Annotated in this window: 46 protein-coding genes and 1 pseudogene (1 of these 47 cut by a window edge); 16 read left to right on the top strand and 31 right to left on the bottom strand. The window is 36.8% G+C overall.

Annotation, left to right across the window (positions count from 1 at the left end):
- Positions 1-570 precede the first annotated feature (570 nt).
- The 4 genes from ACTYBU_RS05670 to ACTYBU_RS05655 form a co-directional block, all read right to left on the bottom strand.
- Entirely contained in the window at positions 571-735 is a 165-nt protein-coding gene (locus tag ACTYBU_RS05670; protein ID WP_445487869.1) for a hypothetical protein, read from the bottom strand.
- Between the two features lie 15 nt (positions 736-750).
- Entirely contained in the window at positions 751-1092 is a 342-nt protein-coding gene (ssb, locus tag ACTYBU_RS05665) for a single-stranded DNA-binding protein (RefSeq protein ID WP_445487867.1), read from the bottom strand.
- 280 nt (positions 1093-1372) lie between these two features.
- Positions 1373-3112: a phospho-sugar mutase gene (locus ACTYBU_RS05660; protein ID WP_445487865.1), complete on the bottom strand. Its 1740-nt coding sequence runs from the start codon at positions 3110-3112 to the stop codon at positions 1373-1375.
- Between the two features lie 384 nt (positions 3113-3496).
- Complete coding sequence (locus ACTYBU_RS05655; protein WP_445487863.1) at positions 3497-4009, bottom strand: cupin domain-containing protein; 513 nt, start codon at positions 4007-4009, stop codon at positions 3497-3499.
- Positions 4010-4370: 361 nt separating this feature from the next.
- Here ACTYBU_RS05655 and ACTYBU_RS05650 point away from each other — a divergent pair, with 361 nt between their 5' ends.
- Complete coding sequence (locus ACTYBU_RS05650; RefSeq protein WP_445487861.1) at positions 4371-6062, top strand: methyl-accepting chemotaxis protein; 1692 nt, start codon at positions 4371-4373, stop codon at positions 6060-6062.
- A 71-nt stretch (positions 6063-6133) separates the two neighbouring features.
- Here ACTYBU_RS05650 and ACTYBU_RS05645 read toward each other — a convergent pair whose 3' ends face one another.
- The 6 genes from ACTYBU_RS05645 to ACTYBU_RS05620 all read right to left on the bottom strand — a co-directional run bounded on the left by ACTYBU_RS05645 (position 6134) and on the right by ACTYBU_RS05620 (position 11903).
- A complete protein-coding gene (locus ACTYBU_RS05645; RefSeq protein WP_445487859.1) occupies positions 6134-7603 on the bottom strand; it encodes an MFS transporter in 1470 nt (489 codons plus the stop codon).
- Between the two features lie 103 nt (positions 7604-7706).
- Complete coding sequence (locus ACTYBU_RS05640) at positions 7707-8333, bottom strand: cysteine hydrolase family protein (RefSeq protein ID WP_445487857.1); 627 nt, start codon at positions 8331-8333, stop codon at positions 7707-7709.
- Between the two features lie 105 nt (positions 8334-8438).
- Positions 8439-9464: an ABC transporter substrate-binding protein gene (locus ACTYBU_RS05635; RefSeq protein ID WP_445487855.1), complete on the bottom strand. Its 1026-nt coding sequence runs from the start codon at positions 9462-9464 to the stop codon at positions 8439-8441.
- 92 nt (positions 9465-9556) lie between these two features.
- On the bottom strand, positions 9557-10411 hold the full coding sequence (locus ACTYBU_RS05630) for an ABC transporter permease (RefSeq protein ID WP_445487853.1): 855 nt from the start codon (positions 10409-10411) through the stop codon (positions 9557-9559).
- A gap of 22 nt (positions 10412-10433) precedes the next feature.
- Entirely contained in the window at positions 10434-11213 is a 780-nt protein-coding gene (locus tag ACTYBU_RS05625; RefSeq protein WP_445487851.1) for an ABC transporter ATP-binding protein, read from the bottom strand.
- A gap of 291 nt (positions 11214-11504) precedes the next feature.
- A complete protein-coding gene (locus ACTYBU_RS05620; protein ID WP_445487849.1) occupies positions 11505-11903 on the bottom strand; it encodes a DUF2294 domain-containing protein in 399 nt (132 codons plus the stop codon).
- Positions 11904-12545: 642 nt separating this feature from the next.
- On the opposite strand from ACTYBU_RS05620, the gene ACTYBU_RS05615 reads away from it, so the two are divergent.
- Positions 12546-14537, top strand: coding sequence for a methyl-accepting chemotaxis protein (locus ACTYBU_RS05615; protein WP_445487847.1), 1992 nt, complete (start codon positions 12546-12548; stop codon positions 14535-14537).
- Positions 14538-14626: 89 nt separating this feature from the next.
- On the opposite strand, the gene ACTYBU_RS05610 is transcribed toward ACTYBU_RS05615, so the two are convergent.
- Positions 14627-15616, bottom strand: coding sequence for an NADPH:quinone oxidoreductase family protein (locus ACTYBU_RS05610; RefSeq protein ID WP_445487845.1), 990 nt, complete (start codon positions 15614-15616; stop codon positions 14627-14629).
- Between the two features lie 216 nt (positions 15617-15832).
- On the opposite strand from ACTYBU_RS05610, the gene ACTYBU_RS05605 reads away from it, so the two are divergent.
- Positions 15833-17569, top strand: a complete 1737-nt coding sequence (locus tag ACTYBU_RS05605; RefSeq protein ID WP_445487843.1) for a DUF2207 domain-containing protein — start codon at positions 15833-15835, stop codon at positions 17567-17569.
- Between the two features lie 225 nt (positions 17570-17794).
- On the opposite strand, the gene ACTYBU_RS05600 is transcribed toward ACTYBU_RS05605, so the two are convergent.
- Both ACTYBU_RS05600 and ric read right to left on the bottom strand, forming a co-directional pair.
- Entirely contained in the window at positions 17795-18643 is an 849-nt protein-coding gene (locus tag ACTYBU_RS05600; RefSeq protein ID WP_445487841.1) for an NAD(P)-dependent oxidoreductase, read from the bottom strand.
- A 220-nt stretch (positions 18644-18863) separates the two neighbouring features.
- Positions 18864-19553, bottom strand: coding sequence for an iron-sulfur cluster repair di-iron protein (gene ric / locus ACTYBU_RS05595; protein ID WP_445487839.1), 690 nt, complete (start codon positions 19551-19553; stop codon positions 18864-18866).
- A 309-nt stretch (positions 19554-19862) separates the two neighbouring features.
- Here ric and ACTYBU_RS05590 point away from each other — a divergent pair, with 309 nt between their 5' ends.
- Positions 19863-20555 (top strand): Crp/Fnr family transcriptional regulator, encoded by a 693-nt coding sequence (locus tag ACTYBU_RS05590; protein WP_445487837.1) that lies wholly within the window; start codon positions 19863-19865, stop codon positions 20553-20555.
- Positions 20556-20575: 20 nt separating this feature from the next.
- On the opposite strand, the pseudogene ACTYBU_RS05585 reads toward ACTYBU_RS05590, so the two are convergent.
- A pseudogene (locus ACTYBU_RS05585) lies at positions 20576-21456 on the bottom strand (ZIP family metal transporter).
- A gap of 584 nt (positions 21457-22040) precedes the next feature.
- Here ACTYBU_RS05585 and ACTYBU_RS05580 point away from each other — a divergent pair.
- Positions 22041-22511 carry an Lrp/AsnC family transcriptional regulator gene (locus ACTYBU_RS05580; RefSeq protein WP_445487835.1) on the top strand — a complete coding sequence of 157 codons (471 nt, stop codon included), beginning with the start codon at positions 22041-22043 and terminating at the stop codon, positions 22509-22511.
- Between the two features lie 8 nt (positions 22512-22519).
- Positions 22520-23134 carry a LysE family translocator gene (locus ACTYBU_RS05575; protein ID WP_445487833.1) on the top strand — a complete coding sequence of 205 codons (615 nt, stop codon included), beginning with the start codon at positions 22520-22522 and terminating at the stop codon, positions 23132-23134.
- A 782-nt stretch (positions 23135-23916) separates the two neighbouring features.
- Here the strand turns inward: ACTYBU_RS05575 and ACTYBU_RS05570 are convergent.
- The 3 genes from ACTYBU_RS05570 to ACTYBU_RS05560 all read right to left on the bottom strand — a co-directional run bounded on the left by ACTYBU_RS05570 (position 23917) and on the right by ACTYBU_RS05560 (position 28556).
- Positions 23917-25401, bottom strand: coding sequence for a glycosyltransferase family 2 protein (locus ACTYBU_RS05570; RefSeq protein ID WP_445488141.1), 1485 nt, complete (start codon positions 25399-25401; stop codon positions 23917-23919).
- A gap of 429 nt (positions 25402-25830) precedes the next feature.
- On the bottom strand, positions 25831-27303 hold the full coding sequence (locus tag ACTYBU_RS05565; RefSeq protein ID WP_445487831.1) for a glycoside hydrolase family 32 protein: 1473 nt from the start codon (positions 27301-27303) through the stop codon (positions 25831-25833).
- Between the two features lie 11 nt (positions 27304-27314).
- Positions 27315-28556, bottom strand: a complete 1242-nt coding sequence (locus ACTYBU_RS05560; RefSeq protein WP_445487830.1) for an MFS transporter — start codon at positions 28554-28556, stop codon at positions 27315-27317.
- 477 nt (positions 28557-29033) lie between these two features.
- Here ACTYBU_RS05560 and ACTYBU_RS05555 point away from each other — a divergent pair, with 477 nt between their 5' ends.
- Positions 29034-29285, top strand: coding sequence for a hypothetical protein (locus ACTYBU_RS05555; RefSeq protein WP_445487828.1), 252 nt, complete (start codon positions 29034-29036; stop codon positions 29283-29285).
- 346 nt (positions 29286-29631) lie between these two features.
- Here the strand turns inward: ACTYBU_RS05555 and ACTYBU_RS05550 are convergent, their stop codons facing one another.
- From ACTYBU_RS05550 to ACTYBU_RS05540, 3 genes are all read right to left on the bottom strand, one after another.
- The gene (locus ACTYBU_RS05550) at positions 29632-30615 is read right to left on the bottom strand and encodes a LacI family DNA-binding transcriptional regulator (protein ID WP_445487826.1); all 984 of its coding nucleotides are present in this window, start codon (positions 30613-30615) and stop codon (positions 29632-29634) included.
- 548 nt (positions 30616-31163) lie between these two features.
- The gene (gene ggt, locus ACTYBU_RS05545; RefSeq protein ID WP_445487824.1) at positions 31164-32744 is read right to left on the bottom strand and encodes a gamma-glutamyltransferase; all 1581 of its coding nucleotides are present in this window, start codon (positions 32742-32744) and stop codon (positions 31164-31166) included.
- On the bottom strand, positions 32737-33981 hold the full coding sequence (locus ACTYBU_RS05540; protein ID WP_445487822.1) for an MFS transporter: 1245 nt from the start codon (positions 33979-33981) through the stop codon (positions 32737-32739). The genes ggt and ACTYBU_RS05540 overlap by 8 nt, the downstream gene beginning before the upstream one ends.
- Before the next feature lie 481 nt (positions 33982-34462).
- On the opposite strand from ACTYBU_RS05540, the gene ACTYBU_RS05535 reads away from it, so the two are divergent.
- From ACTYBU_RS05535 to ACTYBU_RS05500, 8 genes are all read left to right on the top strand, one after another.
- Positions 34463-35134, top strand: a complete 672-nt coding sequence (locus ACTYBU_RS05535; RefSeq protein WP_445487820.1) for a GntR family transcriptional regulator — start codon at positions 34463-34465, stop codon at positions 35132-35134.
- A complete protein-coding gene (locus ACTYBU_RS05530; RefSeq protein WP_445487818.1) occupies positions 35124-36341 on the top strand; it encodes a trans-sulfuration enzyme family protein in 1218 nt (405 codons plus the stop codon). The genes ACTYBU_RS05535 and ACTYBU_RS05530 overlap by 11 nt, the downstream gene beginning before the upstream one ends.
- 144 nt (positions 36342-36485) lie before the next feature.
- Complete coding sequence (locus ACTYBU_RS05525) at positions 36486-37505, top strand: methionine ABC transporter ATP-binding protein (RefSeq protein ID WP_445488139.1); 1020 nt, start codon at positions 36486-36488, stop codon at positions 37503-37505.
- Positions 37502-38161 (top strand): methionine ABC transporter permease, encoded by a 660-nt coding sequence (locus ACTYBU_RS05520; RefSeq protein WP_445487817.1) that lies wholly within the window; start codon positions 37502-37504, stop codon positions 38159-38161. The genes ACTYBU_RS05525 and ACTYBU_RS05520 overlap by 4 nt, the downstream gene beginning before the upstream one ends.
- A gap of 637 nt (positions 38162-38798) precedes the next feature.
- Positions 38799-39836 (top strand): uroporphyrinogen decarboxylase family protein, encoded by a 1038-nt coding sequence (locus ACTYBU_RS05515; protein ID WP_445487816.1) that lies wholly within the window; start codon positions 38799-38801, stop codon positions 39834-39836.
- Positions 39837-40016: 180 nt separating this feature from the next.
- A complete protein-coding gene (locus tag ACTYBU_RS05510; protein WP_445487814.1) occupies positions 40017-40835 on the top strand; it encodes a MetQ/NlpA family ABC transporter substrate-binding protein in 819 nt (272 codons plus the stop codon).
- Positions 40836-41011: 176 nt separating this feature from the next.
- Positions 41012-41812: a pyrroline-5-carboxylate reductase gene (proC, locus tag ACTYBU_RS05505; protein WP_445487812.1), complete on the top strand. Its 801-nt coding sequence runs from the start codon at positions 41012-41014 to the stop codon at positions 41810-41812.
- 2 nt (positions 41813-41814) lie between these two features.
- Complete coding sequence (locus ACTYBU_RS05500) at positions 41815-42585, top strand: VOC family protein (RefSeq protein WP_445487810.1); 771 nt, start codon at positions 41815-41817, stop codon at positions 42583-42585.
- A gap of 110 nt (positions 42586-42695) precedes the next feature.
- Here the strand turns inward: ACTYBU_RS05500 and ACTYBU_RS05495 are convergent, their stop codons facing one another.
- From ACTYBU_RS05495 to ACTYBU_RS05445, 11 genes are all read right to left on the bottom strand, one after another.
- Positions 42696-43808, bottom strand: coding sequence for a GerAB/ArcD/ProY family transporter (locus tag ACTYBU_RS05495; protein ID WP_445487809.1), 1113 nt, complete (start codon positions 43806-43808; stop codon positions 42696-42698).
- Between the two features lie 57 nt (positions 43809-43865).
- Entirely contained in the window at positions 43866-44975 is a 1110-nt protein-coding gene (locus tag ACTYBU_RS05490) for a GerAB/ArcD/ProY family transporter (RefSeq protein WP_445487807.1), read from the bottom strand.
- A gap of 35 nt (positions 44976-45010) precedes the next feature.
- Positions 45011-45235 (bottom strand): hypothetical protein, encoded by a 225-nt coding sequence (locus ACTYBU_RS05485; protein WP_445487806.1) that lies wholly within the window; start codon positions 45233-45235, stop codon positions 45011-45013.
- Entirely contained in the window at positions 45232-46425 is a 1194-nt protein-coding gene (locus tag ACTYBU_RS05480; RefSeq protein WP_445487804.1) for a Ger(x)C family spore germination protein, read from the bottom strand. The genes ACTYBU_RS05485 and ACTYBU_RS05480 overlap by 4 nt, the downstream gene beginning before the upstream one ends.
- 62 nt (positions 46426-46487) lie before the next feature.
- A complete protein-coding gene (locus tag ACTYBU_RS05475; RefSeq protein WP_445487802.1) occupies positions 46488-48035 on the bottom strand; it encodes a spore germination protein in 1548 nt (515 codons plus the stop codon).
- Positions 48036-48237: 202 nt separating this feature from the next.
- Entirely contained in the window at positions 48238-49470 is a 1233-nt protein-coding gene (locus ACTYBU_RS05470; RefSeq protein ID WP_445487801.1) for a Zn-dependent hydrolase, read from the bottom strand.
- A gap of 63 nt (positions 49471-49533) precedes the next feature.
- Positions 49534-49764, bottom strand: coding sequence for a hypothetical protein (locus tag ACTYBU_RS05465; protein ID WP_445487799.1), 231 nt, complete (start codon positions 49762-49764; stop codon positions 49534-49536).
- A 70-nt stretch (positions 49765-49834) separates the two neighbouring features.
- Entirely contained in the window at positions 49835-51253 is a 1419-nt protein-coding gene (gene hydA / locus ACTYBU_RS05460) for a dihydropyrimidinase (RefSeq protein WP_445487798.1), read from the bottom strand.
- A gap of 66 nt (positions 51254-51319) precedes the next feature.
- Positions 51320-52606, bottom strand: coding sequence for an NAD-dependent dihydropyrimidine dehydrogenase subunit PreA (gene preA, locus ACTYBU_RS05455; RefSeq protein ID WP_445487797.1), 1287 nt, complete (start codon positions 52604-52606; stop codon positions 51320-51322).
- Between the two features lie 17 nt (positions 52607-52623).
- Positions 52624-53997, bottom strand: a complete 1374-nt coding sequence (locus ACTYBU_RS05450) for an NAD(P)-dependent oxidoreductase (protein WP_445487795.1) — start codon at positions 53995-53997, stop codon at positions 52624-52626.
- A 589-nt stretch (positions 53998-54586) separates the two neighbouring features.
- Positions 54587-55948 (bottom strand): aspartate aminotransferase family protein, encoded by a 1362-nt coding sequence (locus ACTYBU_RS05445; RefSeq protein ID WP_445487793.1) that lies wholly within the window; start codon positions 55946-55948, stop codon positions 54587-54589.
- 157 nt (positions 55949-56105) lie between these two features.
- Here ACTYBU_RS05445 and ACTYBU_RS05440 point away from each other — a divergent pair, with 157 nt between their 5' ends.
- A protein-coding gene (locus ACTYBU_RS05440) for a PucR family transcriptional regulator (RefSeq protein ID WP_445487791.1) crosses the window boundary here: on the top strand, positions 56106-57671 show its 5' portion. 75 nt of this gene lie beyond the right edge of the window; 1566 of the gene's 1641 nt are visible here — the first part of the coding sequence; its start codon is at positions 56106-56108; the stop codon falls past the right edge of the window.

Below are 57671 nucleotides of genomic sequence, written 5' to 3'. Positions count from 1 at the left end.
GCAGTAAAACCCCCCATTGATGGAAGATTCACTTTATATAAGCTATTGGCTATCCTGAAAAAAGGATTCCGCAGGTTGAATACACTTCGCTTTCCGCGGGCGAGCGCCGAGCCGCTTCGTCGCTTTGCTCCTGCAGGGTCTCGTCTATCTCGCTTTCCCGCAGGAGTCTTCGTGTATCCAACCTGCTCTCTGCTATAAATAGTGGAAGTCGCTTCTTTTCATGTGCCTTGGTGCAAGTTTTGTTGCATGGGTGGGTACCCTGAAAATAGGCACTATTAAAAAAATGAAGTTAGATTTATAGGAGCAGTCAAATATTATTTAGCTAGTTTCCTCTTTTTTATTATCTTATTATAACAATAACATTAATTTTCTGTATTTTTAAGGTAATTCTTAAAAAATAAAAAATTATCTTCTATTTTTTCAAATAACAAAAACAGCGCGACTGTGCACGCTGTAAAAATGGGGATTAAGAGGAAGGTTTTGATTATCTTTAATGGTGACATTTTGTTTAAAGAGATCTATTAAACAGGATGGGAAAAACTATGTTGGTTTATCTTTATTAGAAGGTAATTATTCTGTGGTTGACAAAGAAGATAAAAGAGGCAATATTTCAGATTGAACGATATGCTCTAATTGAGCTATTCTTAATTGATTCTGTGCAAGCTTTTCATTATTTTTTCCTTGCATCGCAATCATTGCAACAAGCAGATCACTTATATTCGGTGCTGAATTCATTTCATCCTACTCCTTTTAAGGAATCGATTGTTCGGTTTTTTTCGGATCTAAAAACTTAACGTATTCTGCAATCACTTCGGTTACATAAACTCTTTTTCCTTCCTGGTTTTCATAATTGCGTGTTTGTATCCTGCCCATGATGCCTATTAACGATCCTTTTCTGCAGTAATGAACGGTGTTTTCTGCCGTTTTTTTCCAGAAAATACATTGTACAAAGTCAGTTTCATATTCGCCAGCTTGATTTCGAAAGCTGCGGCCAACTGCAATCGTTACATTTGTAACAGATGTCCCTTCTTGTGTCACTCTAAGCTCTGGATCACGAGTCAATCTACCTACCAATGTGACTTGATTAATCATCATTATCTCCTTTCCTTTGAGTTGAATCTATCTTACTAAAAAATGTTTCCTTTGAAAAACAGCGAAAATTAAGTTTTCGTATAGTTTATATGCAGAATTCTGCAATTCCTCTAAGAGGTTTTTCATTAATTTGACCATTTTTTTGCCGTTTTTAACACAAACAATGATTTTTATTATTTTTTCTTTTATCCAAGATTTACTTTAAGATAAAAAACTCAAACTTCTGTTTACAGAACAAAAAAAGATTCCTCTGCTGCAAGGAATCTTTTTTTCATTATTCTTATTTATTATATCCATCAATTACTTCGTTTACTTGCTTCATAACATCTTTTTTAAGTGCTGCTAGTTTAGAAGAGCTTTCTTTTAATGAAGAGCTTGTGACACTGAAGTAGAATTTTGCTTTTGGTTCTGTGCCTGATGGACGAAGGCAGAACCAGGAGCCATCCTCTAAATGATATTTAATAACATTGGATTTTGGCAAATCGATTAGTGATTCTGTTAAACCAGCTATTTTTCTGCTAGTTAAATAGTCTTCCACAGATACTACTTTTAATCCGCTTACTTTTTCAATTGGCTGTTTACGGAATGTATCCATAATGTAGGAGATTTGTTCAGCGCCATCTTTTCCTTTTAATGTAAGAGATTCTAAACCTTCTTGATAGAAACCGTACTTTGTGAAGATTTCTAATAGTCCTTCAAATAAAGTAAGCCCTTTTGATTTATAGTATGCTGCCACTTCTGCTGCAAAAATAGCAGATTGAACAGCATCCTTATCGCGGACAAAGTCACCTATTAAATAGCCATAGCTTTCCTCATAGCCGAAAAGGAAGGTATGCTCCCCTGTTTGTTCAAATTCTTTAATTTTTTCACCAATAAATTTGAATCCAGTTAATGTATCGATTGTTGGGATGCCATATGCTTTAGCAATCGTTCTGCCAATTTCGGATGTTACGATTGTTTTTATTACTACTCCGTTTTCAGGAAGCGTTCCTTTTTCTTGTTTTTCCAACAATAAGTATTCCAGCATTAAGGCGCCTAGTTGGTTTCCTGTTAAAACAGTGTATTCACCGTCTAAATCCTTAACTGCTACACCAAGTCTGTCTGCATCTGGATCTGTTCCTAACAGAATATCTGCATCTATTTCTTTTCCATATTTTATAGCAATTTCAAATGCTGCATGCTCTTCTGGATTCGGAGATTTCACCGTAGAAAAATTGGCATCTGGAAGCTCCTGCTCTTTTACAACGGTTACATTTTCAAAACCAAAAGCTTTTAATCCATCACGAACTGGCTTGTTTGCTGTTCCATGTAATGGAGTAAACACAATTTTCAAATCTTTTACTTCTGGCAAATCGCCATTTAACTGAATCGTTTTTACTTTTTCCACATAGGCTGCATCTATTTCTGCTCCAATGTATGTCAATAAGTCTTTTTCAAGTAATTCTTTTTCTTCGAGCACTTCAATTGTTAATTCATTTTCAACAGCATTAACATATTTAATAATGGTATCAGCCGCTTCTGGTGGAAGTTGGCCGCCATCTTCTCCATATGCTTTAAACCCGTTATATTCAGGAGGGTTGTGGCTTGCTGTAATGACAACTCCTGCAAATGTGTTTAAATAGCGGACAGCAAAGGATAATAAAGGAGTTGGACGTAATTCTTCAAACAAATATGACTTTACTCCAAGCTTCCCAACCACTTTTGCAACTTCTAATGCAAATTCAGGTGACTGATGACGAGAATCGTATGCAATCGCAACTCCGCGATTCATTGCTTCTTCGCCTTGTTCTACTATGTACTTTCCAAGTCCTTCCGCCGCTTTGCGGATTGTGTAAATATTCATTCTGTTAACCCCAGGACCTAGTTCTCCACGCATACCGCCAGTTCCAAATTCCAAATGCTTATAAAAACTATCTTCCAATAGTTTTTCAGATTGTTGCAATTCTTCTAGTTTAGTTTTTAAGTTGGGTTCTAATTCTGAAAAGTTAGTCCATTTTTCAACAATGTCTTTATAAACCATATTCCCCGTTGCCCACCTTTTATATTTTTATTTTAACTAGTTTAACATTACCTAAATTTTGTATATAAGTAAAGCTTTTTTCACGATTCCAACAAATAGAAAACGAAGGATTATCCAGACCCTTTAAGAGTGTAGAAAAAGTACTATTTGCACTAACTTCCAGCTGGTCGAAAACGTTTGTATTTGGAAGCATGAGGCCTTTCGGAGGAGATAAAATTAGTGTTCGGATCATAACCATCCGAGCAAGTCTTTCAACTAGAAAAACGAGCAGTTTCAAACTGCTTGCAAATGTTTATCCCACTCTTAACGGGCAGTAAGATCCGATAAGTTCAACTAACAATCAGTGTGGGATGAAGAAACCCCCCACTGATAGAAAGGTTCACTTTATCCTCCCTCTTTCCTCCACATTTTCACAAGCGGCCCACACTCTCCATAAATAGGATCCGCTTCCGGAAAAGCTGTTTTTTTAATCTCATTTTCTGACTCCTTCCAGTCCTTCAATGTATTTTTTTTCAAGTTATATGCTTGTCCATTTGGATATGCCCCAACCACTTGAAAGCCAGGTGAACCTGACAGCTTTTTATGACCTGTTCCAGCAGGCAGCACTAAAACATCCCCGCTGTTAACAATTACTTTCGTTCCCGATTCTCCCCCTAATAATAATAAGGCAGATCCTCTTGCTATCCCGAGAACCTCATGGGAGTTACTATGATAATGATGGAAATCAAACACACCATTAACCCAAGTATTTCCCCACTTATTTGCAAGAAAAAACTTTTCTATTTTATCTTCGTTGTTTTTTAATACTCTTTTATAGTGCAAAACAGGCAAATACGGATTATTAGGAATAAAACCGTTTCTTTCAAAATATAAAAGAGTTACATCTGTTTTTGTCATATGAAAATACCCCTTTTTGTTCTTTTATCCAACTCTTAACGGGCAGTATGAACCCGCCCCCACTGATGGAAGTTTTACTTTATATTTTGCATTACCCAAATTTCCCTTCATTCACTCTCCTGTCCAGATGAAAAGCGTTTTCCTTCTTTCATATCGAGCTATTAGATTTTATTCCCTTTCATTCATTTATCACACCAATCTATTATATTTAAATAATATTTGTATTGCGGATTTATTGTTTAATAATTCACTCAATTCTATTTATTCTTTTTATGCTTCATATGTCTTCAATTGAGTCGATATATAAGGTTGGACTTTATACATATGAATTTCCCAATAAAGAAAAGGAGAATTACTTGAAATGAATGCAAGCATTAAACAAAAATTAATCGGGAGCTTTTTAATCATCTCCCTGCTTTTTAGTATAGCGGGCTATTTTTCCTATACAAATGCAAAAAAGACAGATGAAGCTTATAATTATGTCATCAACACTGTCATTGAAATGCGTTCTATTACAGAACAAATTCAAATAAATATTGCATTGCAGACAAGCTATTATCGTGGATATATGCTCTATAATGATTCAACCTATAAGAATCGATTAAATGGAGCGAATTCGAATATTCAAACCTTAATAGACAAAGGAAAAAAGGTTGCTACTATCCAAGAAACCAGAGATCGACTGGCCGAATTGGAGAACCTGAATAAGCAGTACGCCCAAGCAGCCAATTCTAGTATGAATGCTGCTGCATCTGATAATGAAGCTGCTCTTCAACGTGATTCGAAACAGATTGATGCAATAACAAATAATCTAACAGATAAAGCCAATTCCTTTAAAATTTGGCTAAATAAAGAACGATTAAATCCAACAATAGCACAAACAAAAGGAGATTCTCACACTCGTATTTTCTATATGGTGATGATTAGTGCATTTACTATCCTATTAGCTATTAGCATTGGGCTAAGTCAATCCTTATTTCTGTCCAGAACGTTAAATAAACTGAAAGAAGGAACAAAACAAGTAGCGGATGGAAATTTAAACATTGATGCAATTACCATTAAACAAAAAGATGAGCTCTATGAATTAAATGAATCCTTTAATCAAATGAAATATAACTTAACACATCTCATTCGCAATATTGCTGCTAACTCCGACCAAGTCGCTGCATCTGCTGAACAATTAAATGCAAGTGCAGAACAATCGAGCAAAGCATCCGAAACAATTGCATCATCAATCCAGCAAATTGCAAGCGGGAATAAATATACCTCTTCCGGCATTCAGGCAAATTCTCAAAGCATAGCGTTTATTTTAGAAAACATCTTAAAAATTGCTGCTGACACTAAATTTGTTTCTGAATTATCGCAAAGCGCGACACAAAAGGCGGAAAAAGGATCCGCTGCTGTTCAGACGAATTTATTGCAAATGCAGTTTATTCAAGATTCCGTCAGTCGCATTCATTCTGTTATTGCCTCTCTTTCTGAACGATCGAAGGAAATAGGAAATATCTTGACACTGATCAGCAGCATCTCAGAACAAACCAATTTGCTGGCATTAAATGCAGCAATTGAAGCTGCAAGGGCAGGTGAACACGGCAAAGGATTTTCCATCGTGGCAGATGAAGTACGCAAATTAGCAGAACAATCACAAACCTCCGCTAAGAGCATTGCCGTTTTAATTCAAGCCATTCAAAAGGAAACGGCAGAATCAGTAACTGTACTGCATGAAGCAATGAGTACTGTTGACAAGGGTGTAAACTTATCAACAGAAACAGCCCAATCCTTTGCAGAGATATTAACAAGCACCAAAAATGTCACACCTAAAATTGAAGAAGTAACAGCAACTCTTTCCCATATTACAAAAAATGTGGAACAAGTTGGTTCTACAGCAAAAGAAATTGTTTCCCTTTCCAAACAAAATGCAGAGAGTACAAAAGAAGTTGCTTCATCCACAGAAGAACAGTTAGCATCCATGCAGGAAATCAATGCATCAGCAGAAGCTCTTGCTAAAATGGCAGAAGAACTTACCACACTTGTTGGAGCATTTAAATTATAATAGAAAGAAAAACACCATTCTGTCTGCCAGCAACCTTTTGACTAGACGGAATGGTGTTTTTCTTTCTTCTTTTAAAATTTTTGCGACCTATATTTAACCTTCCACTTGTTCCTTATAAAATAGACTCCTGCTGTTATTGTCAGCCCAAGCAGCAATAAAAATAAATAGTGAAAACCGGACATTACTTGTTCATATCCCCTCCTATTGGGATTGCTCATCCAATCATTTATCGGCCCATCCATCCAGATGCTCATAAACATAATACTTATTGCTGTGCCAAGCACCATTCCAATGTTTCTTAATAGCGCAATGGTACTGCTCATCATTCCTAAAAACTGGATGGGAACATAAAACATCATAATACTATAATTAGCGGATGTTAATATTCCCATCGAAAAGCCAAGCAAACAGAACAGAAAAATAAGAATTGGCAATGACGTTGTTTCAGCTAATAAACTTAAACCAAACATGCTTGCACTTAAAAACGTTAACCCAGCCAACACCACTTTTCCGCTTCCGTACTTGTCAGATAAGGCACCGCTGATTGGTCCGAATAAAGCCAATAATAATGGATAGCACATTAGCAGCAATCCTGAATGATCACTTGAGTAGCCAAGTACTCCTCTTAAATAAAATGGCAGAATTACCATTGATGCAAAGGTAGTACAATAGCTGATCATTAAAATAAATCCTCCTGCCCGAACCATGCTTGATGAAAAAATCTGCGGATGAATAAACGGATGCTCCACTCGTTTGCTCCAATAAATAAAACCGCAAAAACAGCAGATGCTGAACACGAGAATAAAGAGCAAATTAACATATACTGCTCCTTCCCCTATGCTATTTAACACAAAAACAAAGGAAACAATGCTTAATGCAAATAGTACACTTCCCACAAAATCAAATGTAGATTTACGAAATGTCTGATCTGCAGGAATAAAACGCTGTGCGATAAAAAAAGCAATAATGCTTATTGGCACGATCGTCCAAAAAAGCAGATGCCAAGTTCCTGCACTAATAAGAAATCCTCCGACGGACGGCCCCAGCAATGCACCAATCCCAACTGATGTACTAATAACACCCAATGCCTTTCCACGATGTTTTTCTGGATAGGCATCTGTTACAATCGCCATATTAACAGATTGGAGCATCGCTGCTCCGATTCCTTGCACAATCCTGCATATAATTAATATTGCGATCGATGAAGAGAGAGCAGAAGCAGCCGCTCCGATTGCAAAAACAAGATAGCCGGCATTATGTATTTTCTTTCTCCCAAATCGATCTGCAATTTTCCCCATTAAAGGCAAAAAAAGCAGAATAGAAAGCAGATATCCATTCACAATCCACTGAGTCAGTGGCAGAGAAGAAGAAAAATAAACGGCAATATCTGCAAGTGCAATATTAACAAAACCAGCTGAAAAATGAGAAAGAAATGCGCCTGCACAAACAGAAAGGAGCAATAAAGCAGAATAAGATTTAGTTTTATCCATCCTGCCAACCCTATTTGCTGATGCTACGTTGTAAAGATCTCCTTTTTTCACGCTTATCACCTCTTACCCCAGGGCAGAGAAGTGCCCTCGATTCCTTCGAACTATATAGCCATATTCTAGCTTTTTACAAATTATAACTTTACATTGGGTTTCCTTACAGTTGACTGCTAAACTCCTTATACTGCTTTGCACTGTTAATTACATCTTCCGAGTCTGCAACCCTTCCAAAAAAATGGTCAATATTTCTTAATGCCATCTCATGTTCTTCTTTGGAAAAAGCCGCTGTACAATCAGCCAAAAAAATAATATCATAATCCAGCATGAACCCATCTCTGGCAGTAGATTCAACACAAACATTTGTACTAACTCCAGCCATAAGCAATGTCTCAATCTTCATAGTGCGAAGCACAGAATCTAATCTTGTATGAATAAATGCACTATATCGATGCTTAACTACAACAATATCCATGCTGTCTGGCTCAATTTGATAAAATTCAGCCCCCCACGTATCCTTTCTGCAAACATTTGCCTGGCTTTTATCTTTTAATCGTTTTGTCCATGTAGCAGAATCGGTGCAATCTTCATGAATGGTTTGAATAAAGATAATAGGAACATGCAATTCCTTTAGCTCGATTATCAGCTTTTTTAAGGAAGGCATCATTGTATCAACCATGCTGACATCCATCCCCTGAGTTGCTAAACTTCCTTCCTTATGACAAAAATCATTTTGAACATCTACAATAATAAAGGCGCTTTTTCCTGGATTCCAAGTTGAATTCATTCCATCTACCTCTTCCTTTTATTAAATCAGGGAGAGATTTATCTCTCCCCCAGGCTGTCGACAAACGCTGCATTTTTTAGGATAGATTTCTCTTGCTTTTGCAGTCTATTTGGAGAGTTCTTTTACAAATTGCATGTCAATTAAATCTTCATATTTATAGCCTTTTGTATAAACACCTGTTTTCTTTACCACATCCATTGGCTTGGCAACAGACTCTTCTGTAATCATGCCATCTTTGCTCCATAAACTGTCTGCATACGCTCGGTCAAGAGCAGCTTTCAGACTTTCTTCTGCTGTGGAAGGGAATTCTTCTTTTAAAATCTTCATCGCCAACTCATGATCCTCATCCACTGCTTTCAAAGCTTTTAGCATCGCTTTCACAAAGCTTTTGACTGTTTCCGGATCTTTATCAATGGTTGACTTTTTCACACTAAGCACAGAATAGGGATAGTCTCCAAGACTTGTAAAGCTATAAAACGGTTCACCCCATACTCCTTTTTTAACGCCTTCTGTTATTTGCGGTTCTGCCCCATTTGCCATATCTGCCTGACCTGATTCAACGAGCGACACAACCGCACTTGCATCTGCCGGCTCCTCCAGCTTTACATCTTTTTGCGGATCTAATCCTAAATCCATCAACAGCCAGCGAGTCAACAAGTTGGGACTGCCGCCAAACCGCCCTGCTGCAATTGTTTTATTTTTCAAAAAATCTGCCAATCCTTTTTTACTAGTATCTGTTAATGTTTGTTTTGTATCCGCCATTAAATAAACATTTGCCCGGTTTACCACATTCACTACCGATTGAATAGGATCAGAGCTGCCGTTATTCGCCATCTGATTTGATTCTGGTCCTCCAATATTTCCCCATGCATCACCACCTACAACGGAAGTTACATGCGCCCCTCCTGTAGCGGTAATCACTTGTACATCCAATCCTTCTTCTTTAAAATACCCTTCGCGTATTGCTGTATATAGTGGCAAGTAGCCTATTAAATGGACAGGCTCTGCAATAACGATTTTTTTTAGGCCATTTTTAGACTCTCCGTTTGATTTAGCACTTTCACTGGAGCAGGCAGTAAGCAACAGTAAAAAAACAACCGAAATAAGTGATAACAGTTTTATTTTTTTCATAAAATCCCCCTCATTTTTATATTTCTATGCAATACTCCTTTGGTGCTTCGTCCCCTTTTCCATACACTGCAACTCCACTGAATTACTTTCCCTTATCCTCTTTTTCTTCCTTTAAGCAGGATTTTTTCCAGCCATACTGTTCCCAAATACATGACAATCGATAAAATCGATAGAACTACGACACCGACCCAAACTAAGTTAATGTTCATAATTTGGCCTGCATACAAAATCATTCGGCCGATTCCTTGTCTGGAACTAATAAACTCTCCAACGATCGTGCCAGCTAAAGCTAATGCAATATTTATTTTTAAACTGCTGACAATCCAAGGCATGGCAGTTGGAATTACCACTTTAGTAAAAACATGGCGTTTTTTTGCTCCTAATGAAAAAAGCATCTTTTCTAAATCCGGATCAACACTTTTCACACCGCTATGTGCAGCAATGGCTGTTACAATAACAGTCATCATAAAAGCAAGAACGACTTTTGAACTAAAATCAATTCCAAACAAAATGACAAGAACAGGTGCAAGTGCTAATTTCGGCACTGCATTAAAAGCAATTAAATAAGGCTCAGCAATTCTGGAATAAAAGTAAGACCACCAAAAGGAAACACCTAATAATGCTCCAAAAAACGTTCCTAAAATAAAACCAATAATGGTAGATCCTGAAGTATAAAGAAGATCATCCAACAATGTTCCTTCTTCAAAGGCTGTAACAGCTGTATTCCAAATAATTGAAGGACTGCTCCAATAATAAGCATCCATAATCTTTAGCTTTGTCAACAGCTCCCATAAAACAATAAACAATATACCAATCAAAAATTGTCCCACTATAACGAGTCTTGTTAATTTTTTGACTTTTGCCTCTTCATCTTCAATGAATGGCGCGGTTGAAATAGCTTCCTTTGGCTGATGGTGCAATACGATTTGATTTGATTCTCCTGCCATTTTTCATCCTCCTATTTTAAGTTTAGTTGGCTTTATTTAATCCATCCCCTTCATCTTTTAACAGCTCAAATAAGTGTTTCTTTAATGTAATAAACGCTTGGTCCAACAACGTATTTTCATTTCGGGGACGTGCTAAAGGAACAGTCACTTTTTCTTTTATTCTGCCTGGTCTTGGAGACAACACGTAAATTTCATCTGATAAATAAATCGCTTCGTCGATATCATGTGTTACAAAAAGAATCGTCTTTTTAAAGTCAGTCCATATTTGCAGCAGCCACGTTTGCATCAACAGCCGGGTTTGTGCGTCCAAGGCACCAAAAGGTTCATCCAATAAAATAATATCTTGGTCATACAGAAGCGTTCGCATGAGGGCTGCCCTTTGTCTCATCCCACCTGACAGCTCATCTGGATAATGATGCTCAAATCCCCCTAAGCCGTACTTATGCATCAGGGGAACAGCACGATTAACCGCCGCTTTTTTGGATACTCCTTTCATCTCTAAACCTAAAATCACATTTTCCAATATCGTTCGCCAAGGAAGGAGCAGATCTTTTTGTAGCATGTAGCCAACATTGCCGTTTTTTCCGACAATATCTTTGCCATCCAGTAGAATTTTTCCAGTAGAAGGCTTTAATAGACCAGCAATAATATTAAATAACGTAGACTTGCCACAGCCGCTCGGTCCAATAATGCTGACAAATTTCCCTGCTTCTATTTGCATATTGGCATCTTTTAGTGCAAAAACTTCTTTGCCTTCTTTTTTAAAAATTTTGTTTGTATTTCTAACCTCTAATTTGTACATATTTACACCCCTTTTACTGTTTTTTATAAGAAAAGCGCAAGCGCCCTTGCTCATCGACGGAATAAGCTGGACTGAATCGAGTGAGATTTAGGAAACACGAAGAACGTAGTGATTCGATGTTGACTTATCGTAGACGAGGTGAGGGAAGCGTTGAAGTCGATAGGGCGCTGGAGCTAGACACTAATCTAAGTTGTAAAATTTTATACTTTCTTATCTGTTAACAAAAAACAACCGTCAGAATAAATAAGAAGGAAAGCACTTCTTTTTTTCATTCCGACGGTTGTCCTGCTCTCACGCATATGAGTTCAATGAACCAGCCAAATAATCTTCAATTTTTTGATCCAAAATAATAACAGTTCCACTAATTTCTTTAATAGAATCATAATCTTTCAAAATGAGTTCGATCGTAAAATGCAGTCTTTCTGTTAAGTTCTTTTGTAATAAACTCTTGTATTTCTCGATTAATAGACGATCAATGATCTCCGCAAGGTTATCGCTTGAACTCTCTATAATCTCCAATACAGGAATTCGTTTATGTTTGGCAATAATGATAATCTTATTATCAACAATATTAACTTGCTGCTCAATCAAGCCTACCTTAAATATCCCTTGGTTTACTTGATTGTTCTCTTTCATAATTGCCTGTTTTAATTCTCCTAATGTTCGTGGCAGCTGATGAACAATGATCATTATCACCTCCAATGAACAATTGATAGAAAAACGGTTATTTTGATTAGAGGTAACCCCTTCTATTGCAGGTTGTCTCGTTTATCATAAGTATTCACCATTCTAATTATGTAAGTTTAAGAATATTCTGTTTATTAAATAATAGCATATGTTTCTTCCTTATACCTTTAATTTGTAAGAAAATGTAACGTTGTTTTTTCTATAAATAAGGTGGAATTATATTTATTAAGGCATCCTTTTAGAGCTGAAAAGCAGCATAAATAAATTTTATCCCACTCTTAACGGGCAATAAGCCCCCCACTGATGAAAGGTTCATTTTATCTTCTTTTTTCCAGTATTTATCTTCGTTTTTTTGAATTTATCTTGTTTTTTTCATCACTTCACTTTTTTTCCTGTTATTTGGAAGCCACGTGAAATACATATTAGCAATCGCAGATCTGCAGCAAAATTTGCACTTCATGCAACACAGTGCCTTTTTTATTTGTAAAGATTTTTTTGTTGTACATACATATATTTTTAATCTTCTTATTTGTTTAGAATAAACAATTTTAACAGCTATCCGTCTATATGACATTAATTTTTCTAAATTAATTTAATATTCCGCCGATACAATCAACGAACTATACACGTCACGGAGGAGATTATTTGCAAAAAGCTAGAAAATGGATAGGTAGGCCATCTATCTCAAAGAAATTAATTATTTCATTTTTATTTATTCTGATTATACCCGCTTTAACGGTTGGTTTAAGCACTTATCAATCAGCAAAAAGCAGTTTAGAAAGCACTATTTCAACAAGTGCTAAAAGTAATGTAGAGGTACTCGATCAAATCGTTACAACAAAGATACATGAAAAAATGACAGATATCGACTATTTGGCAGATACCTTTAATAGTACTGATTTTTCTCAAGAAAAAACGATTTCTACATTTGATAAACTAAGTCAATATGGGAAAATACATAAAGATGTCGAAACCATTTATATTGGAACTGCTAATGGACAATTTTTAAGTGTACCAGTACGAGGGAAGAGCAAAGATTACGATCCTAGACAAACTGACTGGTTTAAACAAGCAGTGGCACATACCGGAAAAGCAATAATTACATCTCCGTATACGGATACATCAACGGATAACCTGGTGGTAACAGTTGCACAGCAAATGAAAGATGGTTCAGGTGTTGTTGGAATAAATATTGATTTAGATCAATTAATTAAACTAACCAAACAAGTAAAAATCGGAAAAGAAGGATATGCTTATATTGTTGATAACAATAAAGTGTTAATCGCTCATCCTACAGAAAAATTGGGAATAGCGTCAACAGAAGAAAGCATTAAAAAAATCGTTGAAGCCAAAAATGGATCTGGCAGTTTTTCTTACTATTCCAAAGGGATAGACAACGAACTTTTTTTTCGTACAAACAAACTGACTGGTTGGAAAATTGTTGGTTCAATGAATGCAAAAGAAATAGAGGAAGCGAAAGAGAATGTGTTTAATCGAACATTCATCATTTTATTAGCTTCTATCGTGGTGAGCAGTGTTATTATTTACTTCATTATTATTTCCATTACACGCCCATTGTTAAGACTTGTACATTCCTCCAAAGTAATTAGTGAAGGGGATTTAACAGAGAAAATTACGATAAAGAGGAAAGATGAAATTGGACAGCTTGGAGAGAGCTTTAATGAAATGTCTGCTTCTTTGCGTACTTTAATTACAACCGTGGATGCTGCCGTCGACAATGTCGCTTCCTCTTCAGAAGAATTAACAGCAAGTGCTTCGCAAACCAGTAAAGCAACCGAGCATATTACACAAGTAATAGAGGAATATGCAAATGGACAAGAAGTACAGTCGGAAGAAGTAGAAAGAAATGCAGCACAAATGGAAGAAATGAATGCTGGTTTAAAAAGAGTCGCTGCTACGACAGCCACAATTACGCAGGATGCCATTAATTCTACAAAGATTGCCGAATCAGGTGGATCACTTGTGCAGAAAACCGTAGCACAAATGAACTCCATTGACTCTTCTGTAAAAAATGCGGAAATGGTCGTGATGGAATTAGGCAAAAAATCATCTAAGATAACGATGATACTTGAAACGATGAATGAAATTTCTGATCGAACAAATTTATTAGCTTTAAATGCTGCCATTGAAGCAGCTAGAGCTGGCGAGTCTGGAAAAGGATTTGCTGTTGTAGCGGAAGAAGTACGCAAATTATCAGAGCAATCTTCAGCATCTGCGAAAGAAATAGGAACTTTAGTACATGTAATTGTTCAAGACATTAATAATAGTATTGAAACTTTCGGAAAAATGAACAAAGAAGTACAGTCAGGGATGGATATTACTATACAAACGGAAAAAAGTTTCAACATATTATCCAATTCAACAGAAAAAATTTCCGAACACCTAGACGAAATGAACGCTACTGTAGAACAAATGACGATAGGTTCACAGGAAGTATCCGATGGTTTCACACAAATCGCCATCATTTCTAAAGGAAATAATTCCTCATCCCAAGAAATAGCAGCCTCTGCAGAAGAACAGTTGGCATCAATGGAAGAAATCACCGCATCTGCCAATATGCTTGCTACTTTATCAGAAGAATTACAAACATTAATAAAGAAATTTAAAATAAAATGATGTTCAAGAAGACCTGGCCCTTATGTGGACTGTGTCTTCTTTCATCCATATTGCCATTTTTAAAAATTCAACTTGAGAAACCGCGTTCTTTATATATTCACAACCGTTCTTCCTTTTACTTTGCCTGATAAAATTGTTGGCAGTGTTTCTGGAAGCTCTGCTAATGTTGCTTCTTGATAAATAAAATCAGATAAATTAACTGGTTTTAAATCTGTTGCCAATCGATTCCATGCATTCAATCTTTCTTCCATAGAGCAATAAACGGAATCAATTCCAAGCAAATTTATCCCGCGCAAAATAAATGGGAATACACTTGTAGGTACTTCTCCTCCGCCTGTTAATCCGCTGACAGCAACAGAACCATTGTATTTTATTTTACTTAATACAGCAGCCAGCGATTTCCCGCCAACAGGATCAATTGCCCCTGCCCAAAGCTGCTTATCCAATGCTTTTATTGTTCCATTATATACATCGTCACGTGAAATAACTTCCTTGGCACCAAGCTTTGTTAAATACTCTTGATCATTTTTTCCTGTACTTGCTACTACGTTAAAACCTAGCTTCGAAAGCATCGCAACACCAAAGCTGCCCACTCCTCCAGTAGATCCTGTTACAAGCACTTTGCCGTTTTCAGGTTTTAAACCATTATCTTCTAAACGTTGTATAGAAAGAGCGGCTGTTAAACCTGCCGTACCAATAATCATCGCTTCCTTTAAAGATAAACCATCTGGCAATGGCACAATCCAATCAGCAGGAATTCTAGCATACTCGCTAAAACCTCCTGTATGAGAAACACCTATTTCATAGCTTGTTGCAATAACTTTATCTCCTTCTTTAAAACGTTTATCCTCAGAAGAAACCACCACTCCTGCTAAGTCAATGCCAGGAATATGGGGATATGAGCGAACTATTTTTCCATTTGGCGTACTGGCAAGTCCATCTTTATAATTGATGCCAGAATGATAAACTTTTATTACGACCTCTCCATTTGATAAGTCATCAAGAACTACGTCTTTTACTTTTACAGAAAAATCTTCCTCTTTTTTATCTACAACTACAGCTTGAAAAGTAGTTTCCATTTCTATCACCTCGCTCCCATCGTAACAATATAAAAAGAGTTCGTCAAAAAAAAAAATTGCACTATAACAACAGTAATAACAAGGATTATCAGGATCATCTACTAAATTAGCGGTTATGACACAGCTTAAATTTAATAGAATAAAACACCAAACATCCCCCTTTTTTGAAACTTTTTCCTGCATGCTCCGTATAAAAATAACTGGAGGTGGTAGTAAATGAAAAAATATATCCTCATCCCTTGCATGCTGCTTATAATGTTTTTGCTTTTTCCAAAGAACGGACTTGCAGCAGAGTATTCTATTAATCAAGTAAAAATCGAAGCAACTTTACAAAAAGATGGAAATGTACAAGTACAGGAAACACAAACCTATTCATTCGATGGAAAGTTTAACGGGATTACAAGAGAAATTTTTCCGAAAAGCGGTACATCCATTAAAGATTTCCAAGCAAAAGAAAACGGAAAAGTCCTAACAGTAGCAAAGAAAAAAAACATCTACCGCATTTATCGAAAAGGTGCTGATGAATCAATTGTGGTAAACCTTTCCTATATGATCCAGAATGGGGTAGATGTTTATTCAGATGTCGCAGAGTTTTATTGGCCATTTTTTGATAATAGAAATCCAGCTACTTACGGAAATTTTACTGCTGTCATTCATCCTCCTTCATCTACAAAGGATGTCATTGCCTTTGGCTATGAAGAAGCCTTTAAAACGGAAAAAGTTTTGCCAGATGGTTCTGTATTATTTAATTTGGGCAAAGTTCCATCTGAGGAAAATGGAGATATTCGTGTAGCATATAACGCTAGTCTTTTTTCAGATGTTCAAAATATCCAGCCTAAAAGAATGAAAGAAACGATTCTTGCAGAAAAAAACAACATGCTAAAAGAAGCAGCTGTACATGCCCATAAAAAGGAAAAACTATTTTTATTTGGATCGATATTGCTTCTGCTTTTATTTATTATTCTTTTCGGAACGATGTATATGCTTTTATTAAAGGAACGACATAAAAAGGCAGATGTACTGCGGAATATCCCAACATCCTTTTCTGCTCCAAAACAAATAATGAGCCTGCCTGCTACTATTTTTTATACTAATAATGGAAAGCTGCCTGCAGAGGCAATGGGAGCTGCTTTATTAGACTTATTAAGAAAGGGAATCATTGAAAAGATAAATGAAAATTCCTTCCGGCTCGTTTCTCGACCAAAGGACAGTAAGAAACACGAACAACTATTGATCGATTTTTTATTTTATTCAGTTGGAAAAAACGGAGAGTTTCATTTTGATGATTTAAAAAAATATATCAATAAGAAGAAAAATCATCAAAAGTATCATTCTTATCAGATGAAATGGACCCAAGCAGTCAAAGAAGAATGGAAATATTATGCATTATATGAAAAAAGCAAAAAAACAAATGGCTTTTTTGCCAGTATAACTGTTCTGCTAATGCCATTCTTATACTTTTTTCCTGCTTATCAGCTGTTTGTTTTAGCATTTGGAAACATCCTTTTAATCATCTCTTCCCTTCTTTTTGCTCTATTGTATCGCCCAAAAACATATGAAGGGTTAGAAATTTACCATCAATGGAACGTTCTGCAGCAAAACTTTCACCAAATAACAAAAAATGAATGGGAAAAGCTTTCAGAAGAGGAAAGAATTCGCATCTATATATATGGGTTGGGCATAAACAATAAAAATATTACACGGAAAAATGAAGCCTTAGCCAAATCAATAACTTTCCCAAAAATAAATATAACGCAGCAAACCTCAGAATACAGTGGGGTTGATCTATTTACCATCTATTATTTTGGCACCCTTGCTTCCACCAATTTTTATGATGCCAATAAAATAATGAAAAAAACGATGCATGGAAGCTATAGCGCCAGCTCAAGCTCTATCAGCAGCAGTGGTGGCGGAGGTGTAGACGGCGGCGGCGGAGGTTCAGGTGCTTTTTAATAAAGTGCAGCTTCCATCAGTGGGGGTTTTTCCTCATCCCCCACTGATGGAAGCTGCACTTATCGGACCTTCACGGGCAGTTATCCCCCACCTAGATTCCTCGATTTCTCGGCATCTTGAGGGGGGCTTACTGCCCGTTAAGAGTGGGATAAAAATAGGATTATATTTTTTTAAAAAAGGCTCCTATTAGTCGGTGAAAATTACCAACTAAAGAAGCCTTTTTCTTTATCTCCCTCTAAGTTGTTCAATAACTGCCATTACATCTTCATCACCTAAATTGTTTGCAAGTGCTTTTTGAAATGTCCCATTGGCAGACTCTCCTATTGGCAGCAATTCATCTGTTTCACTGGCAAGACGCAAATCTTTTGCCATATGCTTTAAAGCAAAAGCAGCAGGAAATTCATTTTGTAAAATACTTGGAGTTTTCATTTTTGAAATAGCTGTTCCCACTGCACTTTCAGAAATAATAGTCAGCATATCTTCTGTTTTAATGCCTTGATTTTGCGCAAATAAGACAGATTCTGCTATTCCTTGCACGGTAATGCCCAATAATAGATTAATCGCTAATTTAGCATTGCTTCCTGCCCCAGAATCTCCTAAATACAAAGACATTTTACTCATAGGCTCGAATAAAGATTTTACTTGTTGATACGTCTCTTCTTCTCCACCAGCCAATACAATTAATGTTCCATCCTTAGCTGGCTGCACACTTCCTGAAACAGGTGCATCTAAAAATGCAATATCTGCTTTTTTTGCTGCCGCAAATAATTCCTTTGATGTCTTGGGAGAAACAGTGCTCATATCAATAAAAACCTTGCCTGATCCTGCCAATTCAAAAAGATTATTTTCAGAATATAAGCTTTTTACTGCTGCATCATCTGACACCATAGTAAAAATAACATCACTTGTTTTCACCAGCTCTTGCACGCTTTCTGCTTGAGTAGCACCTTGTTGAACAAGTGCTTCTCCTTTTGAAGCAGTCCGGTTATAAACTTTCACCTTTAATCCAGCTTTTATTAAATTAGAAGCAATCGGTATTCCCATATTTCCAAGTCCAATCCAGCCTATATTCATCCCAATATCCCATCCTTTCCTATATTAATACCCAACTATAAGAATAGCATATTTAATACCACTAATAGTAGGCTTTCACTTCCATCTTTTTGAATATTCTATTAACTTTTCGGACTATGTTCCTTCTGTACAGAAGGAATGGAAGATGAGCAGGAAATGGTAATGAGCATCCGGGCGGCGAACAATTAGAAAAGCAAACGTTTGCCGACAGCCTTATTTCTTATATTCTTTTAAACAAAATATTATTTTCTAAATGAATATGATCGAATGTCTCAGATTCCAATTCTTCTAATTTTAAGTAAGTTAATGTATAGGTATTGCAGGCATTAGGCGGAAGCTGATAATCATTTGTGGCTTGACGGATTTTCTTCAGCAAATCCCCTGCTGCATCATGATCCTTTTCTAAATGCGCAATTTCTTTTTTTGCTTTTGTTCGTGCTTCTTGGGAAGCACTTTGATCATATTCTATGATATGGGGGAAAATGATTTGCTCTTCATCCAATAAATGCTGTTCCAATTCATCTCTCAAAAGAAAAAAGAAATCATAAACCTCTTTTAAATGAGCATCTCTTTCGCCATGCACCCTGTATACTTTTGCTACATATACACTTAATTCTTCTAATACTTCTCTTGTATATTGATGATATTTCTCTGTAATATACTGAACTAACTTAGTAAGTGGACTGTTCATCCAATCCGTATCATTTGTTTGTGTATATTTTTTATACATCTCATTTATTTGACCTAATATATCATTCTTTGTTAATTCCTTCTCTAGCAATACTTCTCCAATCGGACGGTTTCCTCCACAGCAAAAATCAATTTTATATTGTTTAAAAAGCTTGCTTGCAGCTGGAAATTTAGTAACAATATCACCTGTATTCATCGATTCATGAAAAACGAAACTCATTTTGAACATCTCCTTTTTTAGAATACCTTTAGTATACGGATGGCAAATCATTCACAATAGGATTCAAATCACATTTTACGAATTTTTATGTTATACTTTTAATAGCTTTTCACGTTTATCACACTCTTAACGGGCAGTCCCCCCACCTCAAGATGTTGAGAAATCGGGGAAGCTAGGTAGGGGATAACTGTCCGTAAAGATCCGATAAGTGCAGCTAACCATCAGTGGTGGATGAACAAAACCCCCACTGGATGGAAGGTTCACTTTATCATTGTGAATAGCTGAACAATAATATTCGAGGTGAATATAATGGAGACAACGGCACTTGATCGTTGTGCAAAAAGAGTTCCTATTTTCCATGCTTTATCTGAAGAAGAAATTAATAAAATAACCAAAATGGTCACCCATAAACAATATAAAAAAGGACAATTACTTTTAAATGAAGGAGAAAAGTCGGATACATTATTTATTATTCATAGCGGAAAAGTGAAGCTTTCAAAATTAACGATCAATGGAAAAGAACAAATACTTCATTTGTTAATAAAAGGCGATTTTTTCGGGGAAATGCATCTTTTTCATGAAAAGGAAAAAGCCAATTTTAGTGCTTATGCAATGGAAGATACAAAAATTTGTTTTCTGGCCAAAGATGATTTCGATGAGATTATGCTGAAAAATCCCGCTATCTCTATTAAATTATTAAAAACGATTACAAAAAGATTGTCCCATACAGAAGACTTAGCTCAAACTCTAGCAACAAAAGATCCTGAAGTGAGAATCGCTTTTTTATTAGCAGAGTTCTCCGAAAAGTTTGGAAAAAAAGGAGAAAATGGCATTCTAATTGATTTGCCTTTTACAAGAGAAGAAATTTCCAGCTATGTTGGATTGACCCGAGAAACAATCAGTCGCAAACTAAGCAAGTTTGTAGACTCAGGGTTTTTGACACTTAAAGGAAACAAACAAATATTAATAAAAGATCCTGCTATTTTTAAAGAGTGGGGTTGATTTCCCACTCCCTTGCTGACTTAGAAATAATCCAATAGTAATGAAATCAATAAGCCTAAAGCAGAGATAAGTCCAGTAATGGAACCTCCTTCTTCGAATGCTTCTGGCATCATGGTCGATCCAACCATCGCAATAATTCCACCGCCTGCAAAAGCACCAATTGCAGCCATTACTTCTTCTGAAGCATGATCGAGAAATAAATACCCACCTAATGAGCAGAAGGTGGAGATGATGAGTACAGCACTCCACAAAGAAAATATTTTCCCCCTAGAATAATTGCTTTTTATTAATCCAGATGTGCTAGATAAACCTTCCGGAATATTGCTAATAAAAATGGCAATAACAAGCAGAAAACTGACCGTATGATGACCAATTAAACTATATCCAATCATAATGGATTTTAAAATAGCATCCATTACGGTTCCAATAAAGTGAACCTTCCATCAGGGGGGGTTCCTTCATCCCTCACTGATGGTTAGTTGAACTTATCGGACCTTTACGGGCAGTTATCCCCCACCTAGCTTCCTCGATTTCTCGGCATCCCCGAGGTGGGGGTCTTACTGCCCATTAAGAGTGGGATAAAAATCGCCAAACCCGATTGCTTTCCCTTTGTACTTCCTGCAGATCTTTTTCTATTCTGCGCACCTTTTTTTGAGATAATCATATCTAAAATGGTAAAAACAATGGCACCTATTAAAAACCCAATTGAAGTTGGGAAAATACCGCCGCTTTGCGCAGAGTCTTCCAATAATTCATATGTAGATGCTCCAATTAATACACCTGTTCCAAATGCCATAATAAATCCAATAATCCGCTGTTTAATCGGCAAAAAAATGGCAGCTATCGCTCCTAATAAAACAGCTGAACCTGATATTCCTCCCCACATTACAGCACTCCACATACTAGTTCCCTCCTATTAATCTAGAAATGTCTTTTTCTATTAATTATTAGAATAGCTTGATATGCTTATCATTCTCTTTATTTGTTTATATAAAACATTTCCAAGAAGAGGCTGTCCCAAAAGTTTTATACTTTTGGGACAGCCTCTTTTCGCTTGAATAAGGTCTAATACCGTTCTTGCTTTTAGAATTATTGTTACTGTTAGAATGAAATACACGTATTAGCTTCGACCGTGATTCTACTTTATTTTTTCTTTACTTTGAAAAGAAATTTGACTTTAGTTGTCCATTCTAAAACTTTTTTTATTTCTATTTTAAATTTTTTATGCTTCATTTATACTCACTTCCTTATTTTACTAAAGTTATTCTAATGCATGATTAACATTCAACTAGAAAACTTCGTAGTATATTTTATGAGACCATCCATAAACTTGACAGTTTAAATCTCTTAATGATTTAGCACAATTTTGTATATAGATGTTATTCTCCTCCATCATACAATCTTCATTTTTTAAGAAAAACCACTAGTATATTTATTTTATTTAGGTTATCATTAAAAAAACTTAACAAAACAAGGTGATTACACATGGATACATACGATTTAAAAATAATAAATCTATTAATGGATAATGGAAGAATGAAGTGGGCCGATTTAGCTGCCGAAGTTGGAATGTCTGCTCCTGCAGCTGCGGAACGTGTTAACAGGCTGATAGAACAGGGGGTCATAACACAATTTAATACAATCATTGATGCTGAAATAGTTGGCTGTGAATGTACTGCGTTTGTATCCGTTTCACTGGAACATCCGAAATACAGAGATGCTTTTATTACCATTGTTCATCAGTTGGCAGAAGTTCAGGAATGCCACCATATTGCAGGGGAAGATGATTATTTGCTGAAAATACGCTGTAAGAATACAAAAGATTTAGATCGAGTAATCAGTCATGAACTTAAAAGTGTGGAGGGGGTTTATCGTACCAAAACTACGATTGTGATGGACACATTAAAAGAAACCAATAAATTGCCTTTGCAGCCTCACAAATTTCGAATGGAGTGAAAGAATGAATGAGTACCGCATTTTTTATAAAAGGACTTATTTTGGGAATATCGATCGCAGCACCTGTAGGCCCCATTGGCGTTCTATGCATTCAAAGAACATTAGTGCAAGGACGACTGTCTGGATTTATTTCAGGATTGGGGGCAGCAACCGCTGATGGCATTTATGGCTTGATGGCAGCGTTCGGATTATCGGTTATTACTCATATTTTAATAGGCTATCAGTTTTGTCTTCAACTAGCAGGGGGATGCTTTCTCCTTTATCTTGGAGCTAAAACTTTGCTTGCTCAGGCTGCTTCTCCTCATTCTACAATCGAAAGAAAAAATATCTTTACTAGCTATTTTTCTATACTCCTTCTGACTTTAACAAATCCGATGACCATTTTTTCTTTTTTTGCTATTTTTTCAGGATTAGGCATTACGACATCACAGCAGAACGTTTCTTCCGCTCTTTTTTTAGTAGCCGGTGTTTTTTTAGGCTCTGCCTGCTGGTGGTTCCTATTAAGCTTAACAGTTAACTTTTCTCGTGAACGAATGATACCGCACTTAGGGCTAATAAACAAATGCTCCGGCGCCATGATTATTTTGTTTGGGCTTTTATCCATTGCGAAAGTTCTTTCATAAAGTAAACTTCCATCAGTGGGGGTTTTTCCTCTTCCCCCACTGATGGTTAGTTGCACTTATCGGTGAAAAGGAATCGAAGTCCGATAAGACCAGGTAGAAGTTTCCATCGTGCCAAAGGATTAAGAGCTAATAAAAATGGATGGAATCAAAAAGCGGCATTATAGAATTTAAAATAAAATAGGATATTAAGGGTATGTAAAAATTAGGAAAACATACCCCGGGCATCTTATTGCCTTTTTTAAGATCCTAATTATTGGATCCCCCTATTAAAAGAAATACCCATTTGTTTGGAGAGGTGTCCGCTCGACTCCTACGGGAATAGCGAGACAGACGAGACCCCACAGGAGCAAAGCGACGAGGAGGCTCGGCGCTCGCCCTGTGGAAAGCGAGCGGTAAGCCTCGGAGAACAGAACGAAAATCCTTACTTCCTATTTAGTTGCTAATTTTCCTTTTTTTTGAAGTTTAGCTTGATGACATTGCCACCTAGCTTCCTCGATTTCTCGGCATCCCCGAGGTGGGGGTCTTACTGCCCATTAAGAGTGGGATAAAGTAAACTTCCATCAGTGGGGTTTTTCCTCTTCTCCCACTGATGGTTAGTTGCACTTATCGGACCTTTATGGGCAGTTGTCCCCCACCTAGCTTCCTCGATTTCTCGGCATCCCCGAGGTGGGGGTCTTACTGCCCATTAAGAGTGGGATAAAAAAAATCCGAGGGACAAATTCCCTCAGATTTTTTAGTTTTTGCCCCCATTCCAAATTCAAGGCTATTCCCGAAATCTCTTCTTAAGCAGTATGCCTTCCACGCAATGTCCATATTTGGTAAACCATCATTAATGATTTAATGATCGTTAAATAAGTAAGTGTAATCCATCCAGTCATTAAATATGGCTTAATTGTTTCCTGTACATTGGACGATGTTAAGAACTCTCTGAAATGAAAGCATGAATATCCTCCAATTAAAATAAGGATGATTCCCAACAAAACTCCTTGTGTTAATTTGCTCCTTGTTTTCCCCGCTTCTGCAGCATACTGGTTTGCCCATCCATCTTTTTTATTTGCCGATAATTTCCCTAGCCATACTTGGCTAAACGTCATTAAATTTACCCATAAATACAACTCGGGACTAATAAGCAAACCTGCTAAAATAACATCAATTGTTCTGTGCATTGGCGTTTTAATTGCAAGAATCATATTTAACACGGATGCTAGACCAACTGGTATCAGCCAAACCCATGACCAATAGTATTGATCTGTTGCAAGCGCTACCACTAATAGAGAAAAGAATAGAACTCGAACCACTAAATCAGAAAGAAGCTTTAGTTGATTTCGCCAAATTTTCCCTTTATGTCTTGTTTGTACACTTAAATCTTTATTCGTAAGCAAATCCACTGTACCTGAATTCCATTTATTACGCTGCTCACGAAAAGTATGATACGATCTCATTGCATCCACAAAACATCTTCCCTTAGGACTTATCAATGTTTTCCAGCCAGATTTTTGCAGCTGCCATGTCAATAGCATATCTTCCACATCACTATCATTTTGCCATGGACCATCTAATTTATTATGATTGACTACCTCCTGCAATGCCTCTGGTCTGAAAAGTGTCGCCTGGCCGCCAAGCACATAGGTGCTTCCCCCATGATATTGAAGATCAAGCAACCAGCTTGCCATATCTTGTTTTTGCTGATGCGTCCACCAGCGTGTAATCGGTCCCCCATATTCTCCACTTTCTACTTTTTCTTCATAATACACATCATGCTTGGAAAGAAGGCTTTTCTTTTTTGGCATACGCATTGTATATTTCGCCATAACTCCACCGATATTACGGGCACTCATTAAGCCATCCCATAAATATGTTAAACAACTCGGGGCAAGCCGGCTGTCTGCATCCATCCCTAAAACGGCCTTAATACTTTGTTTATATAACTCTTGATGCTCTGTTAACTGATTAATATCATAAATATCAAGCAAATCTCCATAAAGCAGCTTCCAACCAGCATTTAATGCTCCTACTTTACGAAGTTTATTATTTTCGGTCACAATAACTTTTACATTTAGGTTGAATTCTTCCCCGGCAATTATGGCTTTTTCTTCTGTTCTATCTGTACAATTATCCGCAATAACATATACATCCAAATCAACACCTTTAGGAAGCAATTGATCATTTAGACCTGCTAAACAATCCCTTATGGATTTTTCTTCATTATGAGCAGGAATCAATGCAATAATTCTTGGCTTCATATAAGATTTTTTTACACCAGGCATGCTGTAAAATGAAATACTCCCTTTTTCTTTCGTTATTACCGACAAACATTTCACCATCTTTCTTCATATTCGTCCAATTATTTGTTCTTTAAAAAGAACGTTTTCTCAAAAAAATATACACCTTTAAAATTAGGTGTTTTAATATTTGCATTGTTCTTATTTAAGAACATATTATCATTTGGCCACTGTCTCGTCAATTTAAATATTAGGAATAAATAAAGAAATTTCAGTGTTAAATTAATGCATAAAAAATAACTCTATTTTGTTCTATTTTGTTCTATTTTGTTCTATTTTCAATACGATTGGCATATACTAGTTTAATTATTCGTTATAACGAACAATATTTTCTTCTTTTGATTAAATAAACAAAAAAAAGAAGCCTATTCTCCCTAACAACGAGCAGAGAACATACCTCTTCTTCCTTACACATTATTTCCAGCTGTCTTTTAGCTGCCAAGCTGTTAGATTTTTTATTTCAGCAGCTCCATTTTCTGCTGTAATTTCTATTCCAGCTCTTTCTTCTTTTGGATAGATGCGGCTTGTCAACGTTGCTTCTCCATCATTAACAAATATCTCAATGGATGATCGATCGATAAATATTCGTAAGGAAAGCTCTTTAGAAGAAGCTAATTTTGTGCTTCTTACTCCATCTTTTTCTTTTCCATAAGCAGAACAATCCAGTGTAAGCTTTTGCGTCGTTTTATTATATTGAAGGGTTAAAAATTCACTTTCACTTCCAATAAGATTTACTCCAATCTTCTCCGCTTCGGTGCCATTTAAATCAAAGACAGCCTTCACTTCCAGCAATGCGTCTTTTGCTTCGTAAATATAGCGGTCTGCTATTGATTTATTTTGTAAGGCAGGATAAGCAGTCTCACGCAATTGAACTAGTTCTTCTACAGGATTCATCAAGAGCTTTCCTTCATTGCTTAACGTTAAAACCCTTGGAAGTGTAAGTGCACCAGCCCATCCATCATTTTTCGTCGGCATGTTTGCTTCCCACATATCCATCCAGCCAATAGCAATGCGGCGACCTTTATCATCTAATAAGGTTTGAACCGCATAAAAGTCATGCCCATTATCTAATTCCGTAAATTCCCCGTATACAAACTCATTTGTTTCATAGCTATATTCCCCAACTAAAGAACCTGTCTGGAAAAGATTTTGATAGCGATCTTCTTCTGCTTCCATCCCTTGCGGAGAGAAAAGCAGCACATATTTTCCATCTAATTCAAAGAAATCCGGACATTCCCACATAAATCCAAGCGTACCATCACTTTGCGCAAGCACGCCGATATACTCCCATTTTCTTAGATCAGGAGATTTATATAGAATAACTCTCCCTGTTTCATTTTTCGTAGCGTTTCCTAAAATCATATACCATTCGTCATTATGCTTCCAAACCTTTGGATCACGGAAATGATGCGAGCTATCTGTTGGCGGCTCCGCGATAACTGGATTTTCTCCCACCTTTTCAAAAGAAATGCCGTCCTTGCTTACCGCAATATTTTGATTTTGGAAAAACGTATCTTTTTCTTTATCAATATAATGATGACCAGTATAGATAAGCGTTAATTCCCCGTTATTATCAACTGCACTTCCTGAAAAACAGCCGTCTTTATCACAAGCATCCCCTGGAGCTAATGCAATCGGCAGATGTTCCCAGTGGACAAGATCCTTAGATTTTACATGCCCCCAATGCATCGGTCCCCAGTTTTCATCATAAGGATGGTGCTGAAAAAACACATGATACTCTCCATTAAACTGAATCAAGCCGTTCGGATCATTAATCCAATTAGCAGGTGCCATTATATGATAGCCTAATCGATATTGGTTGTTCATTTTCTTTGCTGTTTCTAAAATCGCGTCTTCTGCTTTTTTTAAATTGTTTGTCTGCAACATATATTTTCCCCCTAAATGGTTTTTATCATAACGTCTTTTTGACGGGCATTTTTTGTATTTTTCCGTTCATTAAGCAATGTAAACATAGAGATAGTCGTAAAGACTAATACAAGAAGTCCCATTACTAAATAAGTATGACGGAAACCAATGCTATCGTAAAGTCCTCCGGCAATTGGTGATAGAATAGATGCACCTACTTGAGAAGCAAACTGGAAACCTACTAGATAAAGAACAGACGATAAACGTGTATCAAAGTTTGCTGCTAAATATTTAAAAATGGCAATTAACATAATTGGCAATTCTAGTGCATGGATTAACTTCATGGTTGAAATGCCGACTGGGCCGATAACAATGCCTGAACCAATAATTCGGAATGCCATTAATAATCCTGCAAGAATTAAACTGTTTTTCGCCCCTACTTTATTCACCACATAAGGTGCAAGGAACATCATACCCGCTTCCAAAAATACTTGAAATGAGTTCAAATAGCCAAACACTTGATTTCCTAAAGCTTCTGATGAAAATAAAGAAGAATAATAGATAGGAAACTGCTGATCATATACACTATAAACACAGGTTACCCCAATTACATATAACATTAAAAACCAAAAGTCTTTTAAAAGGAACAACTGTCCTACATCTTTCAAACCTATAGAATCCGCTTTCAAAATTTCCTGTTCTGTCATCTCTACTCTTACTGATAGAATAATAGCTACTAAAATAATAGCTGAAACAGAAGCTACCCAGAAGTTAATGTTCGGATTGATGTTAAATAATTGACCTGCAAAAAAAGTTGCTGCAGCCCATCCTAAGGAACCCCACATTCTTGATTTTCCATATTCAAAGTCATATTTACGACTAATTTTTTCTATATAAGACTCAATTGCTCCAATACCAGCTAAAAAGGAAATTCCTAAATATAAACCGCCAACAATGGCACCAAGTGTTACGTTATATTGCAGTAATGGACCATATACATAAATATAAAACGGACCAACAAATACAAGCAGGATGCTTATCACAAATAATATATGCTTTTTTAAACCTATTTTATCCGAGATATAACCATAAAGCGGCTGCATACACAACGCAAAGATAGCGTTTACAGAAAAGATTATGCCAGTTTCTGCACCATTTAAATTTATTTCCTGTCCTAACCAGATGGAGAATAAAGAATAGCTCGATGACCAGGTAAAAAAGAAAAAGAAAAAATACGCACTAAGTTTCCAATACAGACTATTTGAACTTTTCATATTTGCTGCTCCCCCTTTTTAAAATTAAAATCATGAACCAAAATTTACCTGAAAGCACTTTCAATGTTATTTTATGTTAACCGGTTTCATAAGTCAATCCTTTTTATGTCAACCGGTTTCATATTTTTAAAAACAGTACTTTTTCACTAGAAAAGCGCAAGCGCCCTTGCTCATCTACGGAAAAAGCTGAGGTTCACAGGATGTGGCGTTCTTAATTTGTGTACCTTAAGTGAGATAAAGGAAACACGAAAAGCGCAAGCGTCGATGTTGACTACGCAAGCGAGGTGAGGGAAGCGTTGAAGTCGATAGGGTGCTTGCGCTAGACACTTCTCTGACTTCCAAAAACTTATACTTTCTGGTGTATGAAATAATGTAATTACCATTAATAAACACAAAAAATCCCCAGCGACTTCAAGTAAGATAAAAGTACCTGACGGGGAACTTCAATCTAACCACCCACACACTGTATATCGGAGGTTGAAGTCACATGGGACTACAAAACAGTATCATATTCAAGGTAAAAAAGGAAGTCGTTTTCGTGATCAACTAAGAGGAGTAAATCTCGAACAAGTATTAATTGTAGCCATAGATGCAGCGAAACTGCATCAAAAAGCCTTAATCTGTAACTATTTTGGCGATGTAATTGAAAAACCCTTTTTCTTTTCAGTAAATGCAAATGGTATATCTCTTGGTCGAGGTGAGATCGGAACAACTTTCTGGAGGCTCTAAGACCTCGGAGATCAGCATTATCCGCCTCGTCCTGTAAATGCGAATTGTACGTTAATGTAATAAAAAGATTGTACTCATGCCAGATTGCATCCCTACAGTATTGAAACGAGGTTCACTACTTCAGACTTGAGAAGTGGTGGTTAGCTTTCATAGAGTTTCCTGTCAGTTGCTTTCATCATTATCCATTAATTGGTAATACAATAGGATAGGCGTATTTGTCTTACCCCAAAAAATAAAAAAAGTATTTGACATAGTACGCTTATCTTATAAAAAATGCGATTCTGCTTATTGAGAATCGCACCAAATTGCTGCCTTATTAAAATGTTAATCACCAAGCTAATTAGTGCTACGTTGTTTTTCTTAATAGGAGTTTTACCGGATGCTTTACCTGCAAAGGTTTATCACTGAAATCTCCGTCCATTTGCTTCAATAAAATCTCTACCGCTGATTCTGCCAAAAGCCTAATTGGCTGCTGAATCGTTGTCAAGTCAGGAAATAAACTTTGGCTTGTTTCTGTACCATCATAACCAATTACCTTAATATCTTGGGGAATTTTTTTTCCTCTTGCTTTCGCTTCACTTATAAATGAAGCAGCAAAAAGATCATTGCTGGCAAAAACCCCATCCACATCAGGAACTTCATCTAAGATTTTTTTTGCTACCTCATGATGACTCTTCTGATTAAACGTTTCATGTATTTCATAAGTTATAGGGTTCTGTCCGTTTTTCTTCATTACATCTTCATATGCTCTTCTTCTTAGCATGGCAGGAGTTGCAAAATCTACTGGCCCATTTATATGTAAAATTCGCTTACACCCTTTTGATGCCAACAGTTCAGTCGCCAGTTTCCCCCCTTCATAATTATCGGAGCTGACTATCGGAATATTTTCAGACAACGTCCGGTCTATGGCCACTACGGCTAAATGCTGCTTTTGATAATCCAGAATCCCTTGATTATGTGTTCCCACAATGATGCCATCTACTTGGTTGCGCATCAGCATATCTAAATATTTCTCCTCTTTTTCTATATCATTTAAGCTATTGCAAAGAAGCACTTTATAATTGATAGAAGCACATACATTCTCAATTTCAAATGTAAGCTCGCCAAAAAATGGATTGGTTGTCGTTGGAATAATCAGACCAATTACATTGGTTCTTTTATTATATAATGACCTGGCAAGTTCATTTGGATAATAATTCAGCTCATTCATCGCTTTGTATACATTTTGTTTTGTTTTTTCTCCAATATAGCCTCTATTATTTAAAACACGTGAAACGGTTGTTGGTGAAACACCTGCCAGTTTTGCCACATCCTTGATTTTTGGTTTCATATAGTTCCTCCGTTTAATTGCCGCAAAATTTATGTCTATTCTTCATTATATAATATAATTTCAAAAAAGAATGCACGATTCCATTTGTATAGCGGCTAAGGTAATATATTTAATAATAAACACAATTCACGCATTTGTATACGCTTACTTTTTGATTCTTTAAGAGCATTTAGAATCTATATTTTCTGCCTTTTCGTCGTTTAGAACATTTATTAAGGATCTTCCCAATGTCATCAAGCTAAACTTCGAAAAAATGGAAAATTATTTAAGGAGTAGGGATAAGTGTTAGGTTTTTCCGAGGCTTACCACTCGCTTTCCATGGGGCGAGCGGTAAGCCTCTCCAAACGAACAATTTTTATATTAATACAATTTATGGATTCTTAAGTTGATGACATTGGGATCTTCCCTCTCCTTTACGCTTATTAAAGACCTGATTTCTCCCAACTTGTCCTTCCCCCTGGTTCCCTTTCCCACCCACACTATCCAAACTAAAGAGTGAACCTTCCAAAAGGAAAATTCACTCTTCATCTTTGCTTTATATACAGCTTCTATTTGCCAACTGCTGCTCCATCACTTCGTGGATCCACACCGCCATATAAAAAGCCTTGTTCATCAATTAATATTGCATTTGCATGGCCCATGATTCCGTCAAATGATTCGACGCAATTCACAATATGACCAACTTCTTGCAGTTTTTCTAGTACATTTGATGATACTCTAGATTCGATTTTTAATTCTTGTGTTTTTTCTCCCCATGTTCGTCCCCAGACAAATCTTGGTTCACTAATAGCCTCTTGAGGGTCCAGTCCGTAATCAAGCATCCTTGTTATCAGCAAAGTCTGCGTTTGTGACTGTCCTTCTCCCCCTTGTGTGCCGTATAAAACATAAGGTTTATTCTCTTTAAATGCCATAGCAGGCATCAATGTATGAAACGTTCTTTTCTGAGGCTCCAATGTATTTACATGATTGGGATCCAAAGAAAAAAATGAACCTCTATTTTGCAGCGTAATTCCTGTATCTCCTGCAACTATCCCTGAACCGAATTCGAAGTATAAGCTTTGAATAAAAGACACAGAATTTCCGTCTTTATCAACGACTGCCGCATGTGCCGTATCACTGCCAACAGGACGAGAGTCAAAATCAATTGTACGTTCAAAGGAAATAGAATCTGCCATTTCTTTTGCATAAGCCTTGCTTAACAATCGTTCTAATGGGATTTCATTATATTCAGGATCGGTAAGATAATCGTTTCGGTCTTGGAAGCTCCTTTTTACTGCTTCCACAAGCAATTGGTAATATTCAAAAGAGCCATAAGGGATGGAGGAGAAATCAAAATTCTCCAATATATTCAATATCATTAAACCAACAAATCCTTGAGAGTTTGGAGGAACTTGATACATCGTATATTCCCGGTACGTACTGGATAAAGGCTCGTTCCAATCTCCTTTATGTGCAGCAAAATCGGCCAATGTTAAGTAACCACCTTTTTCCTGCAAGCTGGAAATTATGCGTTTTGCAAGCTCTCCTTTGTAAAAATCATCTCTTCCCTTATCTGCTAATTGCTTTAATGTAAGAGCTAAATCTTTTTGAACAAAGCGAGAAAACTTATTAGGGACTTTTCCATCTGGCAGAAAGACTTCCGCTGTTTCTTTATTACGCTTTAACAACTCGACACTTTTTACCGTATTTTCATATTGATCATTGGATAGCGGAAAGCCTTTTTCTGCATATTCAATAGCCGGCTGCAATACTTCTTCGAGTGTCATGCTTCCATATTCGCTTATCACAGCATTCCAGCTGTCTACCATGCCCGGCACCGTTATGACACTTTCAATTCCTCGAAACGGAATGCTCTCTTTTCCTTTGTACGTCTCTCTTGTAATATTAGCACCAGATCGCCCACTGCCATTATAGGAGCGCACTTTTCCATCTTCCGCTTTATAGGTCAACCAAAAGGAATCCCCACCAAGTCCAGTCATATGTGGATAAACAACTGCTAAGCAAGCACTGACTGCTACAGCAGCATCAAATGCATTGCCGCCTTTTTCTAAAATCTGTTCCCCTGCTTGGGAAGCTAAATAATGAGGGCTGACAACCATTGATTTTGTGCCGACTATCACTTTATTCAACTACTGTTTCCTCCTTTTTTAACATGCCAATAGTATTTAATGGTTTTTCTTCAGATTTATTTTTATCGTTAGTAAACATAAATAATACGGCACCGATGATTAATAATCCTCCTGCTAAATAGAAACCAAATTCAAGACTTCCAGTTTTGTCAGCAAAATACCCAGTAATATACGGTGCAAAAATGGATGAAAGCATACCACTGAAGTTGAAGAATCCGTAGACTCTTGAATACATGGACTGTGGTGTAATATCAGCCATATAAGAAATTAAAACTGGATCAAGTGCTAATTTTCCAAGCAGCCCGTACATGCATAAACCAACGATTAAGAAAGAATAATTATCTGTATAAGGGATGGCAAATTGACAAATTGCTCCTGCTAAAGCTAGTCCAATAATAAGCGGTTTTTTACTTTTAATTCTGTCTGATAAAAATCCGAATAGGATTGCTCCTGGAATCGAAGCCCACGGCACTAATGAGGAGATAATGCCTGTTTGCGACGCTTCTATGTCTCGAGCTGTTTGCAAATAATATGGCAGCCATGTCAACATTCCAAAGAAGCCATATAAAGAACAAAAGATGAGGATATAGACAAAAATATGATTCTTTGTGAAAATTTTCTTCATTTCTACTTTTTCTTGTACATGAACAGCCTGTTTCTTTTGCTTATGTGAATCATCTCGAACAAATAGTGCAATTAATATACCAATAATAATCGTAGGGATAGCAAACACATAAAATGGGAACTGCCAGCCTTTATTTAATGAATACGTAAAATAACTAGAGGACATAAATCCTAACGAAATACCGAATGCCATACCGCTGTTTATTAGAGCAGCTACAAGTCCGCGATATTTTTTAGGTGTAATAGTAGAAGATATTCCATATTGTGACCCATAATAGGTTCCTTCCCCTAAACCAGTTAAAGCTCTCATCATTAAAAAGATGCCAAATGTTGTGGAAGCACCACTTAAATAGGTACCAACACCAAAAACGATAAATCCAATTACGAGTACTTTTACACGACCAAATTTATCAGCAAGGAACCCTGTTGGAATCTGCATAAATGCATATGCAGCAAAAAAGACGGTTGCCATTAATCCTAATTGGGATTTATCTAAATTCCATTCTTCACCAATACTTCCCATAACAGGTGACAAAATATTCCGATCCGCATACATAAATACCCAGCCTAGAAAAAATAAAAAGATAACGAGTGCAGGATGTGTTTTTTTCATTTTATAGTCTCCTTTTCTGAAAGTTTAAACAATCGTAACATGATAACTTTTAAAAAAACAGAAACATGTCAAATTATCTGACATGTTATTTTCATTTCGAAAATTATTTTTAATAAATTATTTCATAATGTAAAAAAATGTCGATATTAACTTTCAAATAGTAATCAAAAACTATTTTTCTCCATGTGAATCTTACAAGTTGTTCACTATTCTCTAGTTATCTATTTACTAGTTAAAAACATATTGACTATCATTATATAAGCTATTATAATCCAATTATAACAATAGTCAGAAAATTATAACTATTTGTCAAAAAATGTATACAATTATACAATTTTCTCTCCAAATAAGTTTTAAACGAATCACCCAAAATTACTCATCCTATTTTTTCCAAAAATAAAGATATTGATGGGGTGAACTGCTATTATTTACATTGTATACAATTATACATTTATTCTAGTATCATAATAAGGAGGCAATTATGAGCAGTGTACATAGCCGCCGATTAACAAAAGACCATGCTTATTCGGTGTTAAAACAAAAAATAATAGATGGCCGTTTGAAACCAGACGAAATCGTTCGTGAAGAGCAATTAGCTTCTATGTTGGAAATTAGCAGAACGCCTTTAAGGGAAGCCATTCAACGGCTGGAATTAGAAGATTTTCTTATAAGGCAGACAAATGGCCGTTTAAAGGTAGCATCCGTTAATAAAAAGGAAATGGAAGAAATATTTTTAATAAGAAGTATGTTGGAAGGTTCCATTGCCAAGAGTGCAGCATTGCTTGCATCAGATCAAGACATTATCAATTTAACGAATTTATTAAAAAAACTAAAAACCTCTTTCCAGCAGCGATCGAATCAAGAGTTTGTTTCCTATGGATTTGAATTTCATGACTATTTAGGAAAAATCAGCGGGCTTGCTACCTTTGAAAAAATTTTATACATGCTTAGAGACCACTCTCTTCGTTATTGCCGAATAGTTTCTGCCAATGGGGATTGGGATGCAAAAGCAGACGAAGAACACAGTTTAATCTTGCAGAAAATAATGGAAAGAAATCCAGAAGCCGCGGAAAAGGCAATGAAGGATCATATTTTAAGCAGCTTGGCAACGGCTATGGTACATATAGAAAGGATGGATATAGATGAGGCATAATAAATGGAGTATGGACACGAAAGTTATTCATGAAAACCAAATGCCGGATCAAGAAACAAGAGCCATTTCTTCCAGCATTACACCTGCAGTAGCATATGCTTTTCCAGATGTACAAACAGCCGCAGCCGTAGTAGCTGGTGAAGAAGAAGGCATTTTTTATGGCCGCTATGGGAATCCAACTTTAGGAAAATTGGAGAAAAAAATTGCCTCTTTAGAAGGAGGAGAAGATGCATTAGGTGTTGCAAGCGGTATGGCTGCAATTGCTACTGCTCTCCTTGCATTTGTGAAAAAAGATGATCATGTGCTTGTGACAAAAGATGTTTATGGAGGAACTTACAGCTTTTTAGCCTCCATTGCCATTCGTTATGGAATTCAATTCGATTATGTTGATTGTACTGACATGGCACTTATCAAAAAATCAATCAAAGGAAATACGAAAGCACTTTTTATCGAGACACCTTCTAATCCTTTATTAACGATTCTAGATATGAAGAAAATAGCTGAAGTTTGCAAATCCTTCCAAATTCCGCTTATTGTAGACAATACATTTATGACCCCTTACCTGCAAAAACCGTTGGAAGCCGGTGCAACGATTGTTGTCCATAGTGCAACAAAATATATAAATGGCCATGGAGATGTACTTGCTGGTTTTATTGTCGGCGACAAGGAGCCTATTCATTATATGAGAAAAACATTGATGGGCAATTTAGGCCAAAATTTAAATGCATTCGATTCCTATTTAATTTTAAGAGGATTAAAAACAATGGCGGTGCGAATGCATAGACATTGTGACAATGCAATGAAAGTTGCGGAATTTTTAGAATCGCATCCGTCCATTAAAAAAGTATATTATCCTGGACTTCCTTCCCATCCACAACATGTACTTGCTAAAAAGCAGATGACCTTAATGGGCGGAATCGTCTCCTTTGAAATAGATGGGGACTTCCAGACAGCGACCACTTTTATAAATTCACTGAAGCTAGCTTATATTTCTTTTAGCTTAGGAGATCCTGAAACGTTGGTTCAGCATCCTGCATCCATGACACATGCTTCTATCCCGACAAAAGAAAAAATCAAGTTCAATATATCCGATCAATTAATTCGCCTCTCATTAGGATTAGAGGATGCACAAGATATTATCGACGACATTGATCAGGCTTTATCGATGGTACCAGTCCCGGATAAAATAACAAATAGCAACAAATAGTACTATTTACCTATTTATTTCAAACCATTTGAGCGGTATTTTATTACCTATAGGATTAATGGGATTTTATTCATCTATGTTTATGAATTAACTCTGGAAGTCCACTATAGAGATGATTATACAAACAGGGGGAAAGATATGCCAATGATAGAGTTAAAAGATATCTATAAAACTTATCACCGAAAAGGCATTTCCAATGATGCATTAAAAGGAATTAATGTAACAGTGGAAAAAGGCGATATTTTCGGTGTAATTGGATATAGTGGTGCAGGAAAAAGCACATTGATACGCTTAGTAAACTTTTTAGAAAAACCAACAAAAGGGGAAGTTTTGATTAACGGAGAATCTCTTGCCAGCTATAGTGAAAAACAACTCCGAGCTACAAAAAAACAAATAGGCATGATCTTTCAGCACTTTAATTTATTAGAATCAAAAAAAGTCTTTGATAATGTTGCCATTCCCCTCGTGCTTCAAAGAAAAAAGAAACAGGAAATTAAAGAAAGAGTAGAAGAATTATTACAATTCGTCGGATTAAGTGATAAAGCAAACAGCTACCCAAGTGAATTATCAGGAGGTCAAAAACAGCGTGTCGGCATTGCGAGAGCTCTTGCATCCAACCCTTCTATTCTATTATGCGACGAAGCAACATCTGCATTGGATCCACAAACAACACAATCTATTCTGCAGCTGTTAAAAAAAATAAATGCAGAATACAACATTACGATTATGATTATTACACATGAAATGGCGGTCATTCAGGAAATATGCAATAAAGTGGCTGTTATGGAGCAAGGAAAAATAATTGAACAAGGTTCTGTTTTAGATGTGTTCGGCAAACCACAGCACCCTACTACACAAAACTTTGTTAAAACCGTCATTAATACAAGCATTCCAACTGCTGTGCAAAAGAAAGCAAAAGCGCTTCCTGGAAGCCGCTACAAATTGGAGTTTGTTGGAGAATCTGCATCCGAGCCAATTATTTATGAACTAATTCATCAATATAACATAAAGCTGAATATTCTTTTTGCAAATATGACAGAAATTCAGGGAACTGCTTTAGGGAATATGATTGTCCAGTTCAATGGGGAAGCTTCTGCCATATCAGATGCTCTTACTTATTTAAAAGCGCAGGATGTCATTATTGAGGAGGTAGAAGAAGTATGATCGGCACAACCATTACATCTGATCAATTTATTCAAGCAATTGTTGATACTCTATATATGGTCGGATTTTCACTTCTGATTGGAAGTTTGATAGGAATTCCACTTGGCATTTTTTTAGTGGTTACAAGAAGCGGCGGTGTATTGGAAAATAAGTTTTTATACAATCTGCTAAACCCAATTATCAATATTGTCCGCTCTCTGCCGTTTATCATTTTATTAGTTGCCATTATTCCCTTTACGCGATTTATTGTACAAACTTCCATCGGGACAGCAGCAGCTATTGTGCCACTTATCATTTATATAGCCCCATATATTGGGAGATTAGTAGAAAACTCCTTATTAGAGGTTAACCCTGGCATTTTAGAAGCGGCAGAATCAATGGGAGCAACTCCGTTTCAAGTTATCTGGCATTTCCTATTGCCAGAAGCCTTTGGATCATTGATTCTATCCTTAACGACAGCTACTGTCGGTTTAATTGGAGCAACCGCAATGGCAGGCACAGTTGGCGGGGGCGGTGTTGGAGACTTAGCCATCTCCTACGGATACCAGCGATTTGATACGGTTGTAATGATTTCTACCGTAATTGTCCTGATTCTTCTTGTTCAAGGGCTGCAGTCACTAGGAAACCTGCTTTCAAGGAAAGTAAGAAGAAACTAAGTAAAAAAAGCGCAAGCGCCTGCTCATCGACAGAATAAGCTGAGGTCCACAGGATGTGGATCACACAAACGAAGACATAAGGATGTGGCGTTCTTAATTTGTGTACCTTAAGTGAGATAAGGCGAACCTTCCATCAGGGGATGATCTTTCCCTGATGGTTAGTTGAGTCGATCAGGTTTTTACGGGCAGTTTTTTGTGTGCTATCCATTTTTCATGTACTATCTTACTGCTCGTTAAAACGTGATAAAGGAAACACGAAGAGCGCAAGCGTCGATTTGACTTATCGTAGACCAGGTGAGAAAAGCGTTGAAGTCGATAGGGCGCTGGAGCTAGACACTTGTCAGACTTCAGAAAACTTATACTTTCTTATCTTTTAAGAAAAAGGGAATTATTCCTCCTTCAGTGTGTCGACAAAAGGAATTGTCGACACACTGAAGGAGGAACCACTTTCCCTCTTTTGAAAGAAAGGCAAATGCGCCTTGCTTATTAAAAGGGCATCGACTGAGATCAAGGAGACATGAAGAGCCGAATGGCGAATTGATGTGGCTTATCGTAGGGAGAAGTCCTGAAGTACGATATACAATAGGCGCTGGAGCTAGATCATTTAGTAGACAATAAAAATACAGGAGGTAAAAAAATGGGCTCATGGACGAAAAAGGAAAGATTTGATGCTTTGTTAGCTGGTGAAAGAGCGGATCGTCCGATCGTAAGTGCTTGGAGGCATTTTATAGACAAAGAACAAAATGCAGAAGATTTAGCTGAAACAACGATTAATTTTACCAAAAAATTCGATTGGGATTGGGTGAAAATTAATCCGCGCGCCACTTATTTAGCAGAAATCTGGGGAAATTCCTATGATTTTCAAACGTATCAGACCGTTTTTCCAAAGCAGCTGACAACCGTTCTTCCAAATGCGGAGAATGCGTGGCAGATTGAAACGAAAAAAGCACTTGATTCTGCACCATTAGTGGAACAATTACAAGCAGCCAAAGCAATACGACAAGGCTTGCCTGATACTCCACTTACACAAACAATTTTTTCTCCTTTAACGGTTTTGCTTTTTATCGCCGGAAGATCTGCATACGTATATGAAACAGTATTTGGCATTAAAAATCCTGTCAGCTTAGAAAGCTTATTTACGGAAAATCGAGCAGCTGTTCACCATGCTTTACATTCGATTTCGTTGACAATCGCTGATTATGTGACAGAATTATATAAGATTGGGATTGATGGACTTTTTTACGCTACTACTGGTACAGCAAATCCGCATCTTTTTGATGAAGCAAGCTTTAATGAATTTTCTCGTCCTTATGATTCGATTGTTTTAGATGCAGCACAAGGAGGAAAAAGAATCCTTCATACTTGCGGATCCTATGCCCTTCCTGAAAGGTTTAATGATTATCCCATTGAAGGAATCAGCTGGGATACGAAGGCGGAAGGCAATCCTGGCTTAGATGCTGACTTAAAAGCAACGAAGGTTGGAGGGGTTGATCATCATCTATTTGCAGAAGATAATGTTAAAAACATCACAAAAGCAGCAGAAAAGGCATTGAAGCAAATGGAGAAGGAACCGTTTATTCTTGCACCAAACTGCGCAATCCCTCTTACCGTAAAAGATGAAGCATTACAAGCATTTTACGATTCTATATTAGAAAAGCGTAAGCACCCTTGCTAATCGACGGAAAGAGCTGGACTGAATCGAGTGAGATAAAGGAAACACGAAGAGCATAAGCGATTCGATGTTGACTTATCGTAGACGAGGTGAGGGAAGCTTTGAAGTCGATAGGGTGCTGGAGCTAGACAGTTATCTAACTTCAGGTACAATATTAACTATATTAGAAAAGGAGACAAACTAATGAAAAAAATATTATTTTTCGTACTTATTGGACTTATCTTTGTTTTAGGAGCTTGTGGAAATGACAAAAAAGCAGGCGCGGATAAAAAGGAAATCACGGTTGGATTTGGTGTTGGAACATATGAAGAACAATTCCGCAAAGGGATTCTGCCGATTTTAGAAGACAAAGGATATAAAGTTACTGTAAAAACATTTAGTCAAAACATGCAAGTAAACCCGGCAATGAAAGAAGGCTCCATTGATGCGAGCATTTTCCAAAGTACTGCCTACATGGAAGGAATCAACAAAGAACTAGATACGAATATGACTGGCATTACCTTTGTTCCAAGTGCACCTCAAGGATTATACTCGAAAAAACATACATCTCTTGATGAAGTAAAAGACGGATCAACTGTTGCTCTTCCTAATGATCCTGTTAACCAAGAACGCGCTGTCCGCATCTTAGAAGATCTTGGCTGGGTAAAAGTAGCAAAAGATGCTGGTACAACTGACTTTAACCTTAAGAGTGTAACTCCTGATAAATATAAAATCGATTTTAAAGTATTAGATCCTGCACAAATTTTAGTTTCTCTTCAAGATGTTGATTTTGGAGTGGTAAACGGAAACTATATTGCCAATGCTGGGAAAAAGATTACGGATGCACTTCAAATTGAAAACACGCCTAAACAGCACCGCATCATTGTTTCTATTAATGAAGCAGACAAAAATACACAATGGGCAAAAGATTTAAAAGCAGCATATGAATCAGATAAATTTAAATCATACATTGAATCACAAGGTAAATATGATGGATTTATTTTGTTAGACTCTTGGAAGTAATGACGATACGGAACGATACATCTATTTAACAATATTAGGCTGATCGACAATTCTAATTTTGCAAGAAGCAAAAACAAGGAATTGTCGCCAGCCTCTTCTAAGTGTATGCACCCAGATCATGGCGGATAAACAAAAACACTCCGCCAATATTCTATAATAAAAAGGACTGGTAATGTATGAACAATCTTCATTTTATCGGCGGAGGCCAAATGGCTGAAGCTATTATTCGCGCTTTATTAACGAATGAAGTATACATAAAAGAACAAATTAGTGTATATGATGTGAATGCTTCTCGGTGTGAACTTCTGCAAACAAAATATCATATTCATTCAACCACCTCTCCAACAGAAAAACTAGCTTCAGCAGATCTTATCGTCCTAGCTGTTCGTCCTCAAGATGATATCGAAACAATTTGCCAAACGATTAAAGAAGAATCTTCCAAAGAAGCAACAGTCGTGTCTATTGTGGCAGGAGTAACAATAAAGAAACTTGCTTCCTACCTTGACAGCAACCGTTCTATTATTCGAGTGATTCCAAACACATTAACAGATACAGGTTTAGGCTACAGCGGAGTAGCTCTAAATCAATTTGCAACAAAAGAACAAACCGCTTCCTTTTTAAACGGATTTGGAAAAGTAGAATATATTGATGAATCACTAATTGATATATTTACGGGATATGGTGTGGCAGGACCAAATTATGTCTACTATTTCATTGAATCGTTGGCTGATGCAGGAGTTTTAGCAGGACTGCCAAGAGAACAAGCATGGAAAATTGCATTAGAAAACACAGCTGGTGCTGTGGCAATGCTACAGCACACTCAATTACATCCACGACAATTGTTGGATATTAACAATTCTCCAGCTGGTGTTGGCATAAATGCACTATATGAACTAAATAACAGTGACTTTGCTGCTGGATTACAGCGAAGTGTACTAAAAGCAGTAAAAAGAACAACGGAATTAGGAGGAGAATAAGCATGACTAAAATACTGTGGGATCATGTAGTTCATTATGTAAACGACTTGGAAAAACAGATTGAAGTTTTTCAAAAAAATGGTCTAATTGCTTTTAAAGGCGGTTCTCATAAACAATGGGGAACATATAATGCCCTTAGTTATTTTGATTTAACCTATATTGAATTTTTAGGAATTGAAGATCGACAACTAGCTGCAACAATTAGTGATCCGAATGAAGTTGTCAAAGACTCTCTTACGATGCTGCCAGAACATGAAGCGCTTAGCCGTGTTGCTTTAAGAACCGATAATATTGAAGCAGTTGCAGCCAAGTTAGAAGCAGCAGGACTGGAAATCTCTCCAATAATGGCTGGAAAAAGATTAGACAGCAAGGGGCAATTAATCGAGTGGAAAATGATGACCATTGCTGGAAACTATCAAGGTCTTGTTTATCCATTTGTCATCCAATGGAAAGGAACAGATGATGAACGCCATCAAAACTTAACTAATACGAAGGTAATTCAATCACATCCAACAGGAAAAACCATTATCACAGAAGCAGTTTTCACGGTTAACAATCCGCTTGATGTGGCAAAACGCTGGGAATCCTTGTTTGATTTGTCTATCCAAACTACAACGGAAACTACCGCATCCCTATCTATAGGCGATAAAACTTTTACCTTTCAACAAGGACCAAACAATCAATTTACGGAATTGGTTTTTAAAACTGAAAGCCCCAATCTTCAAGAAAAAAAACTAATTATTGGTGAGGGAACCTATACATTTAAGCATTAAAAAAGACAAGTTTCACAAGTAGGCTGACAAAGAATTTTCCCTTCTAAAGTCAGCCTGTGTATCCCACTCTTAACGGGCATTAAGACCCCCACTGATGGAAAAGGTTCACTTTATTTATTTCCTTGTTTATCCTTCCCTTCTTTCGTCTTTTTTCCTCTCAACATGGCTATTAGGAACAACACCACTGGAATACCAACATATATTGACGTTTCCAAAATCGGCACTGTCTGTTCAATAAATCTCATTAAAATCGCCATATTGGGACTTACCCATATGGCTATCACAATAATAAAAAAACCATAAGGGAAAATTAAAGATTTGTAATTTTTTATTTCCAGCCATTGTGCTGTTCCTATAACAAGCACATTATAAAATAAAGAAATCTTAATAAAAACTCCTAATACCCATACAACAATTACAACCGACTCAAAACGTTCAAAAAAAGGAGGGATATAAATATAACGAAAAGCAGTAAATACCGGATATGTGTACGTACTTACCCCTTCTCCAAAAACAAGTAAACAGACAAGATTAATAAAAACCATACATACTAAGGTAAATAAAATGATTATATACCCTATCTTTCTTCCCTTTGTTTTATCTGTTATATAGGGAAGCAGCATTCCCATCATAAATATTTGATTAAACCAAAGGGCTGGCTGAATGGCCCCTTTTAATGGAGCTTTGAATCCATGCTCTAATATAGGAAACATATTATCCCACTTAAAATCAAAAATAAGCAATAGCAATAAAAATAGTGGGAGAATATAAATGGGAAAGAAGACTTGAGCTGCTCTTGCAATGGTTTCTAATCCGGCACGTACGGAAAAAGCACAAATAATGATCATACTTCCTATTACGACAAATAATGGAGTTAAGTGTAAAAAAGACAACATTAAAAAATCAGCATATTCTCTAACAATGATGCTCGTTACTAATAATATATACAGCAAAGAAATAAAACCAATGCATTTGGACAGGAAACCACCAACTATATGCCTACTATACTGAATGATCGTTTCGTTTGGATATTTTTTATGAAGCCGATTGATGATAAAAACAGTAAATATCCCACTCATTGCGGAGAAAAAAGGAGAAATCCACATATCTCGACCCGCATGATTAGCAGTAACTGCCGGGATGGAAAGAATCGCTGTTGATAAAATGGTCATTGTTAGTAGAAACATCATTTGAAAAGCGGATATTTTTATTTTTGTATTCATTCTTTTCCCCTCATTTTTTTATCCTGCAAACCATTGCTACTTTCATTATTTCGTTATTCACTTTTTATCCACTGTCCTTGTTAAAACTGACTTCTTTCTTCTAATTAATGCTACAAACAAAAGGAATAACGGAAGCATCATCATAGCGCTTGTAATATAAAATGGATCCGTTAGGGCAAATAGTTCATTAAGCTCCGCAGTGCTTGGAGCGACCCAGAAGCTCATTACTACAATAAACAACCCTAAAGGATAAACAATTGAGCGATAATTAGATAATTTCAGCATTTGTGCAGTACCTAAACAAAAAACATAATAAAAAACGGAAAGCTTAATAAATACACCTATTACCCAAACAACTACAAGGCATACATCCATATGTTCAAAAAATGGAGGAATACTTATATAACGAAATGCTGAAAAAATAGGGTAGTTATATTCAGAAGTAGATGATCCAAATAAAAATACACTTATTATATTTTCAAATGTAAGAAAAATAGTGATGATCATAATGCTGATAGCTCCCCATTTCAACCCTTTCTTTTGATCTGTTAAAAAAGGAAGCATCATGGATACTAAGGAAATTTCGCTAAACCATGCTTGAGGGAGTGATGCTCCAAGGAGTACAGGCTTTATCCCATTTTCCATAATTGGGAGCATATTTCCTAACCTCCATTCTGCTAAAAGCAAAAAAAGGAATAAAGGAGAAGCTAAAAACAAAGGGATTAATAATTGAGCGCATCTGCCAATAACCTCCAATCCACTTCTTACTGCAAAAGCACTTATTAAAACAAGGCTGCCAATCATAACATACATAGGTGTTGTCGGCAAAAAAGAATTAATAATAAAATCAGTATATTGCCTTGTTATAATTCCACAAGCATGAAATACAAAAAACAGATAAGCCAATCCAGCCACTTTCCCCAAAAAGGGTCCCATAATTTTTTCACTGTATTCAATAAGCGTTTCATTTGGAAAACGTTTATGTAGCGCATAAATAATGAACAATGTGGCAAATCCCATAATCGAACCTATAATTGGGGACATCCACATGTCTCTTCCTGCATAATTACCGGTAATGGCTGGAACAACTAGAATCGCAGTTGCAGTTATGGTCGGCTGCATCAACATAGCCATTTGAAGCGCAGAAATTTTCTGTTTTTCAAGCATTCACGCCTTCTCCTTTTTCATAAAAATCGTCATTTTTATTTCAGTATGCCGCTAAGCGGTTTAAACAGTGCATAAACAAATTGGGAAGGGCCAGGTATAGTTGGATAAAGCAGCAAGATAATAGCCAACATGCCACTAGAAGCAGTTAATACAATAAATGTCCACCTTTCCTTTTTTTCCGTTTTTTCTATTTTTGGCCATTCATAAAGAAAAATAAGGCTCAACAAACCGATAATTCCTATTATCGAAACCCACTTCATTTTTTCACCTCATCTTTCTTTAAACCTGCTGGCAGTGTTGTTAACCCAGATCGAAGTACATCTGTCTTAACATTTGTACTTACATTTACCTGAGGAAAAAATTCATTCCAATTTTTGCTTACCCTTCTCCATTCCTTTGGATACTTTTTATGAAAAGCATCTGCAAATCCAAACACATCGACTTGAGTATCATCCTGCATGGCATGAACAGCGTCTTCGATCGTCTGTTTTGTCTTTTTTTCTACTGCCTTTTCCAATTCCCCAACGATTTTAGGACTTATTGTATCTAGTTTTGTTTGATTTTGAATAACATCACATTTCATCAAAACGTCGATATGCATCGTCCATTTTCCTCTTTTAATAATAGGCTTTAACTTGGTTGATTGTTTTATTACGCGAACAGACACATAATTTTGCTTTTCTACAGGGACTGTTATAGCATTTACTTTTGTTTCATTACGAATCCATAAAAGCCCTCTCATTTGGTCATTATTAATAACTCCAGCCATTTTATCCTTATTAAATATAGCAGCGTCATAAATGGTAAGAAGATTTTTGGTATCTTGATCCCCCTTAACCATTCTAATAAGAGGCAGAACAATGGATTTTGTATCACTTGTCAGCATTTCCTCCACTTCTTTTACTGTTTTCTTGACAACAATTTTCTTTTCAATCATTTTCCGCATGCCTTCACCCACATATAATTCCAACCTAGGGGGTTCTGCTAGAATTTTTTTTGCATCACCTTCTGAAATATAAATATATCCTCGCTCCCGAGGTTGTGGGTAGCGTATAAGAAAATCAAGTTCTTTTCTAATGCCATTATCTTTAGCCAGCTGTTCTCCAATAATGAACATTTTGCAATGCCCCCAGAAAATATTTCTGGACAATTTCATCTCTAAACTGGACGTCGCATCGGCAATATTTTTTCCTTTTTCAGAACGTACAAAAACAACCTTGCCACCGCCTGACTGGCTTCCATCTTGACCGCCGCTGACAGCTCTTGGCACCAATATTTGCAGCGTTACTTCTATTTCTCCTTCTTCTGTTTTATCAATAGCTGTTCCTAACACAATTGCCATATCATACACTTCTCTTCTGTCCCAGCAGCCTGTTAAAAATACGCAGTTCACACAAATAAATAGGACCATGATAGTTTTTAATAATAGATGAAATATAGGCATATTCATATAAGTGATTCCTTTCCTATCATGTTATTTCAAGCAATTAAAACTGCTCTTATAAATCATTTTTAATTCTTATTAGGTTCAGGCTTTTGCCCTCCTGCCTGACGATATTTATTATAGTTGCCTGTTAAATGAGGACGGGTATTCATTTTCCACCACGGAGCCCGAATAATAGAGTCTTTTAATTCTTTTCCCTTTAATGGTGCAATTGGGGAAAGATAGGGTACTCCGAATGAACGAAGACTGCATAAATGGATAATAATCGAAATAATGCCAAGCATTATTCCAAGCAATCCTAATGTACTAGCAAGAAACATCATTGGAAAACGCAACATACGTAATGCAGTTCCTTGTGAAGTATACGGAACCATAAATGATGCAATCCCTGTAGTGGCAACAACAATTACCATGGGAGCAGATACAAGTCCTGCCTGTACCGCTGCTTGCCCTATAACAAGAGCACCAACAATGCTTACTGCGGAACCAATTTGTTTTGGCAGACGGACCCCTGCTTCTCTCAAAGCTTCAAATGCAATTTCCATGATAAGTGCTTCAATGAATGCTGGAAATGGAACAGACTCCCTAGCTGCTGCAATACTTATAAGCAAATTCGTCGGTATCATTTCCTGATGGTAGGTGACAACTGCAATATATAAAGAAGGAAATAATAAAGAAATAAACATAAAGATAAATCGCAATATTCGAATGGCTGTGCTTATAAGAAAACGCTGATAATAATCTTCTGATGACTGCAATAAACTGAAAAAGCTAACGGGAACAATAAGTACAAAAGGTGTTCCATCAACCAAAACAGCTACTCTCCCTTCCAACAAATGGGAAGCAACTACATCCGGGCGTTCCGTGTTAATAATTTGTGGAAAGGGAGAATAAGGATTATCTTCAATTAGTTCTTCTATATATCCACTTTCCAATACACTATCAAGGTCAATTTGATTCAGCCTGTTTCTCACTTCTTCTAAAAGACCTTCCTCAGCAAGTCCTTTGATATAGGTAATAGCAATGTTTGTATTCGTGTATTTTCCAATTGTCATGGATTCTGTTTTTAATAAAGGCGTTTTAATTTTACGGCGTATAAGGGAAAGGTTAATTGGCAAAGACTCGATAAATCCCTCTCTTGGACCTCTTACAACATTTTCACCTGCCGGTTCTTCAATCGGGCGATGTTCCCACTTCATTAATCCCAACGCATAAGCTTTTTCCACTGTATCTATTAATAAAACGCAGTTTCCGATTAAAATATTTTCTACACATGCCTGAATCGTTTTTATTTCCTGCTTTTTAGCTATGTGCAATTTTTCTTGAATGCTGTCCGCTATAGATTGCTGCATTGGCTCTTTTCTACTTAATAAAGGAGTTAAAACGTGTTCTTCCAATACCTGTGTATTCACTGCTCCATCAATATATATCAGCGTTGCTTTTATATCATTTGTCATAACAAATTTGTGGAAAACGATATCAAAACTTGTATCAAAGATGGACTGGAGATTTTTCAAATTGATATCAAGGTTCGCGGAAAGCACATCATTTTCTTTTACTTCATCTGGTGTTTGGCCACCCCGTCTTCTTGGAGATTTTCGAAACAAAAGATTCATCTCCCTTCTTTCAATATCATCTATTTAAGATGTTTTCTTTTTAGATGTGGTTAGTTTTTACAATAACTAGTTCGTCTTATGCACTAATTTTGGTTATTTGTTAAAAATCATGAAAAAAACACAAAAAATCCCTCCTGTCAAAACAGCTGTATAAACAACTGCTCTTTACAAGAGAGATTTCTCTTCGCATCCATTTGCGGGATTATTCTTTTTGCATCTCTATCACGGTTTCCAATAATACATTTACCCCTTTTTCACAATCTTCCCAGGTAGTTAACTCCTCTTCACAATGGCTTTTCCCCTTTATACTAGGCACAAAAATCATAGCCGTTGGACATATGCTCGCAATAAACTGTGCATCATGCCCTGCACCACTTGCCATCCGTTTATAGGAGTAGCCCAAAGAGGAGACAGATTTCTCCATGATGGCAAGGATTTCTTCATTAAACCACACCGTATTTCGATCCCATAATTTTTCTATATTTAATGTACATTCTTCCAGTTTAGAATAGGAATCAAGCTGAAGGATGATTTCCTCCACTTGTTTCATGATCGCTGGATCCTTATGCCTTGCTTCAATTGTAAAAACGACTTTATTTGGAATAACAGTATGAATATTTGGGCTTATATTCATTCGCCCCATTGTATACACTAGTTCTTTATCTAGATTGCCCAGTTTTTGGCGCAATTCGTAAATTACATTATTTGCAGCAAAAAGGGCATCCCTTCTCATATCCATAGGTGTTGTCCCAGCATGGTCTGATTCACCTGTAATCTCTAATTCATAACAAACCATTCCGACTACACATTCTACTACTCCTATTGTTAAGGACTCTCGTTCAAGAATAGGTCCCTGCTCTATATGTATTTCCAAAAATGCAGTTGCTTCTTTTAAGCGAGAGGATTCCTCTCCTGCATATCCACTGCTTTTTAAAGCAGCTTCAAATGTGATACCATTGATATCTTTTTTCTCAAGCATGGTTTGTTTATCAAATTTCCCTGAAAGAACCCCTGAAGCCATCATCGAAGGTTCAAACCTTGCTCCTTCTTCGTTTGTAAAATCAACAATGGTAAGGGGAATCGGAAGTCTCACTTTATTTTCTACAATGGTTCGGACAACCTCCAATCCAGCAGCAACCCCTAATACACCATCAAATCGTCCCCCTTTTTTTACCGTATCAAGATGAGAACCCATTACAATCGGAGCTTTATCTTCCGTACCTGCTAATGTAGCATACATATTTCCCATATCATCAACTTTTATCGTCATTCCTAATTCTTCACAGCATGAACGAAAATATTCTCTGACTTTTCGGTCTTCTTCTGATAAGGATAGGCGAGTAACCCCATTATTTTTTGTACGTCCAAAATCTGCAAATTTCTCGAGTGACTCTTTCAGTCTGTCCCCATTGATTAGTAGCTTTTGTCCCTCCATTAAAACATCTCTCCCAATTAGAAAGTTTTCTGATTTCTCACTAGATACCTTTTCATCATCTGATTATAGGATGAATCCTTCTTGTGCTATTAATTTTGCAGAAAAATATTTCCTCGCATTCGCTGTAGAAAGATGCAATGTTTTTATGCTGCTTTCTTCATCCGTATTTTGTTTATTTTCGAATTCTACAATAGAACCACTTAAATTTTCTATTACACTTTTAATTCTGTATCCTTTTTGGAAAAGAAAGTCCATTTGATCACGCTCATGTAAAAATTGCTGATGTTCCGACATTTACCTTCCCCCTTTTCTAATCAATAGGAGACAGCACCTAATAAGATAATAGCTGCACAGCTTACATCTATTATATGGTTAATGTTTTGCTTTCCGCAGGCTGCTGCGTTTCACCGTATTTTGCCCGTTTTATATATTGGCCAGCACCAGGTTTTCCTACAAACTGTTTATCACGAATGACAAATTCCCCTCTAGATAAAACAGACACAGGCTCACCTGTCACTTTCATTCCTTCAAACGGATTATAATCTACTGCCATATGATGCGTTTCTGCCGAAATAATTCTTTCGACTTCTGGGTCAAATATTACGATATCTGCGTCTGCTCCAACAGCAATTGTTCCTTTTTTCGGGTAAAGCCCAAATAATTTGGCAGCACGTGTAGAAACAATATCCACAAATTGGTTAAGACTGATTCTTCCTTTTTTCACGCCTTCTGAATATAAAATACTCACCCTGTCTTCAATGATTGGACCGCCATTTGGAATCTTGGAGAAATCTCCTTTTCCTAAATCCTTTTGTCCTTTAAAGTCAAAGGAACATTGATCAGAACCTAATGTTTGCAGCTGCCCTGTTTTTAATGCATTCCAGAGCACTTCCTGATTCCACTTTTCGCGCAGCGGAGGAGACCAAACATACTTTGCTCCTTCAAAATCAGGTTTTTCTAAATAAGATTGATCGAGCACCAAATATTGTGGACATGTTTCTCCCCATATATCAACGCCGTTGCTTCTTGCTTCTTCAATTTTTTTCGCAGCTACTGCACAGGATACATGCACAACATACAGCTGAGAATTTGCTAAATCAGTTAAAACCGCAGCTCTGCCTGTAGCTTCCCCTTCCACTTCAGCTGGTCTTGTTAAAGCATGATAAATCGGATCTGTTTTTCCTTCTGATAATGCCTTCTTTACTAAATAATCAATAACATCTCCATTTTCCGCATGCACCATGACAAGCGCCCCTAATTCTTTTGCAGCTACTAAAGTTCGGAAAAGCGTTTCATCATCTGCTTGAAAATGATGCTTATACGCCATAAAAACCTTTAAAGATGTTATGCCTTCCTCTTCTATAATAGTAGGCAGCTCATTTAAGGCATCTTCACTTGCCTCTACAATCTGCAAGTGAAAACCATAATCAATCACTGCTTTTTGTTCTGATTTTTTGTGCCATGTTTCAATCGCACTTTTTAAGGTTTTTCCTTTCGTAGTTAAACAAAAATCAATGACTGTGGTTGTACCTCCAAAAGCAGCTGCCTTTGTTCCCGTTTCAAAATCATCTTTTGTCACCGTGCCTCCAAAGGGCATATCTAAATGAGTGTGGGGATCAATTCCGCCTGGAAATATGTAGCATCCTTTTGCATCTATGATTTCTGCATCTACTGCATGCAAATTTCCACCAATTAGTGTTATCATGCCATTTTCAATGCATACATCTGCACAAAACGTATCAGATGCGGTTACAATCGTTCCATTTTTAATTATTTTTTTCATGTAGAATCCTCCTCATAATAAAAGCGCAAGCACCTTGGTCATACCCTTAATTATCATTCCTTGGATTTACTCATTTACCATACTTGCCGTTTTTCCAAAAGCACTGATTGCTGCTTGCCGTTCATTCCATGTCATCGGCGGAAGTTCACTAGGAATTTCAATCATATCAATTGCTCCATCCACGGGACATACAATAGAGCATAAATTACAGCCTACACAATCTTCTTCTCTTACCTTTAAGTATCCTTTACCCTCTTTATCTTTGAGCATATCAATGCATTGATGGGATGTATCTTCGCAAGCAATATGGCACTTATTGCAATTGATGCAAACATCATTATTTATTTTTGCTACAACTTGATAATTTAGATCAAGATCTCCCCAATTCGAATAGTTCGCAACCGATTTTCCTACTAAGTCCATGACAGAAGCAAGCCCTTTTTCATCCAAATAATTGCTTATTCCCTCTATCATATCCTCAACAATGCGAAAACCGTGGTGCATAGCTGCAGTACAAACTTGCACGCCCGTTGCCCCCATCAATAAAAATTCAACGGTATCTTTCCATGTGCCGATGCCCCCAATTCCCGAAATCGGTACATTAATTCGCGGATTTCTGGCACACTCTCCTACCATATTCAATGCGATTGGCTTTACTGCTGGACCACAATATCCACCGTGTGCTCCTTTCCCTGCTACATGTGGGATGGTTTGCCATGTGTCAATATCGACACCAGCCAGGCTGTTAATTGTATTAATCATGCTTATAGCATCCGCACCGCCATTAACTGCTGCTTCTGCGGTTGCTGTAATATCGGTTATATTGGGTGTCAGCTTTACAATAACAGGTGTTTTGGCCACTTCTTTTGCCCAAAATGTCTGCTTCTCGACTAATTCTGGCACTTGCCCGGAAGCAGACCCCATTCCTCTTTCTGCCATCCCGTGGGGACAGCCAAAGTTTAACTCCAGTCCGTCCACCCCTACAGCCTCCACCTTTTTTACAATTTCATGCCACTTCTCCTGTGTGGGCTCCACCATTAAGCTCGCAATAATAGCGTGGTCTGGGAATCGTTTTTTCGTTTCATATATCTCTTTTAAATTGACTTCTAAAGGACGGTCTGTGATTAATTCAATGTTATTAAAACCTGCCACTTTCTGTCCGTTGAAACTGACAGCAGCAAATCTGGAAGAAACATTGATAATAGGGTCACCTAATGTTTTCCATACAGCTCCTCCCCATCCTGCTTCAAAAGCCCTTTGCACTTGATATCCTGTATTAGTTGGAGGAGCAGAAGCTAACCAAAATGGGTTGGGTGACTTTATTCCTGCTAAATCTATTCGTAAATCCGCCATAAATCCGCCTCCTATTATTAAGCTGTTTCTACAATTGCTGAAGAGAATGCTTGATGGATTGCATATGCACTTTCCTTGCCCTGTTGAGCTGCAGATACAACCATTGCTTCCCCCTGTCCATTGCCAAAAATCACATCTCCGCATGCAAATACTTTTTTATTGGATGTTTGATAAGTGCCCGGATTAATTTGGACAACGCCATTATCATGATTCAGCCCAAATTGTTCAATAAGCTCCACATAACGAGATTGACCTATTGCTTTAATCACATGGTCCACTTCCAAAATAAATTCAGAGCCTTCTACTGGAATTGGCCGGCAGCGGCCATCTTCTCCAGGCTCTCCTAATACCATTTCGATACATTCTAGGCCCGTTACTTTTCCAGTTTCATCTCCAATTATTTGTTTTGGAGCAGTAAGCCACCTAAACTCCACTCCATCCTGTTTGGCAAATTCATATTCAAACTCATAGGCTGTCATTTCTTCTAAACTTCTTCTATATAAAATTTTCACATTAGCTGCACCAAGACGGACAGAGCATGTCGCAGCATCAATCGCTGTATTTCCAGCTCCAATAACCGCTACTTTTTTACCGATAAATTCATCTGTAAGTGGTTTTGTTTTTGTCTCTTTGACAAATTCAATTGCATCATAAACTCCCTCTAAATCCTCTCCAACAATGCCTAAATCAGGAACATTAGACATGCCGATTGCCAGCAAAATAGAATCATAGTTTCCAAGAATTTCTTCGATAGAAATATCCTTTCCTACTCTTGTATTTGTGCGAATATCAACATTTAATTTTTTTACTTGTTCTACCTCCCAATAAGAAATCGCTTTTGGCAATCGAAAAGAAACAATGCCATAGGTATTTAATCCTCCAGCGTTTTCTTCTGCTTCAAAGATTGTCACACTATATCCAATCCGTCCCAGTTCTCTTGCTGCAGATAATCCAGCAGGACCTCCACCAACAATCGCAACCGATTTGCCGTTGCTTGGATTTGCTTCAAAAAAAGTCTGTTCATTTTGCATCGCCCAGTCTGTCGCATAACGCTGCAAATTTCCAATCATAATTGGTTTAGTAGAATGGTTTAGCACACAGGCTCCTTCACATAATTCTTCTGTAGGACATACTCGTGCACAACTTGCCCCCACCGGATTAGCAGACATAATCGTTTTGGCAGAACCTTTCAAATTGCCCGAAGCAATTTTTTTTATAAAAGATGGGATATTGATCCCAGTTGGACATGCTGTAATACATGGGGCATCATAACAATATAAACATCGATTTGCTTCTTCCGAGGCTTCCTGTTTCGTTAATCCTGCCTCCACCTCTTCAAAGTTTTTAAGCAGATCCTTTTTTACTAATTGTGAAAAGCTTGTTGAACGCATAAAAAACCTCCTTAAAAGACTATTTAGCTAAAACTTTTCGAACAAATATTATTTTCGTTTCTAATATTTTCATGAGTTTAACACTATGTTTATGAGGTAATTAATAATTAAAAAGTGAAGCAAAATACCATTTGCTGCATTGGACTTACTTTTAATTAAGCCAAAAATAGCGGAAATAATATTTTTTCATGGGATAAGCAAATTAATAACGGTCAAAAGGGGTTTCTCTAGATGACTTATTTATTGTAAGTAGGATGAAAATGAAAGACTATATTACATTTAGGATGGCGAAAATAAGCATCTTTCTTTTATGACGACCCGAAATTTCGCAATTATTAGTGTAAGAAAACCTAACATTTTTTCAAGAAGATAGATTTAAAAAATAATATAGCTATTATATATGGTAATTTCTAGTTAGTAAATACACTTTTTGTACTTTTCTGACTATTCACCTTGTGACTTCCTTCTGATCCTCTTTCTTTTTCCTAGTTTTCTATAAAAACATCCATTTTCCAGTTAGATTTTCTGACAATTTAAATAGAATAAAAGGAGGGCAAATGACTGATTTCTATTTGCCCTAAAAGTTGATTTAGATATAGTTATTTTCCGCCAGCACTTTTTTCAGCACAGTTAGGATAAAAGATAAGTCATCATCCGTACATGATAACGGTGGACTTAATGTTAAAACATTATTAAAGCCATCCACGGTATCGCCATTTTTTCCGATAATCAGGCCTTCTTTTTTGCATTCCTGCACTATTTTACCAATAAATTCAGCCGGAACAGGTTTTTTCGTTGTTTTGTCCTCCACTAGCTCTATTCCGATAATCATGCCTAACCCTCGGACATCGCCAACATTTGGATGACTTGCAGCCAAATGGGATAGCTCTTTTAACAGAAATGCTCCACTAGAAGCTGACCGTTCCACTAAGTTTTCCTTCTCCATAATTTCCAAATTTTTTAATGCAACCGCACAAGCAGAAGGGTTTCCGCCGAATGTGTTGATATGACGAAAATGCCAATTCTCCTCTTGCCCTTTAAATTTTTCAAATATTTCTTTTTTAACAGCAGTAACTGACAAAGGAAGGTAGGCGCTTGTCAACCCTTTTGCCATTGTAATAATATCTGGCTTTATATGAAAATGCTGATGTCCAAACTTTTTTCCTGTCCGTCCAAATCCGCATATCACTTCATCAATGATTAAGAGGATCCCATACTTTTTGCATATCTCTTGAACTTTTTCTAAATAGACAGCATCCGGAATCAGCACCCCTCCTCCTGTAATGAGCGGTTCCATAATAATACCGGCAATTGTTTCCTTTTGTTCCCAAATGATTTTTTGCTCCAATTCCTCTGCACGCAATATGCTTACTTCTTCACTTGAAAGATTTCCTGCTCCCCGGTATGGATCAGGCGGTGCTACATGAAGAAATCCACTTGCCAACGGCTCGTATTTGTATTTGCGAAGAGCCTGTCCTGTCGCTGATAAAGCTCCCATTGAATTGCCGTGATAGGCACGGTGTCTTGAAATAAATTTATAACGGTTTGGTTCACCATTTTGCTGATGGTATTGACGTATTAATTTAAATGCCACTTCATTTGCATCGGAACCGCTGTTGGAATAAAAAATCATATACTCGCCATCGAGCCACTCATTAATTTTTTCCGAGAGTTCTATAGCTGGAACATGACTTTGTGTCATTGGCATATAACATAATTCCTTCATCTGCTCGTATGCAGCTTTCGCCAATTCTTCTCTTCCGTATCCTACATTTACACACCATAATCCAGACATTGCGTCCAAATACCGATTGCCTTCATGATCTGTCAACCAAGCTCCTTCCCCTTTAACAGCAACCATCGCCGGCTTTTCTTCTACAAAAGGGGAGATATGGTGCCAAATGTTTTTTTGATCTTTTTCCACTAATGACAATGTCTTTACCTCTTCCATCTCAAACCATCTCCTTCCAATAAGGAACTTTCCCATATATTGACGCGAGGATATTTACTAGGATACTATGTAATTTACAGATAATTTAAATAATTTTCATTTTACATTCTGTCAAATGTTTACGCTAATTGGATTAACATTTTAGGAGGAAGCTAGGATGAAAGAAATTGAAATAACCGTTTCCGAAGTATTAAAAAGAAATCCGTTTAACAAAGCCAAAATAGCCGCTGGTAAAAATGGATTAAACAGAAAAATTAAATGGTCTCATATTTTAGAAGTGAAAGAGATTGAGTTATTTGTAAATGGCGGAGAGCTTATTTTAACGACTGGCATCAACCTCCAACGAGATGCAAAAAAACAATTTGAATATGTAAAAAAATTGATAGATCTTAATACAGCATGCCTATGTATTGAATTGGGATCCTCTATAAAAAGCATTCCGAGTGATGTATTGGTGTTGGCTGAAGAAAACAATTATCCTATTATTATTTTTGAAGAAACCGTTAAATTTGTCGAAATCACGCAAGATCTTCATACATTGATTATTAATCGCCATCATCAGCTTATTACCGATCTTGACCGCCTATCCACTGAGTTTAATAAACTTTCCTTGCAGTCGAATGGCATATTAAAAATTTTACAAGAATTACACCATTATTTTCAGCATCCATCGTTCTTCATTGGAAATGAGGAAGAGCCGTATTATTACCCATCTGATCAGAAAGAATCCGAGTACATTATCCGCACCTACTTAGAAGAAAAAAATTTTGATCCAGGAGAGAAAGGCTATATATCCATACAGCATCAAACCTTTATTATGGTGCCTGTTCGCGTATTTGAACAAATATGGGGTTATATTTTCCTTAAGGCAGGGGAGTTTTTGACGAGAGATTTTTATCTACTTGTACTTGACCGGGCAGCAATTGCTATTTCGCAAATATTGCTCCGATACAGGACGTTGGAGGAAAGAAAACAAAATATAGAAGAGGAGCTTGTTCGAACGCTTCTTTCGGGAAAAACAGTGGAGGAAGAACAATACCGATCCCTGTTTCCAATTCATTATCCGCAAACGTCTTGCAGGATTATCTGCTGGTCCAGAAACAAAATCATGCATGCCGGCCGTTCACACTGGAATGAAGCAAAAATACAAATTTCTATGCTGCTGCGCTCCTTATTTCAAAAATCAGGATTTCACCCAATCATTTCCGTAAGACCGCATGAAATTATTTCCATAGTATTTATACCACCTATTTTCAGTAAAGAAGTAGAACAATCAAAGTGGGAGCAGCTTGCTAATTCTTTTTTTAAGATTGACTCTGCCTATTTTCCTTCTCACCTTTTTTTCGGCATCAGTTCGATTTTCACCGAAATCTCTTCCAGCAAAAAAGGATATGAAGAAGCAATGAGCGTTTTATCGTTAAAACAGAAAAAGTTAATATCCAGTCATTTCTTCGACGAAATCGGCATCTATCGTTTGTTGCTGCCTCTTCAAAAATCTGGTGAGCTGAAAAACTATATTTCGAGCTATTTAGAGAAAATAATTGCCCACGATTCAAAACATGACAGCCAATTGCTAAAAACATTAGCTGTTTACTTGCAATGCAACGGCTCTAAAAAAGAATCCGCTGAAAGACTGTATGTAGTCCGCCAGACACTTTATCATCGAATCGAAAAATTAGAAAGTCTACTGGGAAAGGATTTCATGGAGCCAGCCAATCGTTTA

It is taken from the genome of Niallia sp. 03133 (assembly GCF_052663225.1).
The sequence above is the reverse complement of the archived record's forward strand: the minus strand, read 5'-3'. Positions and strand labels throughout refer to the sequence as shown.

Coding starts and splice junctions, on each gene's coding strand:
- ACTYBU_RS05670 (WP_445487869.1), bottom strand. CDS start 735: ATGAATTCAGCACCGAATATAAGTGATCTGCTTGTTGCAATGATTGCG.
- ssb (WP_445487867.1), bottom strand. CDS start 1,092: ATGATTAATCAAGTCACATTGGTAGGTAGATTGACTCGTGATCCAGAG.
- ACTYBU_RS05660 (WP_445487865.1), bottom strand. CDS start 3,112: ATGGTTTATAAAGACATTGTTGAAAAATGGACTAACTTTTCAGAATTA.
- ACTYBU_RS05655 (WP_445487863.1), bottom strand. CDS start 4,009: ATGACAAAAACAGATGTAACTCTTTTATATTTTGAAAGAAACGGTTTT.
- ACTYBU_RS05650 (WP_445487861.1), top strand. CDS start 4,371: ATGAATGCAAGCATTAAACAAAAATTAATCGGGAGCTTTTTAATCATC.
- ACTYBU_RS05640 (WP_445487857.1), bottom strand. CDS start 8,333: ATGAATTCAACTTGGAATCCAGGAAAAAGCGCCTTTATTATTGTAGAT.
- ACTYBU_RS05635 (WP_445487855.1), bottom strand. CDS start 9,464: ATGAAAAAAATAAAACTGTTATCACTTATTTCGGTTGTTTTTTTACTG.
- ACTYBU_RS05630 (WP_445487853.1), bottom strand. CDS start 10,411: ATGGCAGGAGAATCAAATCAAATCGTATTGCACCATCAGCCAAAGGAA.
- ACTYBU_RS05625 (WP_445487851.1), bottom strand. CDS start 11,213: ATGTACAAATTAGAGGTTAGAAATACAAACAAAATTTTTAAAAAAGAA.
- ACTYBU_RS05620 (WP_445487849.1), bottom strand. CDS start 11,903: ATGATCATTGTTCATCAGCTGCCACGAACATTAGGAGAATTAAAACAG.
- ACTYBU_RS05610 (WP_445487845.1), bottom strand. CDS start 15,616: ATGGAAACTACTTTTCAAGCTGTAGTTGTAGATAAAAAAGAGGAAGAT.
- ACTYBU_RS05605 (WP_445487843.1), top strand. CDS start 15,833: ATGAAAAAATATATCCTCATCCCTTGCATGCTGCTTATAATGTTTTTG.
- ACTYBU_RS05600 (WP_445487841.1), bottom strand. CDS start 18,643: ATGAATATAGGCTGGATTGGACTTGGAAATATGGGAATACCGATTGCT.
- ric (WP_445487839.1), bottom strand. CDS start 19,553: ATGAGTTTCGTTTTTCATGAATCGATGAATACAGGTGATATTGTTACT.
- ACTYBU_RS05590 (WP_445487837.1), top strand. CDS start 19,863: ATGGAGACAACGGCACTTGATCGTTGTGCAAAAAGAGTTCCTATTTTC.
- ACTYBU_RS05580 (WP_445487835.1), top strand. CDS start 22,041: ATGGATACATACGATTTAAAAATAATAAATCTATTAATGGATAATGGA.
- ACTYBU_RS05575 (WP_445487833.1), top strand. CDS start 22,520: ATGAGTACCGCATTTTTTATAAAAGGACTTATTTTGGGAATATCGATC.
- ACTYBU_RS05570 (WP_445488141.1), bottom strand. CDS start 25,401: ATGCCTGGTGTAAAAAAATCTTATATGAAGCCAAGAATTATTGCATTG.
- ACTYBU_RS05565 (WP_445487831.1), bottom strand. CDS start 27,303: ATGTTGCAGACAAACAATTTAAAAAAAGCAGAAGACGCGATTTTAGAA.
- ACTYBU_RS05560 (WP_445487830.1), bottom strand. CDS start 28,556: ATGAAAAGTTCAAATAGTCTGTATTGGAAACTTAGTGCGTATTTTTTC.
- ACTYBU_RS05550 (WP_445487826.1), bottom strand. CDS start 30,615: ATGAAACCAAAAATCAAGGATGTGGCAAAACTGGCAGGTGTTTCACCA.
- ACTYBU_RS05540 (WP_445487822.1), bottom strand. CDS start 33,981: ATGAAAAAAACACATCCTGCACTCGTTATCTTTTTATTTTTTCTAGGC.
- ACTYBU_RS05535 (WP_445487820.1), top strand. CDS start 34,463: ATGAGCAGTGTACATAGCCGCCGATTAACAAAAGACCATGCTTATTCG.
- ACTYBU_RS05530 (WP_445487818.1), top strand. CDS start 35,124: ATGAGGCATAATAAATGGAGTATGGACACGAAAGTTATTCATGAAAAC.
- ACTYBU_RS05525 (WP_445488139.1), top strand. CDS start 36,486: ATGATAGAGTTAAAAGATATCTATAAAACTTATCACCGAAAAGGCATT.
- ACTYBU_RS05520 (WP_445487817.1), top strand. CDS start 37,502: ATGATCGGCACAACCATTACATCTGATCAATTTATTCAAGCAATTGTT.
- ACTYBU_RS05515 (WP_445487816.1), top strand. CDS start 38,799: ATGGGCTCATGGACGAAAAAGGAAAGATTTGATGCTTTGTTAGCTGGT.
- ACTYBU_RS05510 (WP_445487814.1), top strand. CDS start 40,017: ATGAAAAAAATATTATTTTTCGTACTTATTGGACTTATCTTTGTTTTA.
- proC (WP_445487812.1), top strand. CDS start 41,012: ATGAACAATCTTCATTTTATCGGCGGAGGCCAAATGGCTGAAGCTATT.
- ACTYBU_RS05500 (WP_445487810.1), top strand. CDS start 41,815: ATGACTAAAATACTGTGGGATCATGTAGTTCATTATGTAAACGACTTG.
- ACTYBU_RS05495 (WP_445487809.1), bottom strand. CDS start 43,808: ATGAATACAAAAATAAAAATATCCGCTTTTCAAATGATGTTTCTACTA.
- ACTYBU_RS05490 (WP_445487807.1), bottom strand. CDS start 44,975: ATGCTTGAAAAACAGAAAATTTCTGCGCTTCAAATGGCTATGTTGATG.
- ACTYBU_RS05485 (WP_445487806.1), bottom strand. CDS start 45,235: ATGAAGTGGGTTTCGATAATAGGAATTATCGGTTTGTTGAGCCTTATT.
- ACTYBU_RS05480 (WP_445487804.1), bottom strand. CDS start 46,425: ATGAATATGCCTATATTTCATCTATTATTAAAAACTATCATGGTCCTA.
- ACTYBU_RS05475 (WP_445487802.1), bottom strand. CDS start 48,035: ATGAATCTTTTGTTTCGAAAATCTCCAAGAAGACGGGGTGGCCAAACA.
- ACTYBU_RS05470 (WP_445487801.1), bottom strand. CDS start 49,470: ATGGAGGGACAAAAGCTACTAATCAATGGGGACAGACTGAAAGAGTCA.
- ACTYBU_RS05465 (WP_445487799.1), bottom strand. CDS start 49,764: ATGTCGGAACATCAGCAATTTTTACATGAGCGTGATCAAATGGACTTT.
- hydA (WP_445487798.1), bottom strand. CDS start 51,253: ATGAAAAAAATAATTAAAAATGGAACGATTGTAACCGCATCTGATACG.
- preA (WP_445487797.1), bottom strand. CDS start 52,606: ATGGCGGATTTACGAATAGATTTAGCAGGAATAAAGTCACCCAACCCA.
- ACTYBU_RS05450 (WP_445487795.1), bottom strand. CDS start 53,997: ATGCGTTCAACAAGCTTTTCACAATTAGTAAAAAAGGATCTGCTTAAA.
- ACTYBU_RS05445 (WP_445487793.1), bottom strand. CDS start 55,948: ATGGAAGAGGTAAAGACATTGTCATTAGTGGAAAAAGATCAAAAAAAC.